The organism is Sphingomonas sp. LH128 (genome assembly GCF_000293195.2).
GTDB lineage: Bacteria > Pseudomonadota > Alphaproteobacteria > Sphingomonadales > Sphingomonadaceae > Novosphingobium > Novosphingobium resinovorum_A.
The window spans coordinates 1-48,695 of sequence record NZ_ALVC01000003.1 but is presented as its reverse complement, the minus strand read 5'-3'; the positions used below and the strand labels follow the sequence as shown (position 1 = coordinate 48,695).

Here is a 48,695-nt window from a genome sequence, read left to right as displayed (position 1 = left end):
AGGGCTTCTTCGCCAAGCTGACCAACCGCCGTCTCAAACGCGGCGTCTTCCACTCGCTCATCGACCTCCAGGCGGCCATCAACCGCTTCCTTGCCGAGCACAATGAAAGCCCAAAGCCATTCGTCTGGACCGCAGACCCAGATAAGATCATCGCCGCCGTCAGGCGCGGGCATCAAGTGTTAGATTCCTGCCACTAGCGCGCGATCCCGTCCAGTAGCCGTGCCCCTCGCCGCCATCTAGAGCATCATCGAGCGCATTCGTGACCAGAAGCGAAGGATCGATGTTGCGCAGATGCAGCCTGTCGTACGCCTGGCCGGGAAGCGGCTCGACGTTGTCCAGCAGCCGGCCGACAAGTTCATACAGCGCCAGCCATTGGTACTTCTTTCCGATCCGCTCGATACGGTGGCTCCCGCGTTCCGAGCGCACCGATCGATCGAAGTCGCCATGTAGAGCCTCAGACCACCCCAGATCGTGGGCCCGCTTGATGACCCATCGGCGCGCCCAGCCCAGATTGAGTTCCGCAGCGCCCTTGCCGGCGATACGCTGGTACATTCCGTCGGCACGCCAGTATTCCGCCTTTTCGCGCCATTCCTCGAACTCGTCCGATCCGACCGCCGCCCTGAATGCGGCCTTTACCGCGCGAACACTGTCGCGTCCCGGGCCAAAGGCGGCCGATTGTCCTTCCCGCTCGATCACTGCCATCATGGCATCGTGGGCCTGGATCATGGGCGGTGTCGCCCGGGCGGTGAAGTCACGAAACCACGCATTTCGCATGTCGTTTGCGGTCGGCAGGGGCGAGGTTCCTAACGTCGACATGCTCCAGTCACGAACCGCAGAATCGAGGACATACCGGCCGAAATCGCCGTCCTTGCACGACTCCACGATCTCGTCCGGGAAGCGTCCCGCATCCCCATATGCGCGCATGTAACCGTCGATGACATCGTCGGATACGTGCTCGATCGGCCATGCGCTGCGGTGCGGCCCGGCTGCCTTGGCGATTGCACCGTGATCGAGCGCGCCGCACCGGGTCGCGACGGCGACGAGGCCAACGGCATGATCGCGCAGCAGGGCATTAGCCGGGGGATCGCCTCGCACGAAGAGGTCGTCGTAGACTGCGGCGGCAACCCCGGCGAGATCCGTCGTCGTCCAGCGCCCCTGCAAAGCTGCACCGAGCAGTGCGGCAAGCATCCGCTCCACGACATAGAGGTCGTCGAGCGTTCTGAAATCGCTCCACAGCCGCGCCGCGAGTGCAGGGCGATCGGCGAGCAACATCACGAGCGCCTTCGTCGCCCGGTCCCGCAACGGCCTGCGCGTCGTCGTGAAGAACCATGCAAGTTGCCGCCCGGCGAGCTCTGCCCGTGTCTCGCCGATGCGGGCCTGATCCGCGTTCCAGACCCATTCGACGAGCGACATCGCTCTTTGCGATTCCACAAGGTGGATGGACCACAAGGCATCGCGTTCGGGCATCGCCAGCGCGCGCAGCTCGGCGTCGAGCGCGAGGACATTGAAATCATGCCCCGGCTCGCTCGAAAGGGCGATCAGCGTCTCCAGACGCAGTTCGTCACTGCCCTGCTCGCAAACCAGCTCCCAGGTTCGCGCGGAGAACGCGCTGGCGCGGCGGGTCAGCAGGCTTTGCTCGAACGCCGGCTCGATCAGGAAATGATAGGGAAGCGCGTCGTGATCGGGAAGCTCGACGCCCAGCTTTTCAGGAAGCTGTATCGCGAGCGCTTCCAGCAGGCCCGGCACGATGCGCGATGTCTCATCGTTCAACGCATTCGACAGAGCGGTCGCGCGTCCGGTCTGGGCGGCGTTCGTCGCGCCGCAGGCACCGGGTCCGCCCTCGTCTTTCAGAAGCCAGGCAGCGACTGCGTGGTCGCCATGCCGCTCGAAGGTGAAGCGGACGATATGAGCGGAACCGGGTTGTGAATAGCGGTCGCTTTCGACCAGCAGGAGCCCCTCGTTTTCAAGCTGGAAGAGCAGATCTCGCGACGTACGGTCATCATCGTGGATTTCGCGTATGAGCTGGTCGGCACGATCGAATCCGATCTCGCCGCGGCCGGTTGCAGCCATCTCGCTGGCCAGAGCCGCGATCGCCTTGCCCACCAGGTTGCGTCTCGGGGCCGCCTCGAGGCTTGCCTCCACACGCCTCGTGACCCCTTTCTCGAACAGCTGGAGGATGTCCGATATGCCTCCCAGTTCGCGCGGCACCAGAGCAGCGCCCTCGAGCCCCAGCGCGTCGCAGGTCAGCCGCAGGAACAGCGGATTTGTGAGCTCATCGAGCTGGCGCGGCGTTTCGGGCACGCTGATGCCGCGGCGCGCCAGATAGAAAACGACCTCCTCGTCGTTGAAGCCTTCGTGGAGGACGCGCGGCAGCCTGCTTTCCCCCAGAACGTCGGGTACGACGATCTCCTCGTAAGTCGTCCGGCAGGACAGCACCACCGTGATCCAGGGGAAATCGGCGATGTTCCGGAGAAACCCGGCAAGACGTTCGGGCCAGATGGCCTGGCCGTTCTTTTCGTTCAGTGCATCGATCGCCACCAGGCAGCGCACGCCGTCAGCCTCGCCGGCGGCATTGAGCGCTCCGAGGAATTGCCTGACGCGCAGGTCACGCGGCAGGTCGAGGTCGCGCAGGATCTCGCCCCACGGTTCGGCATCGGGAAGCTTGCCGCCCAGGACCATGAGAGCGGGACGGCCGGCGGCGATCTGGTGTTCGCAGGCATCGGCGAGCAGATGGGATTTGCCGGTCCCCGCATCGCCGACCACCAGCATCGAGCGTTGGTCGAGAAACCGCCAGTGCACGGACCGGATGACACCGGCGGTAGCACGAAGGCTCGAGACCAGCCTTGAGACCGCAGCATCCGGGGCAGAAATACTGTGGGTGGAACGACGCGCCCTAAGCCTGCGGTTCCAGGCAATCGCCAGATCGAGAGCCCGGTCCACTGCCTCGACGACCTGATCGCGCGGGAACGGCTCGGGGCGCTCAACCGAGAGCCGGGTCAGCACGGCTGTAACCGCGACCGCGGCAGCGTGCGCGCCGCCGCTGTCGCCTACGCTGTCATTTGCGCTGCTATCAGCAACAGCCCCTGCAATTCCTCCATCGCCCGCCCCTCCGCCATCCGCGCCAGTCGTCGCGGCTTCGACTGTGCCCTGCCCCGTGGACGTTCCAGCGGCGCCGGGTGTGGGTTCGGCGGCCTGTGAATTATCGGAGCCGGAATATTCGGGGTCAGGATCGGCGAGCGCAGGGGCGGGATCGGCCCGCCAGACGGAAGCTGCGAGATGGACCTGGATGGTCCGGGCCAGAGAGGCAAGCGTCTCGAATATCGACGGGTCGCGCAGTGAGGCGAGGATCGTCTGCCGGATAGGTATGTCGATATGGGATTGCGGGCTGTAGCGCTCGCCCAGACTGTCGGCGGTGCGATCGAACGCAGCGCGGAACCACTCCTGGGTGAGCAGTTCCTTATCGAACCAGAATGCGATGCGGCCGCCGGCCCGCGGATGGCTGCTTGTCAGTCGCGATTTCAGTGCATGGGCATCCCATCGCTCAATCTCGATAGCGCGATGCCCCTGGGCGGCCAGCGCGATGCGCTTCTCCTTCCACGCATCCCATTTTGAGAGAGCGGTCTTCACCTCAGAGCGCCGCGAGTCCGCGAGATCAAAGGGCATGCACGCAATGAAGCGGCGCATCCCGGGGTGTTTCTCGAGCGCTTGGGTCAGCGATCCGTCGAGCGAGGCAAGCATGCTATCGAAGTTGCTGTAGAACTTGACCTGCCATCCGATCTCCGAGCCATCGTCAAGGGTCGCGAAGCACTCGATGCCGCCGTCTCCTCCGGGGCCCTTTCGATCGAACCGGGCGCGCGCTCCGACATCCTCGTCATTCGCCAGTTGGCAGCACAGCTCCTCAAACGCATTGGCCTGAGTGCCGTTATGCAGCCGGATCTTTGAGAAATCGATGTCGGGAAGTGGCATGGTACCGTCCGGGCCTGAAAATCTGGTCGTAAAGACAGCCCTTTTTGGGAAACTCTTCGTCTGATTACAATGTCATGGCTCACTTTTTCCTGACGGGTACAGTGGTGGATGGCGGACATAGCCCTCCTGTCGCTGCCGCCGCTTCCTGAACCTTGCCGACGAAAGATGGGGATGCCGTCCTGCGGCCTCGGTGCGGCGCCCGGTCGGCCATGATAGAGGTGGGCCGTGAGCGTGTCCCAAGACCCTGCCCAGACCCGTGCGAGCGACCTCGCTGCGTTTACGCTGCAGGCGGGCGACGGCTCGGCGGGAAGGGGAACCAGTCCTGCGGCCAGCGGGCCGGCGGGGACCTGTTTCGAGGCTCGGGTCGGGGCCCATTACCTCCTGGCCATGATATCGGGCGCAGAGGCGCGCGGGGTGCCCGACGCGATCATCGAGCGCGTTGGTTTCCAGCGGGCTGCAAGCGGGTTCCCGCTGGATGACGTGATCGTTCACGGCCGCCTCGCCACCGGTGAAGCGCTGACCCTTGAAATCCAGGTCAAACGCACTGTCACCTTCGCGCCTGGCGACACGGTCTTTGCTGAGGTGGCAGCACAGATCGCTCGCGCCGTCGCCGGCGGTGCGCTGGACGAGCCCGCCCATGGCTTCGCGGTTGCGATCGCGCGTCGCTCGTTCAAGATCGAGGGCCCCTACCAGGATGTCCTGACCTGGGCACGGCAGCTTACGCGCCGTGAGCTGTTCGCGCGCATCGATGCACCGGGGGAAGGCAACGTGGATGCGCGCAGGTTCATCGCAACGTTCCGCGATCGCCTCACCTCTGCCGGCCTCGGACTCGACGATGACACTCTCTGGCATATCCTGCGCCGGTTCCAGATCCTGCCCTTCGATTTTGGCAACGAGGGCTCGGCCGACAGGGTTCTGGGCGTCGAACGCGCCGCACGCACGTTGGCCGCCGGCTCGCCGGGCGGCTTGTGTGAATGGCTCGGCACCATAGCCCTGGAGAGCGCCGCGAACGGTGGCGGGGACATTGCGCTGCACGATGCGCGTCGGCGCATCTCGATCGAGGGCCGGTTCGAACTCGAGGGCCTTGCGGACCTGCGGCCGGCGGGTGCGAGGCTTGCCGAGATGACCCGCCATGCGCTTGAGGACATCGGCCACCAGATCGCCGGGATCTCGCTCCCGCGCGCGGCACCCATGGAGGCGATCCACGCGGCCCGCGACCAGGGACGCTACATCGAGATCCGCGGCGGCGCGGGCGTCGGCAAGTCGGCGCTCCTGCGCCAGATCGCCGAGCAGTCCATGCGCGAGAGCCGGATCATCCTGCTGAGCCCCAATCGTACACCTGGCCCGGGCTGGGCGGCGTTACGCAGCCAGTTGCAGGTGCCGGGAACCGCACGCGAGTTCCTGCTCGATCTTGCGTCTTGCGGCGGAGCCCTACTTCTCGTCGACAATCTCGACTTCTTCACCAGCGAACCCGCGCGTGCGACCGTCGTCGATCTGATACGCGAGGCCGCCGCAATCCCGGGATTCGCGGTAATCGTGACCGGCCGTCCCGAATTCGGGATCGATGAGCCCAGCTGGGTTCCTTTCGAGGCCAGGGCCCTGCTGGGCCCGGCCGCGCCGGTGATGGTCGGCGATCTGGAGGACGCCGAAATCGAGGCGCTCGCACGCCAGGCCCCTTTCCTGCGCGGTTTGCTGTCCCCGACCCATCCTGCCGCCGCGATCGTGCGCAATCCCTATCGCCTGGCCCGCCTTGCCGCACTCGAAAACGGGGCGCGGCCGGATCATATCGACCGCTTCCGTTCCGAGATCGACATGGCGGACGACTGGTGGCGCAGCGGTGATGGCCCGCCGACCGGACGGCGCCAGCGCCGGCGTATCCTTGCCGCGCTGGGCGAGGCTGCGCTTGCGGGACGCAGCACGATCGACGCTTCCAGTCACGACAGCGGCGCGATCGAAGCGCTGATCGCGCGGGAAACCGTTATCGAGTTCGGCATCGACAGGCTGGGTTTCCGACACGACGTCCTGCGCGAATGGGCGAGCGCTGCGCTGCTCCACGAAAGACAGGATCTTTCCGGCCTTCCCCTGAATGCACCGGTTCCGCCGTCTCTCGCGCGTACCGTCGATCTTGTCGCGCGCTTCTCGCTGGAGCGCTCGCAGGAGGCGGCGCCATGGGCGCAGATGCTCGTGGCTCTCGGCGCGCCCGGGATGGACCCGTCCTGGCGGCGGCCTGCCCTGCTCGCAATCGTGCGCTCCGAGCTTGGCGCCGGTATGCTGGCCAGGGAAAATCGGCTCCTCCTTGTAGATGACGGGGTCCTGCTGCGCGAACTCATCCGCACTACGCTCGCAGCCGAGAGCCAGTCGGGCGATGCCATTCTGGAGAGCCTGGGGATCGATGTCGCAAGCTATCCACGCTCGCATATCATCCCACGCAATGCGAGCTGGACCTCGCTCGTGCTCTTCGTGCTTGCGCTTGGCGATGCGCTTCCTGCAGCAGCGCTGGGCGATGTGCTTCTGCTCTTCGAACGCTTCACCCTCGCAACGTTGGGAGCGGATCGGCACACGCCGCGCATTACCACACTGCTGTATAGATGGCTGCTCGCGGTCGAGACGCGAACGCGCGCGCAAGGCATCGACGAAGCCGCGACCCAGCTCGGCTGGGCAGAGCTGGCGGGGCACGAGACCGACATAAGGCGCATCTTCGTTGCCTTTGCCAACTCTGTCCCCGCTCTCGCACGCGAATATCTTGAACATGTCGCGGCAAATCCCGGCAGGCGTGAGACCATCCGCTCGCTTCTCACCTACCGCGGCCAACTCGCCCGCGCCGCGCCGACCGAGCTGGCCGCGCTCACGCTAGAGGCGCTGACGGTACCAGCGGGCAGATCGGGCCGCCGCCGGGAGGCGCACACCATATCCTCGATGGACACCCTGTTCCTGCCAGCCTCGCCCGCACAGGGCCCTTTTCTCGAGCTCCTGATACTCGCGCCGGCAACCGGGCTCGCACTCGTCCGCGATCTTGCCGCACGCATCACGCAACGCCTCTCGGACGGGCGGGGCCCGGGCGCGAACGGCATCTGGCTGACCTTCGAGGACCATTCTCGCTTCTTCCCCTGGGTCCAGGCCTACACGCAGGGCCGTCCACTCAGCGATCCCTATTCGCTCGCCAGCGCGCTCATGGCTCTTGAAGCCTGGGGTCACCAGCGGATTGAGCGCGGTGAGCCGGTCCGGGCCGTTGTGCGCGACGTGCTCGGGCCGGCGGGAACGTCCACTGCATTCCTTCTTGTCGCGGTCGACCTGATCCTGTCGCACTGGCCTGCCTCGCGCGAGGCTGCCGTACCCTTTCTCGCCAGCCCGGAACTCGTTTGCCTCGATCGCCACCGTGCGGTTCATGATGCCCTGAATCGTTCCGGCGCGGGCGGGGCTGCGGCGCTCGGCCTTGGGGGTTTCGCCACGCCCGAACCCGCGGGTCTGGCAAGCCTTGCTGATCTTGGCGCACGTGTTTCGCGGCAGTGCTCGCTCGAGACCATGCTCGGGCATTTCGCCCTTGGTGAGGCCGACGAGGCCTACCGATCGCTACGGGCGTTGCAGGACGCGGCGATTGCAAGGCTCGGCCCACCCCTCCCCGAGGACGATTTCGGTGCCCCGGCGCTGATGGCGCTGCACGGGCTCAACTGCACCGACCCGGCAAACTACCGCCGGGTAAACAGCGGCTTTCAGTTCGAAGCCCCCGCCGGGGAGGCAGCGATCGCAAAGCGCCTGGCCGAGGCCGGTTCCGCTCGGCTGCAACGCCAGGCCATCGAACAGGCTCTGTCGCTCGCACTCGATGACCCGACCTCCTCCGGACCAGACCTTGCAGTGCATGCAGTCGAATATGGCAGGGCGCACATCGATTGTCTGGGCGCCGGCGGGGACGGCGACGCCTGGATGCAGGGTCAGACCGTGTTGAGTGCAGCGCTGGTCGTGGCCCGCGATGCCGGCCCCGAACTGCTCCTCGAGCACGGTGTGTGGCTTCGCGAGGTCTTCGCCCGGGCGACCTCTCTTCGCGAGGACCCTGTTCACCGCGTTCGCAGCGGGATTCGCTTCAATCCGTCGGCGATCGCTGTTGCCGGCACCGCCTATCTATGGCTGCGGCAGGGCGAGGCGCGCGATCGCGACACTCTGATCAGGACGGCCGCGTCTGGCAATCCGGCAGCCTCCCGCGGGTTTTCCCTAGTCGCCACCGCGCTTGCTGGCGTGGATCCGCGCTTGCCGGTGGCATTGCTACGCTGCGGTCTTGGTGCCTCCATCATTGAACACCGCGCCTACCTCGCAGATGAGGTCGCGCAAACGGCCGCGAGGGAAAGCGCGAACCGGCGGGGGCGAACCTCCAGCGACGCGGAAATCGCCTGGCTCGACGGCAAGGACCCGGCCCCCTCCTGGCCAGAATTCCCGCAACCTGCGCGACACGCACGGGAGGGCATTTCCCTCGCCCGCGTACCGGCGCCGAGAAAGCGTGTTCCACCGCCACAAACCCGCCTCGATGACCAGGCCGCGGCGTTGTGGCTGGGGGCACTGGCTCCTGCTCTGCTGGGGGAACCACGCGCCTCAAGCCTCGGATCCTTCGTCCTCGCTTATGCGGCATGGAGTGCCGATGCGAATGGCCTTGGTCTCGATCCCTCCGCCGAACTGTCGAACGCACCCGGCGACTGGAATGGGCAATTCTACAGGCTCGCCGCGCATGCCCTTGGAGTGATCGGACCCGCGGCCTCGGCCAGGATCGTCACCCAGGTGACAGAACTCCCGGACCGTTCGTTTTACGATGTAGCGAGCATTCTCTTGCGTGACGCCGACGATGCCTGGCTTAATCGAAAAGTGCTTTCCATAAGTGATGCACTGGCCCTGCGAGAGGCAATGGTCACCCGGCTTGTCGGGAGTTCCGGCTGGCGCTGGGCCGAGGCGCGCACATCATTTTCCGTCGAACATCACATGGGCGGGCTAGTGGCCACCCTCCTCATGAATGACCTGAATTTCGGGAGAGCAGGCACGACATATCTGCGCGAGGCGGGGGTTGCCAACGCCACGCCGATCTTCGAGGCCATGCGACCGCTCTTCGGCAAAGGGCCGGCCCATCACATCGCAATCTACACGACCAACGTCCTCGAGGTAGCCCCGATCTGCGAGCACGTCCCGATCCTGATCGACCTTCTCGAATGCACACTCGCGCGCCTGGGCACGGACAGCCAGTTGTGGCTGGACTATGGGCTTGGCGAGAGGGCTGCCCGGCTGCTTGATACCCATATTGCACTCGATCCCGGGGTCGCGAAGGAACCGGCGATCCCCCGCATCCTGGACGCACTGGTGCGGGCGGGCGTCAGCGAGGCCGCCGCTCTCGAGGCGCGCCTCTCAAGACCCTGAGAAGCGACCCGGCCACCACCCGTCAACACGAACGGCACTGGTCATGGGAGGATTGAGGCCGGGAGAATGAAACCTGACAATGTCACTGCGCAATGGATAGCCAAGGGATCCAACGCGCAGAGGAGTTCAGAAGGCATTGCGAGCGAGCACTTTGTGATATGCAGCCCATCATGCGGCTTTGGCCTCAAGGAGTGGTTTGTCCGTGCCCGATCCCAACGACTGTGCTCCCGAATTCGCGGCGTTTATCGAGTTCACCTGCCCCATCTGCAAGGCACCGGAAAAGAACACGATACCCGTGCCAGCACCGGCAGTGGACGAGGAGACGGACACCGCAGTTGTGCAAGAGTACCGGCATGTCTATTTCTGCGGCAACTGCCTCCACTCCCATTCCATGCTGGTGCGCAACCTCAACCAGCGCATATCCGTGCAACTGGTCGAAGCTCCCGATTCTGAGGTGAAAGCTGGCAAGGCCTTCTGGACAGGAGAGTTCGAAGATGCCGGCGATGCGCAATGGAGACTGCCGGAAGATGCCGCCTACGACAGTTTCGATGCGACGCTCGCCGATGTACGCGAGGTCCTGGAATCTCCGCACGCCGAGTTCTTTCAGGACACGTTGTCCCGCATGGCGTTCATCCAGATATTCGCTGCCCTGGAGGCGTATCTCTCCGACACCCTGCTCAGCCGGGCAGTGAGGGATTCTTCAGTGCTGACGCGGCTTCTGGCCGGAGTGACGGAACTCAAGGGCATCAAGGTCTCGCTGGCGGACATTCATGCCGACCCTGACATCGTCAGGAAGACCGTCGCCCGGACGATCACTGCAATCAGCTTCCATAACCTCATGAAGGTGGATGGGATCTACAACGTCGGGTTCGGCTTCAGTATTTTCGAGGACCCGACAATAATGCCCTCCATGCTCGCCATGGTGCCGCTGCGCCATGACTGTGTGCATCGCAATGGCCGCTCGGAAGACGGAACGGTGCGCGAGGTCGTGAACTTCGGGCTGGTTAGGCGAGCGCTGCAACTCTTCGAGATCATGGTCCGCCATATCGAAAGCGAGCTGAACGGGGTCGACTACCTGACGGACGACGAGCGCACCCGTCCGCCGACCTGGTCGTTCCGCAGGGGATCTGGCGATGACGATTGAGCGCAGTAGTAACGCGGGAGTGGAAAGGGGCAATACAGAACCGCATTCATGTCATCGCGGCAGGGCACACTTGAGCGAAGAGGTGTTGCCGCTGGCATAGGCGAGTTCGACAAGATCGCCGGCCTCGAAAACGCTATGCTGTCCTGACAACCGTTCGCGTTCGCGGCGATAGGCCCTTTCGAGGACCTGCGGATCCCAGGACCGTGCGGCGACTACCGCGGCATAAGTGATCGTCGCCGGTGCGATGCTGATCTGCCGACTGCTATCGCCGGTTTCGTCGCGCACGATGGGCCAGCGGGCGACCACGGCGTAGACCTTGTCCGCGATCCGCGTCGTCGCGTAAGCCAGCATAAGGTCATACTTCTCATCGGGCCCCGGCTCGATCTCGAAGTCGAGACGCAGTAAACAGACGCCGCCAAAGGCCATGAGGACCTTGAGCTCGGGGAAGGCAGAGCGCATGGTCGCAATGGACAGGACCGGCATCGGCGCGCCTGCATGGCGCACCAGAGCGGCAAGCGCATCCAGCTGATGCGCGAACCAGACCCAGGCGATTTCCGCTTCGGCATTGCCGCTACAGATAATGCCAAGTTCCTTGCGTTCCTCGCCCAGATCGATCTCCACCATCACCTGCGCCCCGCGCGCGGCGGCACGCAGATGGGCGAACATGGACATGTCTTCCAGATCGTAGGGTTTGGCGTGGTCCAGCCTCGCCTCTGCCTCCAGGCCGCCTTTCTGCCTTACGACCAGATCGAAACCCCCGCTGGTGATACGCCAGGCGCGGCGGCGGCCGTCGAAAGCCGAAACAAGCGTGCCTGGCCGGGATATCCTCCTCCCGCTCGGGAATTCCAAGTGCAGGCCGATCGACTTGGTCGGCCCGGACAGATCGATGGTCCCCCTGGTCAGGTCGACCTCCGGGCGCGGCGCATCGATGCCGAAGCGTTGCGGTACATACGTGAAACGGCTGACCTGCAAGGCTGTGAAAAATTGGAGACGCCAACGTACGAAGCCGAGTTCCTTCCGACAGATCCGCAATCAGGCGGTTTTCGGTCTTCTCCCAAAACTCCGCGACATCGGTCAGATCTTCATGGTTCACCACCACAAGCAAATCAAAATCAGCGGTGGTCTTCTTGAATGCAGGCACGCTAGCCAAGTTCGACCGCATGGGCGTCGATGCCGGGTATGCACCTGACGACCACCGCTACCTTCGCATCGGTTTTCGCCTCGACCCGGACCCGAACGCGGTCATGGGCACTCCCTTCACTGAGGAGGTCGTCGCCGATTACGGTGAACGCTGGTGCGATGAACTGCAGGTTTTCCACAACCCTCGCGCTAAGTTCCAACTGCCGCTGGAGGCATTCCAAGGGGCGACGCAGCACACTTTCGAGGATGGCCAGCTCGTCTCGTATTCAGTCGGAACCCCGGTACTGAGCTCGCAGACGATGATCATGCGTTTGACCGGCGACGAGGAGCTTAAGGAGGCAACAGTACAATAACCGGCAGCAGGCCATCCACGGCTAGGCAGTCGTATCTCTGCCCTTAGGTAATCTTGCCTCGAGGGGGGGCTGCCACCGCGATTTTGCGATATGGATCAGATACAGATCAGCCATTTGCTTTGCCGTGCGCAGGTTCTCCAGCGAAGAGCCGTCTTTTTGCCTCGCTTTTAGTGAATCGAACACCATGTTGCGATGCTCATGTTCCGGCATGAAGGGTTTAAACGCCTGATGCAACGTAGGCTCGAATGTGTCTGGCTTGCCGTCCCAGCTCCCGAAGCTGTGCAACGCGCCCGCAAGCGCGCTCACGAAAGCGCTGCTGGCCAGCTCATCCAGCGAATAGTAGACATCAGACTTGGCTATGAATGCCAGCCCGTCGAAATAGGGCCTGAAGACGGGTTCCGCTTCATCTCCCGATAAGGATACATAGGCCAACATGCACTCCACGGCATGCTGCATATGGAGTTCTTCCAATGCGACCGCACGGCCTGTTCCCCAGAAGCTTCCGGCCTGCCCGAACTGAAGTTTCGACTTCGGGTTCTCGAAATCCTTGAACTGGCGGAACAACTCTGTCTCGAAGCCGGGCGGTTGGAACCAGAAGTAACCGATGCTGCCCATATTCAGGCAGGCCAGCACCAGCTTTGCCAGCGACACGGCTTTTCCATGGACCTGATCGACTGCGACCGCATCAGGCAGGTGATATCCATGAGGAACTGGTCCTTCTTGCCCGTCCATAGCAGCTTCACGATATCGATACGGTCATTCCAGTAGTTCAGGATTTTGGGTCGGAGCGAGTGCGACGGCGTGTAAATGGCGGACTGGGCCTGCCAGCGCGGCCCGGCATTTTCAACTGAGGGTGCCGCCCGGTTCAATTCTAGCGACAGCAGCGCCGCCGATTCAGCCTCAATGCGTTCAAATTCGCCTCTCGCCCACATCACCCATGCTCTGGTGTCGCCGGACAATTCCTCATCTTTTGTCAGAAACGACTTGCTGAAGAGGCGCTTGGCCGCCTCCGGATCGTCGACGGCTGCCAGATACCATTCAAGGACCTCGTCCGTTTCGCCGGTCGGCGTGCCATGCGCTTTCTCCAGTTCCAGACGGGAACGCGCAAGACCAAGAACGGACTCCGCGTCCTCGACCGTCACATTATCACGCGGCGGCAGATCAGCCATGTCTGCATCGGGATCGACATAAAGTGATGCCAGCCGTCGCGCATGGACGCTCTCGGCAAACTTCCGTGCTTCCTCAAAATCGGCAGGATCGATTTGCCGCATTGGCGACCAGACAGCCCATTGAAGTTTCCGCTTATGGCTGGAGAGCCATTTATCCATCCAGTCGCTATCGCGGCTGTCGCCAACAACAGCGCGCGCCGCAATCATTGTGCCTTTGCCGATTTCCTCAAGCGCCAGAAGGCTCAGGTGATAGGACAGATGGGGATGAGCGTTACCCTCAAGCAGCTTCGCGGCGGCCTCCACCAGTTCTGCCGCATGGGCAAGGCATGTCTCTCGACCGTGGATCATAACGCTCCTCTGTCTCAGTCATCCAACCAAATAAAGCGATAGAGGCAAGTCGCAGTTTGCTCTAGATTGTCGATCATCCACAAGCATTTATGGCACGCAGGTAGCTATGCTTCAGATCGTCACCGGCAAGTATTTTCGTCCCGTGGAGCTATACGAGACGCTGCACCGCCGGACGCTTTATACGAACTACCGCATTTTTCGGGACACCGTATGGACACTCCCCGTCGGTAGCCTCCGGTTCTCAACTTCAAGTGGCGGCCCTGCAAACTTGGTCACCCAACCCCGTCAACAAGGCGCACACAATTCTCACCTCGTTGGCCCGGGACCAGGAAGAGGTCACCTGCATATCATACCCCGGGCCAAGCGACCCCCTCGACGCGAAACGGTGTTCGATACATACCGTGTCAATTCCCGCTTGCCTCCTTGCCCCTTCCATGTGCAAATGGACCTGCTCCCGTGAAAGCCGGGAGCGGGGCGTGGAAACCTCAATCCTGTCGAAACTCGGTCGGTTTTACGGCCGGGTGGCATGTGCGTATGTCCAACCGGCAACGGTAAAGGCGCATGCGCCTGACCGACAGGCAGGTTTCCAACATCCGGCTTCGGCCGTCGCCCCGAGTGGACATAGGTGCGACGGATGGGGACTCGACGACAATCAGGTGTGAGTAGAATGCCGGCAGGCGGGTTAGCGCGTTGCGCTCCGCTTTCACCGTGCTTTGATGGTACGCGCCATGGTGGCTACCATGGCCAATGACATCCACGCCGGCAACGACACCACGGATCGGATCGATCGCGCGACGACCGACGAATTCGCGTGCTTCTACCGCGAGGAACGTCGGTGGCTGGTCCGCTATTTCCATCGTAACTCAGTTTGCCGCGCAGAAGCGGATGAACTCGCGCAGGAAACCTTTCTCCGCTTCCTCAGGAGCGGCACCGCGACGATCCTCCGAACGCCGCAAGCCTATTTGCGTCGCATCGCGATCAACCTGCTGCGAGACCATGCGGATCTATCCTCAAACCGTGTAAGCACGCTCAAGAGTCCGCTCTCCGAGGCAGCCGAGCTTCCCACTCCTTTCGATCCGCTTCGTGTCCTTGAGGCGCGAACCGACGTCGCCGCAATCGCAAACATACTTGAGATGCTCGATCCGCTCGATCGGGAAATGTTTTTGCTCAACCGCGTGGAGGGCTATAGTTTTCGCGAGATCGGACGAACGAAGGGGCTCAGCGAATGGGCCGTCAAACGTAGGGTCTTCAAGACGCTGGACCATCTGATGGAGTGCATGGAAGGCCGATGACCCAGACTGATCCCCCGCTTACCATCAAGCAGCAGGCCCGGCGCTGGGTGCTGGAAAGTCAGGAAAGCCCGGCATTGCACGCCGCGGCGATGCGCTGGTGTGCCCAGGACCCGGAGCACCGCCGGGAATTCGACATCGTGGAAGCCGCACTGGCAGGCACGATTGACCCCGCAGCCAGAACCGTACGCGCGCGGCAGAAGCATCGACGTGCCAAACTGCTGAGCAGGGTTGCGATCGCGGCCTCTGTAGCGGCCATCCTCCTTTTCGGGGCGCACATCGTTTCGGGACAGAACCTGCGCCGACATGCGGATGCTGAGCAGCTTGCCTCGTCTGAGCCCCAGAGCGGCGAAGGTTCGCTCGTTCTCACCACAAGGACAGGCGAGGTTCGGAATGTCACACTGACAGACGGATCGATCGTGACGCTCGATTCCGATAGTCGGCTGACGGTCTCGTTCCGCAGTGACCGTCGCGATATCGCGCTCGATCACGGCCGTGCCATTTTCTCCGTTGCCCATGATCGCTCCCGTCCATTTATCGTTACGACGGAAGAAGGCACCACCACTGCACTCGGTACCCGGTTCAGTGTCGAACGACGGAGCCGCTGCCAGATGGACGTTGTTCTGTACACGGGCCATGTCGCCGTCACGCCGCCGTGCAGTGGGACAAAAAAGGGCCCTGCCGGGACAACGCGCTATCTTAATCCCGGGCAGCGAATCCGCTATTCTGCGGCCGTCCTGCAAAGCGGGACTGCGACAGTAGAGCCGGCACCGGTCAATGACGAGCAATGGATCACAGGCGTGAAAAGCTATGACAATGAAACCATTGGCGCCATCCTTGCAGAGGTTAACCTCTATTCGAACGTCAAGCTGATCGCAGCTTCGCCCGATGTCGCCGAGATGCGCGTCAGCGCGGAACTGCACATCCGTAATCCGCAGAGCGTCGCCAAGCATCTTTCCCGCGCTCTGGGACTGACGCTGGAGTCTCGAGGAGCAGAACGCATAATTCTCAAGAAATGACGTCGGCGCCGCTCGCTGCGAAATTTCTCCCGTCTAGCTCCACATGGCCGCCATTGGGTGCGCCATCTGGACATTGGGGGATAGAATGCGAGCGCTTCGTTGCAGCTTTCTTGTAGGTGTCGGTTCTTGCGCGTTGGCAACTGGCGTGCCCGTGATGGCTCAAGCCGATCGGGCGGTGGCTTTAGACCTGCCCGCTCAATCCTTGACGGAGACGCTGCGAGCAATTGCTCGCCAGAGCGGCCTTGAATTTTCGGCACCGGCCGATCCGCTACAGGACAAACTCGCCAAGCCACTGAAAGGGCGCTTCCTACCGGCCGATGCCGCGAAGCGAGTGCTGCACGGCACGCGGCTGACGGCAGAGGTGATCGACGGAGCGCTCATCATACGCGCCATCGGCAGCCCGGCGTTGGCGGGAAACGACGATGAAATCGTCGTCACGGGAACGCATATCAAGTCGCAGGACAGTGCGTCGCCGACCATCAGGCTGCAGGCATCGGACATCCGTGCGGCTGGGCAGGTCGATCTCGGCGAGGCGATACGTGCCCTGCCGCAGAACTTCAGCGGTGGGCAGAACCCCGGTGTATCGCCCGGCGCCAATGGCATCGCCAATCAGAACATGGATGCGAGTTCGATGCCGAACCTGCGCGGCCTGGGCGGAGACGCGACGCTGGTACTGCTGAACGGACATCGCTTGTCATACGGGTCATTCGTCCAGGCCGTCGATATAAGCGCGGTGCCGCTGGCGGGGGTCGAGAGGATCGATGTCGTCGCCGATGGCGCATCGGCGATCTACGGCTCGGACGCGGTCGGCGGGGTGATAAACGTCGTTCTCAAGCGGGATTACGACGGCGCAAATCTGACCACCACGGTGGGCGGAGCGACCGATGGCGGCGATTTCACGAAGCAGTTTTCCGGCGTCGCAGGCAAAACCTGGGCGAGCGGCGGCGTGACACTGGCCTACAGCCATCAGGCCAACAGCGCCATTTACTCGGATGATCGCGAGTATACGGCAGACATGCCCAATGGCGGGACGCTCTATCCCCGCGTCAACCAGGACAGCATCGTCGCCAGCGCGCATCAGGCTATTTCCTCGACGGCGGAGTTTTCCATCGACGCCGCATACAGCAACCGGCAATCCTTCATGTCGCAGGTCACTGACTACGGCGTGGCCTATCAGAACCGGCCCGATGTGACCTCCTATTCCGCGACCCCGTCTGTTCGTATCGACCTCGGGGCCGGATGGGATGCCCATGCCTCGGTCACATACGGCAAAAGCAAGCTGAACTACGATCAGACCACGCTCTTAAATGACGATGTCGCCTCCCGGTCTACCGGCTACTACAAAAACGAGGTCGTCAACCCGGAAGGGTATGTCGCCGGAGCTATCACCGGTTTCGGTCCTCACGCTGTCGATGTCGTAGTAGGCGCAGGCTATCGGTATAATAGCTACGACTATTCGCCCTCGTCCGCCCAATTTCGGTATGGCGGCTCGATCGACAGCTATTACGGGTTCTCGGAATTCAGGATGCCGGTCCTTCTGCCGGTGGACGCATCCCCATGGGGCGAACGATTGATCCTGAGTGCAGCGCTGCGGTACGAACACTATCCTCACATGGCTTCCGTTGCGGTGCCCAAGCTTGGGCTGATTTATGGCCCTTCCCCCGATTTCAGCGTCAAGCTCAGTTGGGGCAAGTCGTTCAAGGCACCCACGCTCGACCAGCGCTACCAATACCGCAGCGCCTACCTCGATCCGACCAGCTATATGGGAGGCGAGCGCTTCCCGGCGGGATCGACTGTGCTTACGGACTACGGCGGCAATAGCGACCTCAAGCCGGAACGTGCCGACACATGGTCAGCGACGATAGACATTCACCCTCGCGTGATCGACCAACTTCACGCTTCCATCGGCTATTTCCACATCGGATACCGCGACCGCATAATCCAGCCGGTCTCCGGTGCCGCTATGTTCACGGCACTCAGCGATCCGGCGTACGATCCGGTTGTCAATTACTCGCCCACCCTCGCCGACATCGAAGACGTACTGTCCAATGCCCTGCATTTCTACAACTTCGCGGGCGAGTACGATCCTTCCAAGATCGTTGCCATCATCAATAGTCGATATACGAACGCAGCGCACCAAACGATCGAGGGTGTAGATCTCGCCGTCGATTACCGACTGCCTGTCAACGGGACGTCGTCGGTGACGTTTGCAGCAAGTGGCGCCTGGCTTTGGTCCAACCAGAACTTCACCGGGGATTCTGCGAAGATCGCGCTTGCAGGCACAGTCTTCAATCCGCCGCGCTTCCGGGCGCGGGGAAGCGTGGCCTGGTCTGACCGGAGACTGACCGTCGGCGCCTACGTCAGCCATCAATCCGGGCTTTCCGACAACAGGCAGGATCCGGCGGCATGGGTCGCGGCGCTGACCACCGTCGACCTGTCGGCGGGATACAAGATACCGCAAGGACAAGGCCCACTGAGCGGGCTTGGATTTCAGGTCAATGTTCAGAACGCCTTCGACAGGCATCCGCCATACGCGGCACCGAGCGGCGGCTACAGCTATTACGTCAACTACGATTCGACCAATGCCTCACCGGTCGGACGCTTCGTCAGCTTGACGATTTCCAAGGACTGGTAAGACTCTGCAGCGGCGAGCGCCGCTGCGGTTCTCGATTGGACTCACCCATGAACCTGCAAGCAATCACGCGCTTCGGCTGCGCTCTCATGGTGTGCGCCGGTGCTCCGGCGCATGCAAAATCGCGCGAGGTCGCGCCCTGCACTTTGGCACTCGATTCCCCGAAGCCCTCAACGGGTCGCACCGTTACCGCGAAAGACCTTCTTGATCTGCGGGATTTCGGCGCCATCGGCCTGGGCAGCGCACCGGCACCCTTCAGCCTGTCGGCGAAGGGCAATACGGCTGCACTGCAACTTCGCCAGGCTGACGCCGCGAATGATCGGTATTGCACAGCGATCGTGCTCGTTGAGCTGGATGCCTCTTACACTCCTACGGTGATCGATACCGGAGGCGAGATCGTCGCCGCCAGCTCAACTCGCTACGGAATGACCGATCTTCCGCTGGGCATCCCGAAGCCGGCACTGCTTCGATGGTCGCCCGATGGCAGATGGCTCGCCTACACCAAGACCTTCACCGACCATTCCGAAATCTGGATTTACGATCGCGTGGACCGGCGCTCCAACCGCGTGCTGACGAGCGCGGTGGACATTCTCGAGATGGCCCTGTCTGACGACGGACGGCGTCTGCTCTATTCCAGCCAGCCTGGTTTGATCACCGCCCGATCCGCAATCGCTGCGGAAGGCAAGGATGGCTATCGCTACGACCAGCGGTTCTGGCCATTATCAGCCGACAGACCGATGCCCCCTTCGAACATTCCGGTCGTCGACAGCGCCTGGGATATCGAAAGCGGCGGAGCGGCCGCGTTGTCGCAGCAGGATGCGCGAACGCTCCATCCATCGCGCATCTGGCCCAGTGGTGCTCTCGCGGCTGCGATCGCCAAGGAAGGCGGGCTCGTTGCCTGGATCGTGCCGCGCAGTGACGCGCTCGACGCTGTGGCCGAGATCAGGTTCAAATCTCATGGGGCCGCAGAGAGCACATGCCCCTTTGCAGCCTGCACGGCTGTCACCGGTCTGTGGTGGGCATTGGACGGGAGGAGGCTTATCTTCCAGCGTCGCTCGGGGCCAGCGGACAGCCGTACGGAATTCTATTCCTGGGGGCTTGGCAAAGAGGCACCTGTACGCCTGCTGGAAACGTCGGACGCGCTATTCGGATGCGCTTCGAGGGGCGTGGACCTCGTTTGCGCGCAGGAGACGTCCAGCCGGCCGCGAACAGTGGTCGAACTGGACACGAGTACGGGCAAGCGCCGCGATGTGTTCGACCCGAACCCGGCGTTTTCGACGCTGCGATTGGGAAGTATCCAGAGGCTCACCTGGCAGAATGCCTTCGGGCTGACGACATTCGCCGATCTCGTCCTGCCTCCGGGCTGGAAGCCGGGAACACGCCTTCCTCTTGTCGTCGTCCAGTATGAATCGCGTGGATTCCTGCGCGGCGGCACCGGCGACGAATACCCGATCCAGGCGATGGCGGGGCAAGGCCTCGCGGTGCTCAGCTTCAACAGGCCGACGTGGTTCGGGTTGACGAGCCATCCAAGAACAGACGAGGAGTTCTACGCCCGCAACAACGAGAATTTTGCTGATCGCAGAAGCAATCTCTCTTCGCTCGAGCGAGTAATCACCCAGCTGGACCGAGAGGGCATCATCGATCCAGACAGGATCGCCATCACCGGGCAGAGCGACGGCGCGGTGACGGCGACCTTTGCCCTTGCCAATTCGTCGCTGTTCTCGGCTGCTATCCTCAGCACGTGCTGCGAGAGCGAGCCCGCGCAGGAAGCCAGCGGACCGGCACTCGACGAATTCTATGTCGCGATGGGCTACCCCGGGACGCGCGATGCCATGCCGGAGTTCTGGCGCACAAATTCCATAGTCGACGCGCCGGATGCGAGAAAGGTTCCCATCCTTGTTCAGGCCGCATCGAGCGAATTCAGGATGGGACTTGCGACATACCGCGACCTTCACCGCAAAGGGTGGCCGATCGAGATGTACGTGTACCCGGATGAGGGGCATGTGAAACTTCATCCGGCCCATCGATCCGCCGTCTACAACCGCAATCTCGCCTGGCTCAGAGAGCACCTTCAGCACCAGTGACGGCACCAAATCTCCACCTCATGAAGATGGAGGGTTCGTATGGCGTTCACATCGTTGCTCCCATTCCCGCCCATAACCGAACCTACGGCTTCCAGGTCAATGAGGCCCTGGCTCGCCAGGACCCCGTTCTTCAGATCCTCCAGTATAGCGGCGCGATTGAGATCGACGATCTGATATACCAGTCCGTCAAAAGCCCCTTTGAGCTTGCGCTCCAGGATTTCGGCGGGAAGGTGAGGCTTCATGGCAGCGCGGGCGACGGCGCGATCGCGGCCACCCTCGAACCAGAACCAGGTCGGAAGAGACAGGCACAATTCGACGAGTGGCTGCGAAAGCAAAGGATAGATTGTCGGCAAAGCGCCCTCGATATGGAGGTGATCAGTGCCTGCCGTCGCACGCGCGATATTCCTGATGAGCTGCTTTTGCGCTGGCCAAAGAGGGGTTTCCGTATCGAGCCAGGGATGCAAGCTGTCGTCACGCATGTCGATCGCCCTGCGCGACAACAGTTCGGTGGCGCCCGGCCATGCCTTGCCGGGCAACCGGCCCGACACAGCCGCCAATGCCTGCCGCAGGACCGACGGCAGCGAGGCACCAGTCGCGCCGCATATGTCGGTCGCCGTGCGTCGGAGATCTCGGGTCAGTCCTTCATGCAAATAGCGATCGGCCAGAGGGTAGGCCGAATGGAGTTTCCCGAACACGTTGTCCCCGCCGCCGCCGTTGAAATGCGCGGTGCCGCCAAGCGCTTCGCCGTGCATCTCGGCATGCCGGTCGAACACTTGTGTGAAAGCCCTGGCTGATGGGCGCGGACGCCCGGCCGAGAGGTTTCGGCGCACCTGTACATGCCGGGGATCACAGAACTCGGCGTGAAGTTCGAGGCCCAGATGCCTTGCGACCTGCCCGGCGTACTTCCGCTCATCCGCTTGCGGGGACTGCGCGAAATACACCAGAAGGTCGATCGGTCCCGATTGCGCTGCCAGCGCAGCGATCGAGGACGAATCGAAGCCGCCAGAAACGGCAACGAGTGGATGCGGATATCGCTGGCTCCACACCGCGACTACCTGGGCCAATGACGTCTCGATAAGGCTGGCAGCAACGCCGAAACAGGTTTCCAAGTTGCGCCCCGCGTAATCCGCCGGTTTCCAGATGAGTTCCCGGCGCGCGCCATCGCGCCCGATACGTACGAGTTCGCCTGGGAGAACCTCCTTGATGCCGTCAAGGCAGGTCCTGCTTTGCCGCCGATCGGGGGCGAGAAGATGATTTGCAACACTTGACCAATCGATCGCCGGTCGGATGCCCAATTGCGTGCATATAGGCACCGCGTCCGTCGCGATCGAGACACGTCTCTCAGAATGGCCATAGTAGCACGGCACCATGCCCGATGGATCGCGATAGATTGCCAGTTCGCCCGTCTCCGGATTGCGGGCAAGACCGACGTATCGCCCCCAATAGGCACCGGCGAAGGCGGCCAGGAAATCAAGCGGATCGCTGCCGCTGCCTTCGTACGCAGCGACAGACGGGCTCCGTGCAGCGGGAAATGCATCGCCGATGATGACGACGTCACCATGGCACAGGAGTTGGATTTTCAGGTCCGCACTATGCACCAGCCTCCGGCAAAGAGCATTTCCGGCAGACCCATCCTGATCCCGCTCGGCAGTGACATCCGCCAGGATCGAGAACGCCGTGTTCATGGCGATGTCAGGATAGGGCGGAAGCCCGCCACGACGTCTAGGCCCTGACCCAGCACGACCTTGTCCAACTGGACCCAGCAGTGCGCCTGGAACGGGTCGGCTTGCACCCCGAAAACGATTTTCGAGTAAGCGGTGTGCCGCGAGGCAAGGCGTTGCAACGCCAGTGCGTCGGGCAGGCAACGTGATGTGCGAGGGAAGAGCAGTGAGGCACGGCTGAATGCCGAGAGGCAGATCATCAGACCTGGGGGAAAGGTACGCGGAATGCGCGCCGTACCTTGCGCTCGATATTGCGCTCGCGCGTTCGCGATCTTTAGCAGGAAACGCAGACTGCGCCGCCGCATGCTCCAGTGAAAGAAAGCAAGCCAGACGAGCGCACGGGCATAATCGAGTACGAAGCGAACTCCGATTTCGACGGGCGCCTCCGTGCCGACGATGGCGCGTTCAGCCAACCGGCGATCATGGTCATGACGGAGCCCGGCGGTTTGCGAAACGCCGAAAAGGCCGGATTTCGTCAACGCCTCCGTTTGCGAGAATGTGAGCTCGAATCCTTCGAGCCACCTGCGGACCAGTTCCGTAAGCTCCGGCTTGAGCTCGAAATAACGATCGCGATCGATGTCGAGGGCAAGGAACCGATCCTCGTAATCGCACAGGCCCACTCCGGTGCGAGGCGCAATGAACGGCATGTCTTCTTCCCCCCAAAGAAAAGCCTGGCTCGCGGCGGCGCCGCGAGCCAGGCCATCTGTGCTCAGTCGTCGAGCATGCCGATCAGGGGCTGGCCTTGCGGATTGTCGATCCGCTGGACCCCGGACCCTTGTGTGATCTCGCTGGCGATCCCCAGTTCGATCACACCGTTGTCGGCGGCTTCATGTTCGCGTTCCATATTTGCCTCCTTCTGTTTGCCACGCGGTTCGTGGCCCACAAAGGCTATGGCTGGGAGCCGATATATTCAGCACCATACGCTTTCAGCATGAAAGTATTCGCGTGGTCCTCGATTGTGATCCAGGTTTTACTACCCTGCCGGCGATCTTACTGACGCAAATCAGCAGGGTACGGATTTCCTGACTGCTTCGCATAGTCCTCTGACGGCACGAATTCGCCGGCGGTGATAGTTCCACAGAGCCTCGCGAAGAGCTCGTCCAGTTCCGGATCTCGCCAATGTATTGGCGGCAAGCAATTCATCACCGCAGTCGGACCAGCGCTCCGTCTCGACGAGTCGTACCACCCGGAGCCGCTCACCGGCGTTTTTGACCGCGGCGGCAAGTTCGTTCGATCCCGAGCTCTCCGCGATACGCAGAAACAGGGCTTCGGCGCTTTCGACGATCCGGGCGGGCGCGCTACAGTCGATAGCAGAAGTTCTGAGGACTGCCGGATCATCGAGCCGTCTGGATTTCCGGGCTTTGACCGCCATGCGGATTAAATGTCCGTGCCATGTGTAACAATCGCGCAAGGCCGCTTCGCTCCAGACCATGACACGAAATCCGCGATGCTCGCCCATCGCGAGCAGCCCTTCTCCGTAAAGCCGGTGCAGCGCATCGCGAACGGGTGAAACACTGGTTCCCATGTCTGCTGCAAGCTGCGTCACCGATAGTTCGCGATCCGCGACGTAGCTGCGGGAAAGCAGAACCTGCTTGAGCTGAACGTAGACCGCTTCATGCTGGCGGGCTCCCGGCGACATCGTCGTTCAGTCGCCCTCCCGGTTGCTGGGGAGATGATCGGCATCGCGGGCGAGGAGTTGAAACGAAAGCATATCGAGATTGTGCCGGGCGATCGCATCGATGCACACGGTTTCGATTTTCGAGATATCCCCTTCGAGCAGGCCATGCGGAAATACCCGCTGGTGTTCCATGAAAAGCAGCGGAATGATGAGATGCCCGGTCGAAAGTCCCAGTGCATGAGCGCAGCGGAAATGGTCGTCGAGCCGGGACTTGGGGTTGCCGGCCTCGATCTCGCGCAGCCAGCGCGCGCCGATCCCGACCTGTGCGGCAAACCGCTCCTGGGTGATCTTCTCGGTTCGTCGTTTCATTTCGATGCGCCTCCCCGACATCTGCTTGATCGCCTCGAGTACGGAAGGATCGCGTGCGTTGGGTATCGCCCGAAGCGGCATGACCAGGTCTCCCTTGCCAATGGCTCAAGCTCCCACGCGCAGCCCGTATGAGAAGGATGTTGTTGATAACGCCAAGGGTCAAACAGTAATGCTTTCATGATGAAAGTATTCAATCCGAAATCGAAGGCCTTATTGTCGCTTTACCGCGCTCTTTTTGCCGGAATGATCGCCGAGGCACTTTCGTAGATCGCCTGCAACTCGGCGTCGTCCAGGCTCAGGAGTAGACTGAGCCCCGCATTGTAAAGACGCCATGTCGCAATTGGACGACCGTATTGCCCACTCTCGGCAAGACGCTTGCCTGTACGTTCCACAAGTTCGGCAAGCCGGGTTGTCGCCCCGACAAAACGCGTTGATGTCCCGCCCAGCACTGCACAATCGGGCGATTCCAGTTCGGCCGCGATATCGGCCGGATCGCTGGAGTCGAGTATGCTCATGGCGACGTAAAGCGTCAGCCCGTAGGGAATGAACTCGCGCGTCAGGCGCGCAAGCCGGCAGTGGCAGGCAAGGAACGCATCCACGCCTTTCCCCGAGAGTTGCAGCTTGTAGCTCCTGGAGGTCCTCACACCGTCACTCCCTCGCCTGATTCGGTCACGAAGCCATGCGCCTCGGCCTGCGCTTCCACAGACAAGACGGCAAAAACAGCCGGAGAAAGCACCATATCCGGCAATGGGCTGCCGATTGCGGTACTGTATTTCCGATCCGGTATCTCAGTGCCCTGCCCATTGCCGCGGCGAATTGCTCGCATCATCCTTCATCCATCCGATCATCATGGTGACGGCGAGCGCAGCCCTTATCCACGCTCCCAGCCCGAACCGCATGACAAAACCCGTCGCGCTACCGCTGCGCGCCGGAAGAAGGAGGCATGTGTCGATGTTCCACGATCCTCGTGAATTGGCGATGACTGCCAGAATGCATCTTGGGGCCAGGGCCGGACACGCCGCGAAGCGGCGGGAAGACTCGATCGCGTCCCCATCGTGGCCGAAGCGGCCTGCCTTGTTTCTTGGCGCGGCTGGTATCGCAGCGCTGGCGCTCATGTCGCCTGGCTCGGCCTATCCCCGTGAGCAGGATCAGGCATCAAACCAGTCCGAAGTCGCGGCACGAAATCCGACGAAACGCGATCTGCTGGGAGATGCGCAGGCTGAAGCCGAGCGGCAGCTCCACCAGACCTTCACCAACCTGCGCTTCGAAGACTTCGGCCCCGCGCCCGTCAAGGGGCCGATCTACGAAGCCTCCGCGGGCGGCAAGATCATCTATTTCGCGCCGCAGAGCGAACACCTGCTGTTCGCCACGGTCTACGATCGCAATGGCGTGAACCTGACGGCGCTCGCCCAGGAACAAGGCGCGAGCCGGCGCCTGAAGGCGATTGATCCTGCCAAGGCGCTGGCGATCGGGCCGGTCGATGCGCCGACGGTGATCGAATTCACCGATCCCGATTGCCCCTACTGCCAGGCCCTCGACCGCTACTGGAACTCCAAGCTTGCCGAAGGCAAGCCGGTCCGGCGGCTCATCTTCTTCGTGAGCGGCATTCATCCGGCCGCTGCCGCCAAGGCGGAGCATATTCTGTGCTCGCCCGATCGCGAGGCAGCCTTCAAGGCCGCCTATTCGGGCCAGACCCCGCCGGTTCTGCGCCAATGCGCGGCGGGCCGCAACAAGGTCGCCGCCGATGCCGAACTGGTTGCCAGAGTGGGCGTCTCGGGAACGCCGACCCTCATTGCGGACGGCAAGCTCATCTCGGGCTTCCAGCAGGCCGAGCTCGAGGCGTTCCTCGGCCGGCACGCGAAGCCCGCGCTGGCGAAGGCCGCGACCGATGCGCCGCGCTGAGTTCAGACGCACCGCCGCGCGAAGCGACGATCTCTTTTCCGGAGGGCATCCAGTCCGGCCGATCCCGGCCGGGCGGATGAACCAGGATGCCGGCGGCGGCGGGCTCATGGAGCCGTCCACCGACGCCCCGGCCGACACCGATCCTCGTCGATGCCGGCAGGCGAATGTCCGGACGGCTCCTCTTTGGAGCAATGCCATGATGCGTACATTCGGTAAAAAGGCTCTCACGGCTGCGAATATCGGCCTCCCTTTGGGCGTGATGGCCCTGATCGCCGGCCCGGCCCATGCCTTCTCGGCACCGGCCCAGGGCGATCTCGGCTACGACATCTACGATATCGTCGTGAACAAGGGCGTGAAGGGGCCGCTGGGCTTCGTGGGCGGCGTCGCCGCCTTCCTGTTCGGCGTCTCGCGCCTCTTCTCGAACATCATGATCGGCATCCCGACCATCGTCGCGGCTGTCTGCCTGATCAAGGCGGACTCGATCCTGCAGACGTTCGGGATGGTCGTCTGAGACGCTGCGCGCGGCGCGCGCCTGGCCGACCGGCCAGGTCCGTCCCGCGCCGGTACCGTGCTGGGGGCCGATGGTCGGTCCCCGGAAACCGACACCTTCGCAAGGTGTCATGAAGCAGGAGGAGAAGGGCACATGGACGAGCGCCTTCCGCAATATCTGCATCGGCCGGTTCAGATCCTGTGGTTCGGATCGGACGAGTTCCTGCTCGCGACCTCGAGTGTTTTCGTGGCTGCGATCGTGGGCGGATTTGTCGGCTGGGCGCTCATCGCCGCCCTTCTCCTTTTCATCCCGTGGAAGCGAAGCAAGCCCAGGGGCTATCTGTCCCACCTCGCCTGGCGCTGGGGCCTGGTCTCCTTTCCTCACTATCCGGGTCCGACGCAGACCCGCTTCTTCGAGTAGACGCGATGGGTATTCTCTCACGCGGGCAAGCGGCCGAAGACCCGTTGCTGGGCAAACCGGCGAGTTTCGGCATTCATCGTTATCTGCAGGGCTCGGCCAACCTTTTCGAGGAGAACCGGCTGCTCAAGGTCGCGGTGGCCGGCTTGTTCGGCGTCACGGTGGTGCTGGGAGCGGTCATCTACACGACCAACCAGAACGCGCGCACCGTGGTCGTGCCCTTCGGCGCTACCGGCGATCTCTACGTCTCGGGCAGCAAGCCGTCCGAAGCCTACCTAGTCGCGATGACGCGCAACATCGTCGCGCTGTCGGGAACCTGGTCGGCCTATTCGGCCGACCGCCAGTTCCAGGAGCTGCTCGGACTCGTCCATCCGTCCGCCTACGGCGCGATGCGCGACAGCCTGAACGGCGTGCTCGACGAACTGGCCGATAATCCGACGCTGTCGATCGCCACTTACATCCGGGGTGACCAGCCTGTCCGCTGGACGCCCCATGAGATCCTCGTGCCGGTGGAGAAGGTCCGCGTCATCGGCGGGGTGATCCGCAAATTCCGGGGCGTTCTGCGGATCGGTTACCGGATCGAGAATGGCCGCTTCTGGCTGACCCGTCTTTCCGAGGAACAGTTCGATGCCGAAACACGCTGACGCGATGTCACGGCGGCCAGCCATGGCCGCAGGCTCGCATAGAGACATGACGCACCTGGGCCACAGCGCGTGCTTTCGAGCAGTGCTTGCCCTGGTTTCCTCGCTCATCGTGCCCGCTCCGGCATCGGCCCAGAGCATCCAGGCACTGCCGGACCAGACCAGCCATATCCGTCTCTCCAACCGCGACATCAATCATGTCGTGTGCGAGGGCGGCGAGATCGAGGACGTCAAGTTCTCGGCCGAAAAGGGTCTCGCTGTCGAGAAGGGCGGCGCGGACGCCTGGATAAAGTTCCTGACGCGCGAGGTCGACGACGGCGGCCAGGTCACGCGGACCTATGTGACCCAGCCTGCAGAATTCTTCGTCACCTGCAACGGCGCGACGTACCCGCTCTATGGCGAGCCCGCCGAGATCCCGGCGCAGACCGTGCTGCTTGTACCCGGCGCCCGCCAGCGCGCACAGGCCAACAGCGATCTGCTCGCCGCGCTCGCCGACGAGGACCGCGCGGTTTCGGTGACGATGGCGCTCCTCGACGATCATGTCCCGGCGACCTTCAGCGAAGTCGCGCCATCGGGCGTGGCGGTACGGCTTTCATCGCTGCCCGCCCTTTCGCTCACCGAGCAGCGCCGGATCGCCATCGAAGGCACCGGGCTGTCCGCCTCGGAATATCGGCTGCAGGCCGGCGCGCCCATCGTGCTCGACGAGCGCAAACTGGTCGATGCCGGTCTCGGCGAGCGTATCTTCGCGATCACCCTCGATCGTGTGCGCCTCGCCGCCGGAGAAGCCGCCCGCCTCGTGGTCGTGCGCCGGGGAGCGGTTCAATGAACGGCGCGGACGACAAGGCCACGGGAACCTCTGAGCCGCGCTCGGTCTACCAGGCGCACCTGGCCGAACAGTCGGCGCGCGAAGGCGAGGATGCGCTGGCCCGTGCCGGGATTGGCGCATTCCTTGGCCTGCCCGACTGGAAGGCCAGGTGGGACCGGCTGTCCGCGAAGCAGAAGCTGCGCGCGCGGCAGTTCGCGGTCGCCGTCGCAGTCGGTGCGCTCGGTTTCGCGCTCTACATGGCCTCCGGGCGCAAGGAAGAGGTGAAAAGCGCCGATCCCGCCGCCTCGCTCAACATGGGCGCGGGGCTGCGCGGCGACAGCCTCGAGGTGAAGCTGCGCGGCGATCTCAAGAAAGTGCTCGACGGCCAGCAGCTGCTCGGAGACCGGGTGAGCGCCATCGAGGAAGGCAAGGTGGTTCCCGGCAGCAAATCGGCTGCGGGTAACCAGAGCAGCGATGGCGATCTGCCGCCCGCACTCCCGGATACCGTTCCGGCCCTGCCCTATCCGCCCGAGACCGGCGACATTTCCGCAGACGCCGACAGATTGCCCGCACCGCCGACGGGGCCCTCGGTATCCGCGGCGCCGCCCGCCCCGCCGGTCGAGAAGACGGTTGGTGCGATCGGCTCGGCGACCGGCGCGGTCATCGGTGCCGGCGGCCCACAGGGGACCGCCGATGGCTCGGCGTCGTCCAAAAAAAAGAATCGGACGATCTATTTGCCGCCTGGTTTCATGAAGGCGCGGCTCCTGACCGGGATCGACGCGCTGGCAAGCCGGGACGCCACGAGCAATCCCGAGCCGATCATCGCAAGGGTCCAGGCGCCCGCAGTCCTGCCCAATGAGGTCAAGGCGAACCTTGCCGGCTGCTTCGTCATCGGCAACGCCACCGGCAGCCTCGCCAAGGAGCGGGTGGAAATCCAACTCGTCTCGCTGTCCTGCGTCGACTTCGACGAGCATTCGGTGGTCGATCAGCCGGTCAAGGGCTTCTTCGTCGATACCGACGGCAAGAAAGGCCTGTCGGGCAAGGTGGTGACCCGCGCCGGCGCGACGCTCGCCCGTGCCTTCATCGCCGGCACCATCAGCGGCATTTCGCAATCGGTCGAAAGTACGTTCGGCAGCACGTCGACCTCCGCGCTGGGCTCGGTACGCACGCTCGATGCCGCGGACGCCGCCAAGACCGGCATCGCCGGGGGACTGTCCAAGTCATCCGACAAACTCACCGACTTCTACCTCGATCTCGCCCGGCAGGCGGGGCCAATCGTCGAAGTCGGCGCCGCCAAGGACGTCGTCGTGGTGATCCAGGAGGGCGTGACCCTCGAGATCAAGCCCGGCGCCGCCGCCAAATTCTGACCCTCGCCAACGGAGACAGGAACATGACCGTGCTACGTCCCGCCTTGCTGGCTCTCCCCCTCCCCCTCATCGGCCTGTCCCTGTCGGGCTGCGCTGCGGTCGGTTCGGTGATGTCGCCCTACAGCGAGAAGTTCTCCTGCAAGAACAGCGACCATGGCCAGTGCATCCATCCCGACCAGGCCTATGCCGACGCGCTGGCCGGAAGGCCGTCCAAGTCCGATCCGGCCGTCACCAACGATCGCAAGCTGCTCGACCAAGAAAAGGCGCACCCTATAGACCGGCGCACCCTGCCCGCTGCTCAACACGCCCCAGCGGCGCCCGCCTCCAATCGCCGGGGTACGAAGCTTCCTGCCACCGCCCGACCCGCTGAGCCCAGCATCGGCGCAGTGGTCGAGAGCCCTGCCTCGCCGATGCTGCGCCCCTCACGCACGGTGCGCACGCTGATCCTGCCCTATGCGGACAAGCAGCGGCCGGGCCGCCTCTATATGCCGCGCTACATCTATTCGATCGTCGACAGACCTGCTTGGGTCGTCGGCGACTATCTCGTCGAACCCGGCGGCCGGGTTCCCGCGCCGCCCGTGCTGCGCACCACGCGCGAAAGCGATCCGGCAGGCGGCGCTGAGCCGGCCACCGGTGCAAGCCCCAAGGCTCTCGAACCGGAGACCCGGCCATGAGCGCGAGGGATTCCCGCGGCGGCCTCAGTTACCGGCGCCTGCGCGCGGCGGTGACGCGCGATGCCTATTCCGACTTCCTGCCAATGCTGGCCTGGGTCGAGGAGGAGGAAGCCTTCCTGTGCATCGACGATGGCTGGGGCCAGGCCTGGGAGCTCGTACCCGCCGCCTACATGTTCGCTCATGTCCAGCAGGCGCTGCTCGGACTGCTCAATATCCACTTCCCCGAAGGGACGGTGCTGCAGCTCATCACCTTCGCCGATCCCCTCATAGACCCGGCGCTCGATGCCTATCTCGACCTCAAGGGCCGGCCCGATCCGCTGGTGCAGGCCTCGGCGCGGCGGACCGCCGACTACCTGCGCGCCGGAACACGCGGGCTCGAGTCCCTGCACGGTATCCCGGTGCGTGACTTTCGCCTGTTCCTCGCGGTGAAGACGCGAGTGAAGCTGGGCGCCGATCTGCGCCGGCAGGTCGAGGAGCAGCTGGCGAAGATGGGCATTCGCCGTCTGCCGCCATCGGAGCTTGTCAGTTTCTACCGGCGGATCTTCAACGGCGTGTTCGCGTCTGCGCCCGGCGTTTTTCTGCAGGACGGCGTCGGCGGCATGCCCGCGCCCTCGGTGGCCCGCCAGATCATCGAGGCGGGGCCCGACCTCTTTTTCGAGGGGCCGGAGGTTTTTCTCGGCAACCAGGTCGCGCGCTGCCTGACGCCCAAGGCGCCAGCGCGGCGCATCACCGCCGAGCGCGCCAACCGTCTCATGGGCGGGATGCGCGGAAGCGCCGAAGACAGCGACCAGATCGGGGGCCCGTTCCTCTCGTGTCTCACCGTGCTGTTCGACCATTCGCAGTTCGAGATTCACAAGCGCGCCCAGATCCTTTCCGCGCAGAAGGCAGCGGGCAGCTTCGCGGTCGAGGTGGGCAAGCAGATCGAGGAGATCGGTTGGATCCTCGACGAGGCCTCGAACAGCCGGTTCGTCTCGGTGATCCCGACGATGTGGGTGCTGGGCCGCGACAGCGGCCAGGCGCGCGACATGGCCGCGCGTGCCAAGCGGCTGTGGGAGTCCGAACCGCTACCCTTCATGGTCCAGGAGGAAAGCTATCTGCTGCCGGTGCTGCTCGCCGCCAGCCTGCCTTTCGGGCTCTATCCCGAAAAGCGCACGCTGAAGCTGCTCGAGCGCGACTTCCGGATGCCAGTGAAAGCCGCGACGCTGATGGCGCCGGTGCAGACGGATTTTCGCGGGGGCGGGCGCCCGGCACTCCTCTACGTCGGCCGCAAGGGTCAGCTGATCACGCTCGACCTCTTCGATCCGCGGATCAACAACTACAACTTCATCGTCTCGGCCGAATCCGGCGCGGGCAAGAGCTTCCTGCTCAACAACCTGTGCCAGCAGTATTACGCGCAAGGCGCGCTCATCCGGATCATCGATATCGGCGGCAGCTATAGGAAGCTCTGCACGCTGTGCTCGGGCCGCTACATCGACATAGGCGAGGAACGCCTTGTCCTCAACCCCTTCGACATGGGGCTCGCGCTCGATGGCGAGGACAAGCAGTCGGCGATCGCCATGGCGGTCGCGATCGTCGCGGAAATGGCGAATGCCGCAACCCGCAAGCCCGTCACCACCTCGCAGTGGAATCTCCTCAAATCCGCTGTCCAGTGGACGGTCGATGGCGGACGCGGCGAGGACGGCATCGATGCGGTGCGCGAGTGGCTGGGCCGCTATCCCGAGAACGCCGTCTCGGATCTCGACCGCGTCGAGCATCTCGTGCCGGTCGCGCGCGAGCTCGCCTTCAACCTGCGCGATTTCGGGTCGGGGGGCGCCTACGGCCATTTCTTCAACGGCCCATCGACCTTCGATATCCGCAGCGACGAGTTCGTCGTGCTCGAGCTCGAGCGGCTCAAGGCACTGCCGGACCTCTTCAACGTTATCGTCATGGTGGTGGTCAACGCCGTCACCCAGGAGCTCTATCTCTCCGATCGCGGTCGTCCTCGCTTCGTGCTGTGCGACGAGGCCGCGCAGTTCATGACGCGCAGCGACGGGCAGGATCTCTCGCGTCTCGCCGAAGCCTTCGGTCAGGGGTATCGCCGGGCACGCAAATACCAGGGCAGCTTCGGCATCGTCCTTCAGAGCATGAACGATCTGACGCTCTTCGGAAGCACCGGCCAGGTGATCCTCGAGAACGCGGCGACGAAGTTCCTGCTGCAGGGCTCGACGTACGACAAGGCAGTCGACAACAAGATTCTCGACTATTCGGGCTTCGTCCTCGACCTCCTCAAATCGGTCCGCAACGCCAAGCCGAACTATTCCGAAGTGTTCATAGATTCGCCGCTTGGCCTCGGCATCGCGCGGCTCGTGGTCGATCCCTTCAGCTACTGGATAAACACCTCGGCGCCAGGCGAGGTCGCCGCCTTCGAAGCACTGCTGCGCGCCGGGCGCAGCCCGCTGGAAGCGGTGTGCGAACTCGCCGGTGTCGACCCCGTCCAGATCCTGGGCGATGCCGGCCGGCAGGAGCGCCAGTGGGACGGTCAATCGGATGGGGCCTCGGCATGACACGCGCGCCCTCCCCGCATCCCGGCCAGCTGCTGCTCGACTGGGAGCAGGACCGGGCCGTGCAGGCCGCCATCGAAGCACGCGTGGCCCAGCGTGCGGAGGCTGCCGCCTTCCGCTGGCGGCTGCGGCTCGTCGCTATCGAAACCTTCATGATGGGCGCGCTGGTGACGATCGCCGGCATCGCGCTTCATCAGCCTTCCCTCTCCGCGCTGCGCGCCGGGATCATCGTCGCCGCCGCCTGCTTTGCGAGCGGCATGCTGCTGATCGGTCTTTCCGGCGCCTGCGGGAAGCTGGTGTCGCGGGTTCGGCAGTGGAGGCATCGGTGAACGGCCTCTTCTCCTCGACCCCAGCCCCGAGGCCTGTCCGCCTGATGGTCGGCAGCCAGGGTCTGCTGCTGGTGCAGTCCTGCATCGCCTGGCAGCTGCCCGGCGTACCCGATCGGTTCCGCCTGCTTGTGGTCATTACCGCGATCACCGCGCTGGCCGCCCTGATCAGCGCGGCGATCGGCGAGGATCGCAATGGTGATCAGCGTGGCTGGAGGCGTCGCCATGGTCGCTAGTTCTGTATGTCGTCATGCACTGTGTAGAGTGGTATCGCTTGCCGCCGTCGTCGCGACCCCGACGACCGTCCTGGCCGCAACCAGCACCATCGGTCGCACCTGGCCCATCGCCGAACCCGACGCTCTGAGCGAGATCGAAGGCCAGGCCTTGCGCGTTCCCGATATGACGACGGCCTTCGGGCCGCGCGGACGCTGGTCGGCGATGAAGGCGGCGTCGCTTGGAATTGCCCGCGCGGATCGGACCCGCACGGTGGTGCCTTTCTATATCCTCGACCAGGATATCCGCCTGCCAGAGGGCAAACTGCTCTATGCGAAGGGCTTCAGCTTCAACCCGCTTGCCTATGTGTCACTGCCGCAGCGGCTGATTGTCGTGCACCCGCGCGACCTCCCCTGGGCGCTGCGCACCGCAAGGCCCGCCGATTTCATCCTGCTCGCGGCCGGCGAACCCGGCGATGCCGATGCGATCACGCTCGGCGAACGCCATGGCCGCGCGATGTTCCTTCTCGAGGAGCGCGTCAAGGCGCGGCTCGGTCTGACCGTCGCGCCCGTGATCATCGCGCAGGAGGGGCAGAAACTGGTGCTTACGGAAGTCGGCGTGATTGAAGCGGACGGGGCCAAAGCCATGCGAAAGGCGCCGCGATGAAGACGCTGTCTCCCCGCAGGATGTGCGGGCTTGGCGCCGCCCTTGCGGCCCTGGCGATCGCCTCTCCCGCCCATGCGTCCAAGTGCGAAGCGGGCACGGTGTTCAACCCGATCACCAAGGTGCGCTGGAACTGCATCTTCCCGATCACCATCGGCGGGGTGAAGGTCGGCCCCAGTGAACCGCTAAGCAAGGCGCTCGACGCCCAATCGGCGTCCAAGCCGCTCTGCGCCTGCCGCAAGGGCGTGACCTTCTGGTTCGGGGTGAAGGTCAGCTTCTGGTCCCCCAACCGCATGGTCGATGTCGTGACCGAGCCGGGCTGCATGATGGCGCTCGGCGCGGACATCATGCCGACCGGCGGCAAGCTGCAGGGGAGCCAGAGCAGCCTCGCTGACGGCACGAATACGCGCAAGATGTTCGCGCAGATGCACTACTACATCTCGCCGGTCTGGAAGATGCTCGACATGTTCACCGACCTGCCGTGCATCGAGGACGACGGCTTCGACGTCGCCCTCATCACCGAGGTCCTGCCGACCTGGCAATCGGCGACGCTCGGCGCGATCATCCAGCCCGAGGCGATCCTGTTCGGCAACCCGGCGGCGGGGCTTGCCTGTATGGCCGACAGCGCGGCGGCGGCCGCAGGCAAGGTCGTCGATCCGCTGTTCTGGTGCATGGGCTCGTGGGGCGCGACCTATCCGGTTGCGGGCGACATTCATTTCGGGGACAGCGTCGAGGCCTGGGCGGGTCTTGCCGCGCGCGGCCTCTTCATGATGGGGCGGCTCGGTGCTCTCACCATCAGTTCGGCCGACGGCTGCTCCTTCATCCCCCAGCCGGTGTGGACCAAGAGCCGCTACAAGTTCCAGCTGATGGAGCCGGTCAAGGGCGGCAGCTGCGTCAATGTCGGCCGGCCCGGCGCGCTCTGGACCAGCGCGAAGCATGCGCCCGGCAAGGACAATGCCCAGTTCATGCTCTTTGAAAAGACGATCTGCTGCGCCGGGGTATCGACGCCGTGAGCAGGTCGCCTTCCGACAACCGCATGAAAACGCCCGGGATCAACCGGTGGCCTGCCCGTCAGCCCCTCAGCCCGAGCGTTTCCATCGCGGTCAGACCGGCGCCGTTTCCCCCCTGCGGTGTCGGTCGGACGGTCGGCGTGGCCTTCAACACAGACGATGGACAGGCGGTGCTCCCCTCCTCGCCGTCTGTCGTCGCGGCCACGCTGACCGTCTTCGAGGGGCAGGCCGTGTTCAGGGCCGAGAGGCCGCTCACCGACGGCGGTGTCCTGCTGTTCCGTTTGTGTCGCGGCTCGCGCGGCGTCGTTCCAGGCGAGATGCAGACATGAAGGCGTGCGCCCTGTTCCTTGTCACGGTGCTCGGGCTTTGCGCGCCGCTGCACGCGCAGACGCCGGAGGACCGCGCCCGCGCCGCGGCCGCCGCCGCGCGCGCCAAAAGCGCTGAGAGCGATGCGCTGCTCGATAACTACGTGACGCCGGGGATGGCGGGTAGGAGCATCACCACGGTGGACTCCTCCAAAGCGTTCACTCCCGATCTCGCCTGCCAGAAAACCGCGACTTATCTGGAACTGCTCGCGCAGCCAGGCGCCACCGGCGATATCGCCACGCTCCGCATTTCGCGGGACAGCGATCTCGACGGCAGCTTCGACGAGGGGCTGACAGTGCCCATCGTGACCTCGGGCATCTGCGCGAACGGGGTCATCTCCTGCACCCCGGGGACGTGGGATGCCTGCCGGTTCTTCCGCTGGGACACCGCGACTTCGGGAGCGCTCAAGCTCAGCGAGGTCGATCTGACCGAGCTTGCCGGCTGTTACTGCGTCAACAACAGCTGCGGCAGCAACCTAGCGTGGGGCAACATCGCCTCGGTGCTGAAGAACCTCGGTGGCGGCGTGGTCGGCGCGCTCACCACGTCGGACGCACGTATCGCCATTACGCAAGCGTCGATCGATGGGCCGGTCATCCGTTACACCGGCGCCCAGACGTCCTCGTGCACAGCGCAGTCCGATGTCGGCGCCGCTGCGTACAGGAGCAATCCCGGCGCCATCTCCAGCGACGCCTCCGCCGCCGCGCAGGCCAGCAGGGTGTTCCAGGCGCTCGCCGCCTCTTCGACCGGGACCGGCACTTCCGAGGTCAGCCGCGGCTGCACCATTACCCGGCAGATCGCCCAGGAAGAAATAACAACCGAGAAGGTCATCGACCGGATTGCCGGTGGCTATGCGACGTCCGTCACGGGCACCGGGAACGTCACCTTTCTCATGGGCTCGCCGTCCGACAACAGCCTCACGGGCGGATCCTGCTCGATCTTCGATTTTCACATGACGCTGCGGGTCGTGGACAGCGATCGCCTTCGCCAGGTTCTGCTCACCCGCTTCGGCGCGGATGACTGGGCGCAGATCCGTGTCGACGGCGAAATGCTGGGTTCCGGCCCGCAGACCTGGACCGGAACCGGATTGCCGCCGGGCAAGTGCGAGAAGAAGGGCGCTTTCTACCTGACCCCCGCGCTCGACCTGACCTCGCGGATGACACAGGGCGACCATGACATCTGGCTGCGCGTGGCAGTCGCCGAGGGCGGCGAAGCCTATGCCGCGATCGAAGCGAGCGTCGATACCGGATGCAAGACGAGCGAGCAGCTTGTCGATACCTGTTCCGGCTATGGGGCAAACGATGCCTGCCGGCTGCAGGGTGAAGTGGTCGACGGGGTCACGACGTTTCGCAGCGGCGTCAACACCGGCCTCGCGCCGCTGCCCCAGACGCGGGTATTCGGAACCGGCGCCTGCACCGCGCAGATCGCCCGCGACTTCTTCCTGCGCGAGCGGACCTACCGGTGCACAGTCGATCTGGGAGCGGCGGCCGAGCCCGATCTCTCGCGCGGCGCCTATATCATCGATCACTCGGCCGAGACCCTGCTTGCCGACCGGGTGACGAACGCCGACGGCAGCTACAGCCTCACCACCCGCAGCTTCTCGATGCCCGATCGGGGCAGCGTCAGCGCCTGCGAGCCGATCTGCAAGACCCGCAAGGCGCAGGCGAACACGGCAGTCGCGCCCGATGGCGTGACCGGTTCGAAGCAGACCGATCCGACAGGCTGGGACTATTACTACCGCACCTGCCAGGACAGCAACGTCTGCCCGGCCGGGGAAGGCGAGGACCTCGTGGAGGGCTGCGGATGCCTCGATGATTTTCCCGAAGCGGCGGTGATGATGCAGTCGGTGCGCCTCGGCGGGGCGGACACGGTCTGCACGAGCAGCGTGCGATGAGCGCCGCGCGGTCCCACCTTGCAGCAGCCGTGCTGCTCATCGCCAGCGTGCTGTTGCTTCCGGCGAGCGCCGCCGCCCAGCAGCTTTGCGCGGCCGATCTCGACGGCAACGGCGATGCGGCCGACGAAGGGGAGACAGCCGCCTGCCATCTGACCGCTTCGGGTGGGTGGATGTGTCCGATCGGCCAGACGACGTGCGAGGCGGACACGGCAGGCGCGCTCCATTGCCCGCTCGGCGATCAATATGCCTGCGAGGTTCCCGCGAGCGGCGGCGCGGCCGCCTGCTCTGCCAACCCCTGCATCGACACCGGTGCCAATCCCGTCGTCGAGGAAGCCGTGCTCGGCGATCCCGGTGTCGAGGCCGATGGCGAGGTCGATGCGGACGGCAATTGCCTGGGTACGATCGAGATATTCTCGGGCCGCGCCGCGCGCTGTCGTCCCGCAGGTCTCAGCACCACATTCCAGAACTGCTGCAAGGACAAGGGCAAGATCGTCAAGGACGGCATGGGTGGTTCGATCTCGTCGATCTCGACCAAGATCGCCGTCGCCAAGGGCGTCTTCACGGGCCTCAAGGCGGCCTACACCGCATTCAAGGCGGGGGCGACCGCGAGCCAGGCGGCAAGCGCAGGCGCCAATGCGATCATCGTCGGCATCGATCCCACCTCGATCGCGATCAGCCTGGCCGTCAATTTCATGATCGAGGTGCTGCTGCAGGGCTGCGACCAGGAGGACATGGAAGTGGGCATGCTGCACGGCTCGGGAATGTGTCATGAGGTCGGCAGCTATTGCTCGTCGAAGATTCTGGGCATCTGCGTGCAGAAGGCGAAAGGCCACTGCTGCTTCAACACCAAGCTCGGCCGCATCATCCAGGAACAGGGGCGCCCGCAGCTCAAGAGCTTCGCCGAGAAGGGCTGGGGCACGGCGAAGAACCCTTATTGCCGCGGCTTCACCGCGGAAGAATTCCAGGCGCTCGATTTCAGCAGGATGGATCTCTCCGAATACTACGAGGAGATCGAAGCGCGCGCGCAGAGCGAAATCCAGATCGACATGAAGGACAAGATCGATGCCTATATGCAGACGATCAGCAACTAGGCGCGGCCTGCTCGTGGCTTGCCTTGCCTGTGTCCCCATGGCGGCAGGCGCAAGCGAGCCGCCGGCCGCGACCGTGCAGGCGCAGCCACAGAGCGCCCGCACGCGGATCGAGGACCAAGGCGCGGACGCCATGGAGCGCGTCAAGCGCGCCGCCGGCAAGGCGAAGGCCACAACGGTCCCCTCGCCCGTTCTGCCCGCGAAGCCTGACACCGCCACGCAGCGCCGCGCTTTCGAGGGTTTTCGCCGCCGCGAGACGGATCCTGCCATTGTCAAACGCGCGGAAGGAGACGTCGCGGCGGCGCGCGAAGCGCTCGCCGCCGAGCGGGATGCTGCCAGTCGCCGGGTCGCGCAGGCGCTGGGACTGGAACAGCCCGAAGCCGCGGCGCTGGCCGGCGTGGTCTCCAGCGGCGGTGAGACGCGCTGGGTGCCGGTGCTGTTCGTGTCGTCCGCGATGCCGGTCGCGACGCTGCGGACCTACGCGGGCCAACTCGAGCGTGCCGGCGGCGTCATGGCGTTTCGGGGAATGCCAGGCGGGATGCGGAAGGTCGCGCCGATGGCAAAATTATCAGCGGCGATCCTGCGCATCGATCCGGGCTGCGAAGGCCCCGCCTGCGCGATGCGTAACGTGCAGCTGATCGTCGATCCGCTGGTCTTCCGCCAGCATGGCGTCACCCGGGTGCCGGCACTGGCGATGGTCCCCGGCGATCCCACCCGGCCCTATTGCGAGCGTGACGAGATGCCCCTGCGGCCTGCGCATCTCGTGTTCGGCGACGCGGCGCTAACCGGGCTTCTCGAGGAATATGGCCGCCTCGGCGGGGAAGAGGAGGTGCGGGATGCTCTCGCTCGCCTGGCGCGCCGGTAAGCGGCTTTATCGTGATGGGAGGGATCTGCCGCTGCGCGCCGCCGTGGCGCTCGGCGCCAGTGGTCTTGGCCAGCCGGCGCGCCCCGCGCAGCTGCTCAAGGCTTACGGTATCGTACTCCCGATCGGTCTCTTCGCATGGTGGGCGATGCCCCACATGACGCTGGTGATGACCCCGTCGATCGACGCCTGGGTGGTGCATCGCGCGCCCGGCCCGATCGGGCGCGGCGATCTCGTATCGTTCATGCTGTCAGACCCGGTGGCGGGTCCAAGGCCCGTCAACGTCACCAAATATGCGCTGTGCATGCCGGGCGAGCCGATCGTCATGATCGAGAAGGCCGTTCGCCTGGGCCAGCCTGGCAATGGCTGGTACTATTGCAACGGCCGCCTGATGGGCGTCAGCAAGCCGGTCGGCCGCGGCGGCAAGGCGCTGACGCACTGGCGCCCGGGCATCACGCGCATTCCCGATGGCATGATCTTCGTCGGCTCCCGCCATCCCGACGGATACGACAGCCGCTATTACGGGCCGGTCGCGATCGATCGTCTGACGCGAATGGAGAAGCTGCTGTGAGACGGCAGCTTGCCCTCGCCGCAGCCCTTTTGCTGCCTACCCAGGCAGTGCAGGCGCAGGCCTCCGTCGGCGCGGGCGCGCAGAGCGGCACCCGCGGCTACTGGTGGTATGAGGCGCCGGCCAAGGTGGAGGAGGCCGGTGGCGAGGAGCAGCAGCCCGATCCGGACGCGCTTGTAAAACCGGTGATCCCGCCGATGGCGGAGCTGGCGACATGGACCCCGTCGAAGATCCGCACGCTGATCGAGCAGCAGCGCGACTATGCCGCCACCGTGCTCACCGTCGAGGCCGTATCGGACTTCTGGCGGCTGCAGGACTTCGCGCGTCGCAAGGCCCGCGCTTTCGCAGGCGTCACCCAGCTCGCCATGCTCACGCATCCCGAGCTCAATGCGAGGGCGGCGAACCCGATGGTCGGCGAGGCGCGCGATGTGCTCGGCGCACACAAGGATCAGCTGCGCCGCCAGTATCTGCGCTCGAAAGCGAGCGAATTCGCGCTGGTGATGTTTGCGCGCGCGTCCTGCGGCTATTGCCGCGTGCAGTGGCCGATCGTCCAGCGCTTCCAGGACGAGATGGGCTGGCAGGTGAGCCTAGTCGATCTCGACCGCAAGCCTGCGCTGGGGCAGCGCTTCGGGGTCGAGGTCACCCCGACGACCATGGTCATTCGCCGGAACAGCGCCCAGCGCATGGTCATTGCCGCCGGGGTCGAGACATACCCCAACATCGCGCAGATGGCCTACCAGGCGGCGCGGCTGCTGAGCGGCGACATCCGGCCAGAGCAGTGGCTGACCGCCGCGGGCGAGGAAAATGGTTTCTTCGATGCACTCGCCAACGGGCCGGTTTCCGCGGCCGATCCGCGCGGCACCGGTCGTGAACTGGCCGATCCACCGGGTGTGCGGCCATGAGCCCCTGGCGCGCGGCCGTGACCGCCGGACATTCAGGATGGCAGAAGCACCGCTTCGCCCTGGTCCTTCAACAACGCGATCGCCTTGCGATCAAACGAGACGAAAGTCTCGCCGCCAAGCCATTTGCCCTCGTGCGCGATCGCGCCGTCGCCAAAGTCGCCGCCTGCCTCCAAGAGCGCCAGCCCGGCCTCGACCGCGCCAAGATCCGTCTCGACATTGTCTGCGTGAACAAGCGCGCGCATGGATCGCGCGATGTCGGACCTTGCGAAACCATAGGCCCGGCTCAGCACCCAGACGAATTCGCACAGCGCCGGGATCGGTATGGCGACGAGCGTCGCCTCAGCCAGCAAGCGCTGGGCGATCGGCGCCTGCACCGGATCGTCCTCGGTCACGGCCCGGACGAGGATATTCGTGTCCGCCGTGATTTTCACAGGTCGCCGGCCCAGCCCTGCTCGATCGCAGCGTTCATGTCCTCGATCGATACAGGCTTCTGCCCGTCCCGCTTCAACATCCCGAAGGCCTCGGTGATCTTGCCCTTCGGGCGAGCGACTTCGACCTCGAGCCGTCCATTGGGCAGCTTGTGGATGGTCAGCTTGGCCCCGGCATGGACGCCCAGGTGCTGCAACAGGTCCTTGCGCAGCGTGATCTGCCCCTTTGCAGTTACCGTCAGGGTCGCATCCCTCGCGGGTACATTGAGAGCCGTCATCGCAGGATTCCTTTCTACCGCCCGAAAGGTAATGCTAAACTCCATTACCAGCAAGCTGCTGTTCGCCACGGTCACGATGACGATGGTCGCTCCAGCCGACGCGCAAATCCGTCCGACCCCGGCGATGCGTGCAGCCATCCATCCGGTATCGACGGTCCGGGCGATGGAGACGTGGCTTTCGCGCGCACCGCTCACCCGTGACTTTCCACCGGACTTCGCCGTCATGCTGCGCAGCCAGGCGTCGCTTTACGTGATCGAGATCAGCACTGCTCCGGGCTGCGTTCCGTGCGGTGACCTCTGGACCAAGCTGGTGCAATTTCAAGGCCGCTTTGGCTGGCGGGTCCAGACCATCGGCCAGGATGAGGCGATATTGCGATCGGGGAGGCTTGGCCTGCCCTGGGTTGGACATCCCGTCGCCTGGGTGCGTCCGCTTGGGGATCCCGGCCGCATGGTTCCCATCGCGATCGGAACCGATCACGAAGTCAACATCGCGCGCAACGCCTGGCTTGCCGCCAGGATGCTCACCGGGGCCAGAGCTGCCGTCGGCGTGCGCGCCATGTCCAGGTTCACAGGGATCGTCGGCGTGAGGGCGCCGGCCTCCTCCAACCCGAAGGGACGCTGATCATGGCGGGGCTGCGTCACCTTTCCACCTCACCGGGATGCCCGCCATGGATTTCGATCTACGCCGTCTGAAACGCCGCGCTTCGGCCTTCCTGCTTTTCCTGGTGGTCGCATCGTGTGGCCACGCGGTCCCCGCCCATGCGCAGAGCTGGGCAGAAAGCTGGTTCGACAATGTCACCTACACTTCGCCCGGAAGCTTCGAGGACCAGACCCGCGGCTATGTGACCGCAGGCGGGATGTCGGGCCGGGTCGACGTCCATGACGACTATCTCATGAGCGTGACGCTGCCCAAGGTTAAGGCGGGCTGCGGCGGCATCGACATGTTCCTCGGCGGCATGTCGTTCCTCGATCCGGAGTACCTCGTCGAAAAGCTGGAGACGATCCTCCAGGCCGCGCCGGCGGTCGCCTTCCAGTATCTCCTGGAAACGCTCGACGAGAAGATGGGGAATATAATTTCAAAGATGGAGGCGGCGACCAATTACCTGAACTCGATCCAGGTGAACGATTGCCGCCTCGCCAACCGCATGGTGCAGGTCGCCAAGGGCGACGACAACATGTCGGGGATCCTCGAGGAGATGACCGGTTACAAGTCGATCCGCGAGGGCTATGCCAACAGCTGGCAGCAGAGCCGCGAGAAAATCCAGTCGAACAAGGGCAACCCGACCGAGGACCTGAAGGACGCGCTCGAAAATTGCCCGGCTGAGGTGACTGAGATCTTCAGGACCGGCTCGCTCCTTGCCCACGCCGCCGCCAGGGTCGGCGCCTCCGACTGGGCGGGCGTCATGCGGGCCCGGGTCGGCGACGTCTACATGCGCTGGGATGCGAACGACAAGGTACCGGTCTTCTCGGCCATCCCCGCCTGCCCGCGCCAGGATACCGAGAGTGCCGACGATTTCCTGACCGGCCGCGTGCCGACCCGTGCGCTCAACATTCCCGCCACCGCCTCGGACTGCTCGGTGAACGGCAGCGGGCGCGGCGCGCTGGTGCTGGCCCGCGAGAAGATGGAATCGGTCGCCGCGAAGATCCGCACTCGCTCGGCGCTGACGACCGAAGAGAAGCAGTTCGTCGCCAACGTGCGGACCCTGCCGGTCTATCGTCTGCTCGAATGGGGCGTGCGCCAGGGTCTTACCGACAGCGTCATTGCCGACACCGACGAACTGGTGGCGCTCACCCTCGCCTACCAGATGCTCAACGACCTGACCCGCTCGATCGACTTCGCCCTTCAGAACGCCGAGCGCGGCGTCACCACGGCGGGTGCGGCCGATGCCGAGAACACGAACGTGTGCCAGACGCGGATTCTCACCAAGGGTATCGAGCAGCTTCGCGAACTCCGGGACGAAGTCCTGCGCCAGCGCGCGCAGATGCGTCAGTCCTACATGGCAGCCATGAACCAGGCGAACCTCTCGGCAAGCTACGCCGGGGTCGTGCGCCAGCGCGACCGCGACGCCCGCGATGCCGCGGGCGCCAACGCCAACCGTAATCGGTGAGGACTGCCATGCGCTCCTTCCTTCGCCTCCTGATCGTCCTCACCGGCTCGCTTTTCGCGACGCCCGCGCTGGCGATCGATTCCAGTTACTACACCTGGGACGGCTTTTCCGAGACCGTCGATGCCTTTCATCTGATCGCGATGATCTTCGGCGATCCGCGCTATGAGACGCTGGTGGTGATCATCGCGGTGGCAGGCATCGCCTTCGGCGCGGTGATCGCCAGCATCCGGGGCTCGGGAATGGGTCTTGTCGCATTCGGCTTCCAGATGCTGGTCGGCATCGGCCTGTTCGCCGGGATGATCGCCACGACCGGCACGGTCCATGTCTACGACCGGGTTCGCAACGCCTACCAGCCGGTGGGCGATGTCCCCAATCTCATCGTGCTGGTAGCGGGCGTGACCAACCTGATGGAGCGGGCGCTTGCCGAGACGATCGACGACAATACCACCGATCCCAATGCCAAGCTCGAGTTCGGAGCGGGTGGTCACGCGTTCGACCTGTTCCTGAACGCAGTGTCTCCGCGCAGCCCGATGGTCGATACCTTTCTCGATGCGACCGTGAAGGACTATGTGCGCCAGTGCTATCCGGTGGCGCGCGTCTCTCCGGCCTACGGTGTCGACGACGATCAGCTCTTCCGGACCTCGACCGACCTTCCCGCCTCTTTCGCGGCGATGGCCGGGCCGGCAACCTTCTCGACCGTGTTCACGGCGAGCGACAAGGCGGGAACGACGGTGAGCTGCGAGGCGGCATGGAACCACATTTCCGAGCGGCTGTCGGATTCTACTCTATTCGATGCCTACAGCGACCAGGTCTGCGCGCGCACCGGCTTCGACGTGACCCAGACGGCCCAGCGCGATCGCTGCCGCCAGCAGATCGACGGCCTGGGCGACATGATGCTGGGGCAAGCGATGAACCGGCAGAAATTCCTCGCCAACATCCTGCTCGGACAGACGGTGGGCGACGTCCTGTTCGAGGATTCGCCGGCGGCGACCGCGCGGGTGATGGCGAACCGCGCGATCGAGTCCAACGGGCTCGCCACGCTCTCGACCGCCAACGAGTGGATGCCGACCATCCGCGCCTCGGTCTGCGCGATCATGCTGATGATGATGCCGATTGCGCTGCTCTTCATCCTGACGCCGATCAACCTTCGGGTCGCGAGCTTTGCGCTTGGCCTCTTCGTCTTCGTCGCGCTGTGGGGCGTGATCGATGCCGGCATCTACCAGCTGACCCTCGGCCGCGCGATGGACGTTCTGGCCGAACTGCGCGCGACCAGTGTCGCCGCCGACAGCTGGATCCTCGCGCCATCGGCCGCGATGAAGGCGCTCGCGATCTTCGGCTCGTTCCGTACAGCAGCCGCTGGCCTGGCTGGCGCGTTCGTGTTCACGGTGTTCCGCTTCTCGGGCAACATGTTCACCGCCTTCACCTCGGGCATGCTCGGGGTCCAGGGCCAGGGCAGCATGGCAGCGGCCACTGTCGGGACCAGCGAGGGCTATGCCTCGGCGCTTGAAGCGCAGGCGTCGGCGAGCGGCACGGCTGCCCGGCGATCGGCGTCCTCCGGGTTCGGGGACTTCGGCGAGCGCAGCAGTTTCGGTCTCGACCGGGCGTTCGCCTCTTCCGGCACCGTGCTCGGCGAACAGGGCGGCAGCGCGAGCGGGACTGCCGCGTTTGGGCTTGGCCGGACCGACGCCGCGCGCGAACTGGGTGGCCTCGCCCCTGCCCTCGCCGGGCGGGACCTCAGCGATCCGGCGACGGCCCGCGCGATTCGCGCCAATGCGGCGACATCGGCCATCCATAACTTCGCCCAGGGCGACGCCTTGCGAAAGCTGGGCACAACGTATTTCGGGGAAGGACAGCCGGGCGAGCGGGCCTTTGCCGCCTTCGCGCAGAACATGGTGCAGTGGAAGGCGTTCGGCGACAGCCAAGCCTACGAGATGATGCAGTCGGGCGCGCAGCGGCATTTCGAGCGCAGCGGCTATGACGCCAAGGATGCCGCGCTCAAGGCTTCCACCGTCATTGCCCAGGCAGGGGCCGATCCGACTTTCGCGAAGTTGACCGCCAACGCCTTCGACCAGGAGCAGATGCTCCGCAACGACGTCACTGCGGCTGAGACCCAGGTCGGTGCGATGGAGGGGCGGCGCGACTACGCGGGGGGCCGGATCGCGGCCGTCGAGCGCGGCAATGTCGCGACCGAGCAGGCGCATCGCACCGGCGGCAATCAGGGCCAGCGCCAGGCAGCCGCTATGCTCGGGCTGTCCGTCACCGAAACCAGCCGCCGCATCGGCTTCATCAACGCCCTCTCGGGAGAAGCGCGATCGACGGCGATCAGCCAACTCGCGCGCGCGACCGGGCGCAATGAGGTGCAGGTGCTGCGCGCGCTGGAGAGCTACAATGCCGCCGTCCAGGTCGGGACCGCCGATGGCGCCAGCGCAGAGGCGGCGCGCGAGGGTACGAGCGTTTATGGACGCACGCGCGAGGCCGCAGGCTACGACTTCGCCGAGCGCTCGGGCAGGCTCGACGCGCAGCGCGAGATCGGCTTCGACGGGGTGCGCAGCAACGCGCAGATCGGCGAACAGCGGCGGCAGGCAGACAATGCCGGCTTTGCTGAGGGAGCCGCGGCTGCCGGTGTCTCCGTGCGCGAGGCGGCCCGCCTTGATTCCTTCATCCGCGCGCTTGCCGGGACCGCCGGTAACCAGGTCGACATGGCCGAGGGCGGCGCGGAAGGTATCGCCGATCGTGCGCGCAACGAACGCCTGACCGGGATCGTCGAGCGGGAACGCCTCACCCGCACCCAGGCGCTGCTGCGCGCGCATGGCGTCGAGATGTCGAAGCGCCAGATCGCCATGGACCAGAATGGCGATGTCAGCCTCAATCTGACGCCCGAACTTGCAGCGCAGATGTGGCGCAGTGGTCTCATCAACGAGAGCCAGCTTGGCGCCATCGCCAGTGGCGGGCATGCGCGCTTCAGTTTCGCGCATAACGATCTGCTCGTTTCCAGCAGCACAGGGTTCAGCCGGTCCGCGCGCAATGACACCAGCACGCGCTTCGAGGCCGGCAAACAGGCGGGCCCCGACACGATCGAGCACTTCCTGGGCAGCGGCAAGGAAGGGCAGGCCGCCATGGCCAACTGGCTGCGCGGCGGCTTCGAGATGGACCGGCGCGGAGACTGGCGGCTGAAGCCGCAGGTAGCCGATACACTGGAACGCGACGTTACCGCGATCATCGCGCAGACCGGATGGCAAAGGTCGCTTTCCCGCACTGCGGACCATCAGACGTCAAACACTGAGAGCGTATCGGGGGATATCTCGGCAACGGTGAGCAGAGGCGTCAGCAGTGGCGGCAAGGGTAGGGACAAGGGCAAGGAAGATGATGCGGGGAGCTCCGGAAACGCCGTCGGATCGCTGAGTGGCAAGTTGGGAATGGATATCTCTGATCGAGGAGCTGCAACCGTTTCGGCACAGTCATCGATGGACATTGTGAACTACGACGTTCGTGAGGTCATCGCATCCGCAGAGAAGGCAGCAGCCCGTTCGGGACGTCCTGAGGAGATATTTGCAAAGGTATTGAGCGACGGAGTTCTTGGTAACCAAGGACTTCGCAATCGTTACTTAGATCAAGCAGATTCCGGTCGCGGCACTATGCAGGTTACTGCCCCACTTACGTCGATGGAACAATCATCGATCCTGAGTTCGGGGCGATTGTTGATGGATCGAGATGATGGCCCAGCGGACGGAGATCCGACGTTTAAAGAGCGTCGAGATCCCTAATGTTTGTTTTTTATCAAGCCGATATGTCTGTGGTAGATGCTCCCAGATCGTATATCAAACGGATCTGTGTAGGGATCGATCATAGGCCTCTGCGACGGCGGGCCCGGCGTAATCATCCATTCCCCGCATACCACCTTCGCTTTGAGGAAGCCATAACCCAGGGCTGCGATCACCGTAACCGGATTGAACACGAAGATCAGCAGCACCATCGTGTTGACGAGATAGATGTTCAGCCGATCATAGGGGATGGCGATCATCAGCTCGAGGCCGATCCAGTAGAGCAGCGCCAGGGCAAGATAGAGCTTGGCATACCACGGGCGCCAGAACCAGTCGGCTGCACGCGGCGACGGCGGGGCCGCCTCTTCTGCCGGTTCGACGTGATCAACATCCTGCATGTGCAGAGCCTTTCCGAACCAGAAGATAACACAACGACGCTCGGCGTGGAAACAGGACAAGACAGTCTTCGCTACGGGAACGCCGATACAAATTTCCCGCAAGGCGAGCTGCAGCCTTTCCTTCCCCCTCCACTTCCTACTCGCTCGCCATCCACGATCCGTCATCACCTGCGCATCGACGGTGAAAAGCCAAGGCCATGAAAAGCCAACGCCCGCCTCCCACCGAACGTCCTGAACTTTCACCAAGTGCGAATGCTGCTATATTGCGTCTTGCCCGCCTTCTCGGCCGGCAGATAGCGCGTGAACAACACGAAGCGCGAAGGCAGCGGGAGAGCCACACAGACGCCTCCCCTGCGTCCCATGAATAGCAACGCCGATCGGACATGGGCCACGGAAGGACATCATTCGGCCATGAGGCGTCCGACATGCAAGTTGGTCACCGACACGTGCTGGCTCTCGGGACCGACGGTGTTCAGCCGCTATGGTCTCTGTGACAAAATCGCATCACGGCCCGCGCGGTGCCCGCGCCTATGCGTCGCCGCGAGAAATTTGTCACACATCCTTGGCAAATTCTGTGACCTGCAGCTATCGAAGCCGGCGTAGAATTCGGGCACGAAAGTCAGTGCAAATACGCGTCAATCCAGGAATGCTCGCATCGCCCGCGACCTGCTGGGGTGCTTGAGCTTGCGCAGCGCCTTGGCCTCGATCTGGCGGATGCGCTCGCGGGTCACCGAGAACTGCTGACCGACTTCCT

The 48,695-nt window shown here is 64.1% G+C and carries 43 protein-coding genes and 1 pseudogene; 30 read left to right on the top strand and 14 right to left on the bottom strand.

Features of this window, described 5'->3' with window-relative positions; genetic code table 11:
- Nucleotides 1–197, top strand: a pseudogene (locus LH128_RS31685) (IS630 family transposase); the annotation flags it as partial.
- On the opposite strand, the gene LH128_RS00475 reads toward LH128_RS31685, so the two are convergent.
- The gene (locus tag LH128_RS00475; protein ID WP_008827595.1) at nucleotides 160–3,966 is read right to left on the bottom strand and encodes a hypothetical protein; all 3,807 of its coding nucleotides are present in this window, start codon (nucleotides 3,964–3,966) and stop codon (nucleotides 160–162) included. The pseudogene LH128_RS31685 and the gene LH128_RS00475 sit on opposite strands and share 38 nt — an antisense overlap.
- 225 nt (nucleotides 3,967–4,191) lie before the next feature.
- On the opposite strand from LH128_RS00475, the gene LH128_RS31080 reads away from it, so the two are divergent.
- Both LH128_RS31080 and LH128_RS31075 read left to right on the top strand, forming a co-directional pair.
- Nucleotides 4,192–9,357 carry a hypothetical protein gene (locus tag LH128_RS31080; RefSeq protein ID WP_327195005.1) on the top strand — a complete coding sequence of 1,722 codons (5,166 nt, stop codon included), beginning with the start codon at nucleotides 4,192–4,194 and terminating at the stop codon, nucleotides 9,355–9,357.
- A 202-nt stretch (nucleotides 9,358–9,559) separates the two neighbouring features.
- Complete coding sequence (locus LH128_RS31075; protein ID WP_008827593.1) at nucleotides 9,560–10,501, top strand: hypothetical protein; 942 nt, start codon at nucleotides 9,560–9,562, stop codon at nucleotides 10,499–10,501.
- Nucleotides 10,502–10,552: 51 nt separating this feature from the next.
- On the opposite strand, the gene LH128_RS00460 is transcribed toward LH128_RS31075, so the two are convergent.
- On the bottom strand, nucleotides 10,553–11,473 hold the full coding sequence (locus LH128_RS00460; protein WP_037516786.1) for a hypothetical protein: 921 nt from the start codon (nucleotides 11,471–11,473) through the stop codon (nucleotides 10,553–10,555).
- A 188-nt stretch (nucleotides 11,474–11,661) separates the two neighbouring features.
- Between LH128_RS00460 and LH128_RS00455 the strand changes: the two genes are divergently transcribed.
- Complete coding sequence (locus LH128_RS00455; RefSeq protein ID WP_172704852.1) at nucleotides 11,662–11,994, top strand: hypothetical protein; 333 nt, start codon at nucleotides 11,662–11,664, stop codon at nucleotides 11,992–11,994.
- Between the two features lie 21 nt (nucleotides 11,995–12,015).
- On the opposite strand, the gene LH128_RS00450 is transcribed toward LH128_RS00455, so the two are convergent.
- Both LH128_RS00450 and LH128_RS00445 read right to left on the bottom strand, forming a co-directional pair.
- The gene (locus tag LH128_RS00450) at nucleotides 12,016–12,645 is read right to left on the bottom strand and encodes a hypothetical protein (protein ID WP_008827590.1); all 630 of its coding nucleotides are present in this window, start codon (nucleotides 12,643–12,645) and stop codon (nucleotides 12,016–12,018) included.
- Nucleotides 12,612–13,511: an AbiV family abortive infection protein gene (locus LH128_RS00445; protein WP_008827589.1), complete on the bottom strand. Its 900-nt coding sequence runs from the start codon at nucleotides 13,509–13,511 to the stop codon at nucleotides 12,612–12,614. The genes LH128_RS00450 and LH128_RS00445 overlap by 34 nt, the downstream gene beginning before the upstream one ends.
- Before the next feature lie 740 nt (nucleotides 13,512–14,251).
- Between LH128_RS00445 and LH128_RS00440 the strand changes: the two genes are divergently transcribed.
- The 4 genes from LH128_RS00440 (at nucleotide 14,252) to LH128_RS00425 (ending at nucleotide 20,535) form a co-directional block, all read left to right on the top strand.
- Nucleotides 14,252–14,803, top strand: coding sequence for an RNA polymerase sigma factor (locus LH128_RS00440; protein ID WP_008827588.1), 552 nt, complete (start codon nucleotides 14,252–14,254; stop codon nucleotides 14,801–14,803).
- Nucleotides 14,800–15,819, top strand: coding sequence for a FecR family protein (locus tag LH128_RS00435; RefSeq protein WP_008827587.1), 1,020 nt, complete (start codon nucleotides 14,800–14,802; stop codon nucleotides 15,817–15,819). The genes LH128_RS00440 and LH128_RS00435 overlap by 4 nt, the downstream gene beginning before the upstream one ends.
- Nucleotides 15,820–15,973: 154 nt before the next feature.
- A complete protein-coding gene (locus tag LH128_RS00430) occupies nucleotides 15,974–18,454 on the top strand; it encodes a TonB-dependent receptor plug domain-containing protein (RefSeq protein ID WP_327195004.1) in 2,481 nt (826 codons plus the stop codon).
- A gap of 47 nt (nucleotides 18,455–18,501) precedes the next feature.
- Nucleotides 18,502–20,535, top strand: a complete 2,034-nt coding sequence (locus tag LH128_RS00425; RefSeq protein ID WP_008827585.1) for an Atxe2 family lasso peptide isopeptidase — start codon at nucleotides 18,502–18,504, stop codon at nucleotides 20,533–20,535.
- Here LH128_RS00425 and LH128_RS00420 read toward each other — a convergent pair.
- The 4 genes from LH128_RS00420 to LH128_RS31680 all read right to left on the bottom strand — a co-directional run bounded on the left by LH128_RS00420 (nucleotide 20,523) and on the right by LH128_RS31680 (nucleotide 23,895).
- Entirely contained in the window at nucleotides 20,523–22,220 is a 1,698-nt protein-coding gene (locus tag LH128_RS00420) for an asparagine synthase-related protein (RefSeq protein WP_083910014.1), read from the bottom strand. The genes LH128_RS00425 and LH128_RS00420 overlap by 13 nt on opposite strands.
- Entirely contained in the window at nucleotides 22,217–22,903 is a 687-nt protein-coding gene (locus tag LH128_RS00415) for a lasso peptide biosynthesis B2 protein (RefSeq protein WP_008827583.1), read from the bottom strand. The genes LH128_RS00420 and LH128_RS00415 overlap by 4 nt, the downstream gene beginning before the upstream one ends.
- 62 nt (nucleotides 22,904–22,965) lie before the next feature.
- Entirely contained in the window at nucleotides 22,966–23,100 is a 135-nt protein-coding gene (locus LH128_RS32915; protein WP_172704851.1) for a benenodin family lasso peptide, read from the bottom strand.
- 159 nt (nucleotides 23,101–23,259) lie between these two features.
- Nucleotides 23,260–23,895: a GntR family transcriptional regulator gene (locus tag LH128_RS31680; protein WP_008827582.1), complete on the bottom strand. Its 636-nt coding sequence runs from the start codon at nucleotides 23,893–23,895 to the stop codon at nucleotides 23,260–23,262.
- A 33-nt stretch (nucleotides 23,896–23,928) separates the two neighbouring features.
- Here LH128_RS31680 and LH128_RS32910 point away from each other — a divergent pair, with 33 nt between their 5' ends.
- The gene (locus tag LH128_RS32910) at nucleotides 23,929–24,375 is read left to right on the top strand and encodes a hypothetical protein (RefSeq protein ID WP_172704850.1); all 447 of its coding nucleotides are present in this window, start codon (nucleotides 23,929–23,931) and stop codon (nucleotides 24,373–24,375) included.
- An 89-nt stretch (nucleotides 24,376–24,464) separates the two neighbouring features.
- Here the strand turns inward: LH128_RS32910 and LH128_RS00405 are convergent, their stop codons facing one another.
- A complete protein-coding gene (locus LH128_RS00405; RefSeq protein ID WP_327195003.1) occupies nucleotides 24,465–24,842 on the bottom strand; it encodes a hypothetical protein in 378 nt (125 codons plus the stop codon).
- 41 nt (nucleotides 24,843–24,883) lie between these two features.
- Nucleotides 24,884–25,072: a hypothetical protein gene (locus LH128_RS32905; RefSeq protein ID WP_172704849.1), complete on the bottom strand. Its 189-nt coding sequence runs from the start codon at nucleotides 25,070–25,072 to the stop codon at nucleotides 24,884–24,886.
- Between the two features lie 284 nt (nucleotides 25,073–25,356).
- Here LH128_RS32905 and LH128_RS00400 point away from each other — a divergent pair, with 284 nt between their 5' ends.
- The 18 genes from LH128_RS00400 to LH128_RS00315 all read left to right on the top strand — a co-directional run bounded on the left by LH128_RS00400 (nucleotide 25,357) and on the right by LH128_RS00315 (nucleotide 40,968).
- On the top strand, nucleotides 25,357–26,145 hold the full coding sequence (locus tag LH128_RS00400; RefSeq protein WP_083910012.1) for a DsbC family protein: 789 nt from the start codon (nucleotides 25,357–25,359) through the stop codon (nucleotides 26,143–26,145).
- 196 nt (nucleotides 26,146–26,341) lie between these two features.
- Nucleotides 26,342–26,656, top strand: a complete 315-nt coding sequence (locus tag LH128_RS34005) for a hypothetical protein (protein WP_202196458.1) — start codon at nucleotides 26,342–26,344, stop codon at nucleotides 26,654–26,656.
- Between the two features lie 132 nt (nucleotides 26,657–26,788).
- Nucleotides 26,789–27,055 carry a type IV conjugative transfer system protein TraL gene (locus LH128_RS00390; RefSeq protein WP_008827576.1) on the top strand — a complete coding sequence of 89 codons (267 nt, stop codon included), beginning with the start codon at nucleotides 26,789–26,791 and terminating at the stop codon, nucleotides 27,053–27,055.
- 5 nt (nucleotides 27,056–27,060) lie between these two features.
- Complete coding sequence (locus tag LH128_RS00385) at nucleotides 27,061–27,696, top strand: TraE/TraK family type IV conjugative transfer system protein (RefSeq protein WP_008827575.1); 636 nt, start codon at nucleotides 27,061–27,063, stop codon at nucleotides 27,694–27,696.
- 46 nt (nucleotides 27,697–27,742) lie between these two features.
- Nucleotides 27,743–28,519 (top strand): type-F conjugative transfer system secretin TraK, encoded by a 777-nt coding sequence (locus LH128_RS00380; protein ID WP_008827574.1) that lies wholly within the window; start codon nucleotides 27,743–27,745, stop codon nucleotides 28,517–28,519.
- Nucleotides 28,516–29,865 (top strand): TraB/VirB10 family protein, encoded by a 1,350-nt coding sequence (locus tag LH128_RS00375; RefSeq protein WP_008827573.1) that lies wholly within the window; start codon nucleotides 28,516–28,518, stop codon nucleotides 29,863–29,865. Before LH128_RS00380 ends, LH128_RS00375 begins: the two co-directional genes overlap by 4 nt.
- Before the next feature lie 23 nt (nucleotides 29,866–29,888).
- Nucleotides 29,889–30,539 carry a type IV conjugative transfer system lipoprotein TraV gene (gene traV, locus LH128_RS00370; RefSeq protein ID WP_008827572.1) on the top strand — a complete coding sequence of 217 codons (651 nt, stop codon included), beginning with the start codon at nucleotides 29,889–29,891 and terminating at the stop codon, nucleotides 30,537–30,539.
- On the top strand, nucleotides 30,536–33,082 hold the full coding sequence (locus LH128_RS00365) for a TraC family protein (protein ID WP_008827571.1): 2,547 nt from the start codon (nucleotides 30,536–30,538) through the stop codon (nucleotides 33,080–33,082). The genes traV and LH128_RS00365 overlap by 4 nt, the downstream gene beginning before the upstream one ends.
- Nucleotides 33,079–33,408, top strand: coding sequence for a hypothetical protein (locus LH128_RS00360; RefSeq protein WP_008827570.1), 330 nt, complete (start codon nucleotides 33,079–33,081; stop codon nucleotides 33,406–33,408). The genes LH128_RS00365 and LH128_RS00360 overlap by 4 nt, the downstream gene beginning before the upstream one ends.
- The gene (locus tag LH128_RS00355; protein WP_037516771.1) at nucleotides 33,405–33,641 is read left to right on the top strand and encodes a hypothetical protein; all 237 of its coding nucleotides are present in this window, start codon (nucleotides 33,405–33,407) and stop codon (nucleotides 33,639–33,641) included. Before LH128_RS00360 ends, LH128_RS00355 begins: the two co-directional genes overlap by 4 nt.
- A gap of 28 nt (nucleotides 33,642–33,669) precedes the next feature.
- Nucleotides 33,670–34,284 (top strand): conjugal transfer protein TraW, encoded by a 615-nt coding sequence (locus LH128_RS00350; protein ID WP_008827568.1) that lies wholly within the window; start codon nucleotides 33,670–33,672, stop codon nucleotides 34,282–34,284.
- The gene (locus LH128_RS00345) at nucleotides 34,281–35,294 is read left to right on the top strand and encodes a TraU family protein (protein ID WP_008827567.1); all 1,014 of its coding nucleotides are present in this window, start codon (nucleotides 34,281–34,283) and stop codon (nucleotides 35,292–35,294) included. The genes LH128_RS00350 and LH128_RS00345 overlap by 4 nt, the downstream gene beginning before the upstream one ends.
- A 137-nt stretch (nucleotides 35,295–35,431) precedes the next feature.
- Complete coding sequence (locus LH128_RS34235; protein WP_327195001.1) at nucleotides 35,432–35,620, top strand: hypothetical protein; 189 nt, start codon at nucleotides 35,432–35,434, stop codon at nucleotides 35,618–35,620.
- On the top strand, nucleotides 35,617–37,548 hold the full coding sequence (locus LH128_RS00335) for a hypothetical protein (protein WP_008827565.1): 1,932 nt from the start codon (nucleotides 35,617–35,619) through the stop codon (nucleotides 37,546–37,548). The genes LH128_RS34235 and LH128_RS00335 overlap by 4 nt, the downstream gene beginning before the upstream one ends.
- Nucleotides 37,545–38,639: a conjugal transfer protein TraN gene (traN, locus tag LH128_RS00330; RefSeq protein WP_008827564.1), complete on the top strand. Its 1,095-nt coding sequence runs from the start codon at nucleotides 37,545–37,547 to the stop codon at nucleotides 38,637–38,639. The genes LH128_RS00335 and traN overlap by 4 nt, the downstream gene beginning before the upstream one ends.
- A gap of 37 nt (nucleotides 38,640–38,676) precedes the next feature.
- Nucleotides 38,677–39,501, top strand: coding sequence for a type-F conjugative transfer system pilin assembly protein TrbC (locus LH128_RS00325; protein ID WP_008827563.1), 825 nt, complete (start codon nucleotides 38,677–38,679; stop codon nucleotides 39,499–39,501).
- On the top strand, nucleotides 39,473–40,069 hold the full coding sequence (locus LH128_RS00320; RefSeq protein ID WP_008827562.1) for a S26 family signal peptidase: 597 nt from the start codon (nucleotides 39,473–39,475) through the stop codon (nucleotides 40,067–40,069). The genes LH128_RS00325 and LH128_RS00320 overlap by 29 nt, the downstream gene beginning before the upstream one ends.
- Nucleotides 40,066–40,968, top strand: coding sequence for a conjugal transfer protein TraF (locus LH128_RS00315; RefSeq protein ID WP_008827561.1), 903 nt, complete (start codon nucleotides 40,066–40,068; stop codon nucleotides 40,966–40,968). The genes LH128_RS00320 and LH128_RS00315 overlap by 4 nt, the downstream gene beginning before the upstream one ends.
- Before the next feature lie 32 nt (nucleotides 40,969–41,000).
- Here the strand turns inward: LH128_RS00315 and LH128_RS00310 are convergent, their stop codons facing one another.
- Together LH128_RS00310 and LH128_RS00305 are read right to left on the bottom strand one after the other, a co-directional pair.
- Nucleotides 41,001–41,399 (bottom strand): type II toxin-antitoxin system VapC family toxin, encoded by a 399-nt coding sequence (locus LH128_RS00310; protein ID WP_008827560.1) that lies wholly within the window; start codon nucleotides 41,397–41,399, stop codon nucleotides 41,001–41,003.
- Nucleotides 41,396–41,674: an AbrB/MazE/SpoVT family DNA-binding domain-containing protein gene (locus tag LH128_RS00305; RefSeq protein ID WP_008827559.1), complete on the bottom strand. Its 279-nt coding sequence runs from the start codon at nucleotides 41,672–41,674 to the stop codon at nucleotides 41,396–41,398. The genes LH128_RS00310 and LH128_RS00305 overlap by 4 nt, the downstream gene beginning before the upstream one ends.
- Nucleotides 41,675–41,705: 31 nt before the next feature.
- Between LH128_RS00305 and LH128_RS00300 the strand changes: the two genes are divergently transcribed.
- Genes LH128_RS00300 through LH128_RS00290 form a run of 3 tightly spaced genes read left to right on the top strand, consistent with a single transcriptional unit; the run spans nucleotide 41,706 to nucleotide 47,546 of the window.
- The gene (locus LH128_RS00300) at nucleotides 41,706–42,296 is read left to right on the top strand and encodes a hypothetical protein (protein ID WP_008827558.1); all 591 of its coding nucleotides are present in this window, start codon (nucleotides 41,706–41,708) and stop codon (nucleotides 42,294–42,296) included.
- A gap of 46 nt (nucleotides 42,297–42,342) precedes the next feature.
- Nucleotides 42,343–43,782 carry a conjugal transfer protein TraH gene (locus LH128_RS00295; RefSeq protein ID WP_008827557.1) on the top strand — a complete coding sequence of 480 codons (1,440 nt, stop codon included), beginning with the start codon at nucleotides 42,343–42,345 and terminating at the stop codon, nucleotides 43,780–43,782.
- An 8-nt stretch (nucleotides 43,783–43,790) separates the two neighbouring features.
- The gene (locus LH128_RS00290; RefSeq protein ID WP_008827556.1) at nucleotides 43,791–47,546 is read left to right on the top strand and encodes a conjugal transfer protein TraG N-terminal domain-containing protein; all 3,756 of its coding nucleotides are present in this window, start codon (nucleotides 43,791–43,793) and stop codon (nucleotides 47,544–47,546) included.
- On the opposite strand, the gene LH128_RS00285 is transcribed toward LH128_RS00290, so the two are convergent.
- Both LH128_RS00285 and LH128_RS31675 read right to left on the bottom strand, forming a co-directional pair.
- Nucleotides 47,543–47,941, bottom strand: coding sequence for a hypothetical protein (locus LH128_RS00285; RefSeq protein ID WP_008827555.1), 399 nt, complete (start codon nucleotides 47,939–47,941; stop codon nucleotides 47,543–47,545). The genes LH128_RS00290 and LH128_RS00285 overlap by 4 nt on opposite strands.
- A gap of 635 nt (nucleotides 47,942–48,576) precedes the next feature.
- On the bottom strand, nucleotides 48,577–48,695 hold a 119-nt coding region (locus LH128_RS31675; protein ID WP_008827554.1), incomplete at its 5' end, for a sigma factor-like helix-turn-helix DNA-binding protein.

What these genes read in the sequence shown, in the direction of transcription:
- LH128_RS00430 (WP_327195004.1), top strand. Translation starts at nt 15,974, where the DNA reads ATGGCTCAAGCCGATCGGGCGGTGGCTTTAGACCTGCCCGCTCAATCC.
- LH128_RS00295 (WP_008827557.1), top strand. Translation starts at nt 42,343, where the DNA reads ATGGATTTCGATCTACGCCGTCTGAAACGCCGCGCTTCGGCCTTCCTG.
- traN (WP_008827564.1), top strand. Translation starts at nt 37,545, where the DNA reads ATGAGCGCCGCGCGGTCCCACCTTGCAGCAGCCGTGCTGCTCATCGCC.
- LH128_RS32915 (WP_172704851.1), bottom strand. Translation starts at nt 23,100, where the DNA reads ATGGAACGCGAACATGAAGCCGCCGACAACGGTGTGATCGAACTGGGG.
- LH128_RS32905 (WP_172704849.1), bottom strand. Translation starts at nt 25,072, where the DNA reads ATGATGCGAGCAATTCGCCGCGGCAATGGGCAGGGCACTGAGATACCG.
- LH128_RS00385 (WP_008827575.1), top strand. Translation starts at nt 27,061, where the DNA reads ATGGGTATTCTCTCACGCGGGCAAGCGGCCGAAGACCCGTTGCTGGGC.
- LH128_RS00345 (WP_008827567.1), top strand. Translation starts at nt 34,281, where the DNA reads ATGAAGACGCTGTCTCCCCGCAGGATGTGCGGGCTTGGCGCCGCCCTT.
- LH128_RS00360 (WP_008827570.1), top strand. Translation starts at nt 33,079, where the DNA reads ATGACACGCGCGCCCTCCCCGCATCCCGGCCAGCTGCTGCTCGACTGG.
- LH128_RS00300 (WP_008827558.1), top strand. Translation starts at nt 41,706, where the DNA reads ATGCTAAACTCCATTACCAGCAAGCTGCTGTTCGCCACGGTCACGATG.
- LH128_RS00325 (WP_008827563.1), top strand. Translation starts at nt 38,677, where the DNA reads ATGGCGGCAGGCGCAAGCGAGCCGCCGGCCGCGACCGTGCAGGCGCAG.
- LH128_RS31680 (WP_008827582.1), bottom strand. Translation starts at nt 23,895, where the DNA reads ATGTCGCCGGGAGCCCGCCAGCATGAAGCGGTCTACGTTCAGCTCAAG.
- LH128_RS00455 (WP_172704852.1), top strand. Translation starts at nt 11,662, where the DNA reads ATGGGCGTCGATGCCGGGTATGCACCTGACGACCACCGCTACCTTCGC.
- LH128_RS00425 (WP_008827585.1), top strand. Translation starts at nt 18,502, where the DNA reads ATGAACCTGCAAGCAATCACGCGCTTCGGCTGCGCTCTCATGGTGTGC.
- LH128_RS00320 (WP_008827562.1), top strand. Translation starts at nt 39,473, where the DNA reads ATGCTCTCGCTCGCCTGGCGCGCCGGTAAGCGGCTTTATCGTGATGGG.
- LH128_RS00390 (WP_008827576.1), top strand. Translation starts at nt 26,789, where the DNA reads ATGGACGAGCGCCTTCCGCAATATCTGCATCGGCCGGTTCAGATCCTG.
- traV (WP_008827572.1), top strand. Translation starts at nt 29,889, where the DNA reads ATGACCGTGCTACGTCCCGCCTTGCTGGCTCTCCCCCTCCCCCTCATC.
- LH128_RS00435 (WP_008827587.1), top strand. Translation starts at nt 14,800, where the DNA reads ATGACCCAGACTGATCCCCCGCTTACCATCAAGCAGCAGGCCCGGCGC.
- LH128_RS00290 (WP_008827556.1), top strand. Translation starts at nt 43,791, where the DNA reads ATGCGCTCCTTCCTTCGCCTCCTGATCGTCCTCACCGGCTCGCTTTTC.
- LH128_RS00365 (WP_008827571.1), top strand. Translation starts at nt 30,536, where the DNA reads ATGAGCGCGAGGGATTCCCGCGGCGGCCTCAGTTACCGGCGCCTGCGC.
- LH128_RS34005 (WP_202196458.1), top strand. Translation starts at nt 26,342, where the DNA reads ATGATGCGTACATTCGGTAAAAAGGCTCTCACGGCTGCGAATATCGGC.
- LH128_RS00335 (WP_008827565.1), top strand. Translation starts at nt 35,617, where the DNA reads ATGAAGGCGTGCGCCCTGTTCCTTGTCACGGTGCTCGGGCTTTGCGCG.
- LH128_RS00420 (WP_083910014.1), bottom strand. Translation starts at nt 22,220, where the DNA reads ATGAACACGGCGTTCTCGATCCTGGCGGATGTCACTGCCGAGCGGGAT.
- LH128_RS00375 (WP_008827573.1), top strand. Translation starts at nt 28,516, where the DNA reads ATGAACGGCGCGGACGACAAGGCCACGGGAACCTCTGAGCCGCGCTCG.
- LH128_RS00440 (WP_008827588.1), top strand. Translation starts at nt 14,252, where the DNA reads ATGGCCAATGACATCCACGCCGGCAACGACACCACGGATCGGATCGAT.
- LH128_RS00380 (WP_008827574.1), top strand. Translation starts at nt 27,743, where the DNA reads ATGACGCACCTGGGCCACAGCGCGTGCTTTCGAGCAGTGCTTGCCCTG.
- LH128_RS00305 (WP_008827559.1), bottom strand. Translation starts at nt 41,674, where the DNA reads ATGACGGCTCTCAATGTACCCGCGAGGGATGCGACCCTGACGGTAACT.
- LH128_RS00475 (WP_008827595.1), bottom strand. Translation starts at nt 3,966, where the DNA reads ATGCCACTTCCCGACATCGATTTCTCAAAGATCCGGCTGCATAACGGC.
- LH128_RS00400 (WP_083910012.1), top strand. Translation starts at nt 25,357, where the DNA reads ATGTCGCCTGGCTCGGCCTATCCCCGTGAGCAGGATCAGGCATCAAAC.
- LH128_RS00415 (WP_008827583.1), bottom strand. Translation starts at nt 22,903, where the DNA reads ATGCCGTTCATTGCGCCTCGCACCGGAGTGGGCCTGTGCGATTACGAG.
- LH128_RS00445 (WP_008827589.1), bottom strand. Translation starts at nt 13,511, where the DNA reads ATGATCCACGGTCGAGAGACATGCCTTGCCCATGCGGCAGAACTGGTG.
- LH128_RS32910 (WP_172704850.1), top strand. Translation starts at nt 23,929, where the DNA reads ATGATCGGCATCGCGGGCGAGGAGTTGAAACGAAAGCATATCGAGATT.
- LH128_RS00285 (WP_008827555.1), bottom strand. Translation starts at nt 47,941, where the DNA reads ATGCAGGATGTTGATCACGTCGAACCGGCAGAAGAGGCGGCCCCGCCG.